This is a genomic window from Oceanobacillus luteolus, from assembly GCF_023715655.1.
Taxonomy (GTDB): domain Bacteria; phylum Bacillota; class Bacilli; order Bacillales; family Amphibacillaceae; genus Oceanobacillus; species Oceanobacillus luteolus.
The window spans coordinates 57,672-98,983 of the sequence record NZ_JAMBON010000011.1 but is presented as its reverse complement, the minus strand read 5'-3'; the positions used below and the strand labels follow the sequence as shown (position 1 = coordinate 98,983).

Annotated in this window: 36 protein-coding genes; 31 read left to right on the top strand and 5 right to left on the bottom strand. The window is 38.9% G+C overall.

From position 1 onward, the window contains the following. Nucleotides 1-153 precede the first annotated feature (153 nt). The 4 genes from fdrA to arcC all read left to right on the top strand — a co-directional run bounded on the left by fdrA (nucleotide 154) and on the right by arcC (nucleotide 5,086). Nucleotides 154-1,896: an acyl-CoA synthetase FdrA gene (gene fdrA / locus M3210_RS09225; protein ID WP_251513612.1), complete on the top strand. Its 1,743-nt coding sequence runs from the start codon at nucleotides 154-156 to the stop codon at nucleotides 1,894-1,896. Between the two features lie 90 nt (nucleotides 1,897-1,986). Continuing rightward, nucleotides 1,987-3,249, top strand: a complete 1,263-nt coding sequence (locus M3210_RS09220; RefSeq protein ID WP_251513609.1) for a YlbE family protein — start codon at nucleotides 1,987-1,989, stop codon at nucleotides 3,247-3,249. Beyond that, a complete protein-coding gene (locus M3210_RS09215) occupies nucleotides 3,250-4,155 on the top strand; it encodes an oxamate carbamoyltransferase subunit AllH family protein (protein ID WP_251513606.1) in 906 nt (301 codons plus the stop codon). Further along, a complete protein-coding gene (gene arcC, locus M3210_RS09210) occupies nucleotides 4,148-5,086 on the top strand; it encodes a carbamate kinase (RefSeq protein WP_251513604.1) in 939 nt (312 codons plus the stop codon). Before M3210_RS09215 ends, arcC begins: the two co-directional genes overlap by 8 nt. Nucleotides 5,087-5,259: 173 nt before the next feature. Here the strand turns inward: arcC and M3210_RS09205 are convergent, their stop codons facing one another. After that, nucleotides 5,260-6,120, bottom strand: coding sequence for an alpha/beta hydrolase (locus M3210_RS09205; RefSeq protein WP_251513601.1), 861 nt, complete (start codon nucleotides 6,118-6,120; stop codon nucleotides 5,260-5,262). Nucleotides 6,121-6,171: 51 nt separating this feature from the next. Here M3210_RS09205 and M3210_RS09200 point away from each other — a divergent pair, with 51 nt between their 5' ends. Next, nucleotides 6,172-6,552 (top strand): RidA family protein, encoded by a 381-nt coding sequence (locus tag M3210_RS09200; protein ID WP_251513598.1) that lies wholly within the window; start codon nucleotides 6,172-6,174, stop codon nucleotides 6,550-6,552. Between the two features lie 41 nt (nucleotides 6,553-6,593). On the opposite strand, the gene M3210_RS09195 is transcribed toward M3210_RS09200, so the two are convergent. Continuing rightward, nucleotides 6,594-7,922 (bottom strand): allantoinase, encoded by a 1,329-nt coding sequence (locus tag M3210_RS09195; RefSeq protein WP_251513595.1) that lies wholly within the window; start codon nucleotides 7,920-7,922, stop codon nucleotides 6,594-6,596. 326 nt (nucleotides 7,923-8,248) lie between these two features. Between M3210_RS09195 and M3210_RS09190 the strand changes: the two genes are divergently transcribed. From M3210_RS09190 to M3210_RS09155, 8 genes are all read left to right on the top strand, one after another. Further along, entirely contained in the window at nucleotides 8,249-9,916 is a 1,668-nt protein-coding gene (locus tag M3210_RS09190; protein WP_251513591.1) for a PucR family transcriptional regulator, read from the top strand. Nucleotides 9,917-10,147: 231 nt separating this feature from the next. Further along, entirely contained in the window at nucleotides 10,148-11,383 is a 1,236-nt protein-coding gene (gene allC / locus M3210_RS09185; RefSeq protein WP_251513588.1) for an allantoate deiminase, read from the top strand. 31 nt (nucleotides 11,384-11,414) lie between these two features. Next, nucleotides 11,415-12,191 (top strand): (S)-ureidoglycine aminohydrolase, encoded by a 777-nt coding sequence (allE, locus tag M3210_RS09180; RefSeq protein WP_251513585.1) that lies wholly within the window; start codon nucleotides 11,415-11,417, stop codon nucleotides 12,189-12,191. Nucleotides 12,192-12,221: 30 nt separating this feature from the next. Next, a complete protein-coding gene (gene allD / locus M3210_RS09175) occupies nucleotides 12,222-13,271 on the top strand; it encodes an ureidoglycolate dehydrogenase (protein ID WP_251513581.1) in 1,050 nt (349 codons plus the stop codon). 81 nt (nucleotides 13,272-13,352) lie between these two features. Further along, complete coding sequence (gene allD / locus M3210_RS09170; protein WP_251513578.1) at nucleotides 13,353-14,402, top strand: ureidoglycolate dehydrogenase; 1,050 nt, start codon at nucleotides 13,353-13,355, stop codon at nucleotides 14,400-14,402. Nucleotides 14,403-14,767: 365 nt separating this feature from the next. Beyond that, nucleotides 14,768-16,126 (top strand): allantoinase AllB, encoded by a 1,359-nt coding sequence (gene allB / locus M3210_RS09165; RefSeq protein ID WP_251513575.1) that lies wholly within the window; start codon nucleotides 14,768-14,770, stop codon nucleotides 16,124-16,126. A gap of 235 nt (nucleotides 16,127-16,361) precedes the next feature. Continuing rightward, entirely contained in the window at nucleotides 16,362-17,750 is a 1,389-nt protein-coding gene (locus M3210_RS09160; RefSeq protein WP_251513572.1) for an NCS1 family transporter, read from the top strand. A gap of 642 nt (nucleotides 17,751-18,392) precedes the next feature. Continuing rightward, a complete protein-coding gene (locus tag M3210_RS09155) occupies nucleotides 18,393-19,412 on the top strand; it encodes a DUF1646 family protein (protein ID WP_251513569.1) in 1,020 nt (339 codons plus the stop codon). Nucleotides 19,413-19,456: 44 nt separating this feature from the next. Here the strand turns inward: M3210_RS09155 and M3210_RS09150 are convergent, their stop codons facing one another. The 3 genes from M3210_RS09150 to M3210_RS09140 all read right to left on the bottom strand — a co-directional run bounded on the left by M3210_RS09150 (nucleotide 19,457) and on the right by M3210_RS09140 (nucleotide 23,135). Continuing rightward, nucleotides 19,457-21,637, bottom strand: coding sequence for a DNA topoisomerase III (locus M3210_RS09150; protein ID WP_251513566.1), 2,181 nt, complete (start codon nucleotides 21,635-21,637; stop codon nucleotides 19,457-19,459). 144 nt (nucleotides 21,638-21,781) lie between these two features. Continuing rightward, nucleotides 21,782-22,786: an HAAS signaling domain-containing protein gene (locus M3210_RS09145; protein WP_251513563.1), complete on the bottom strand. Its 1,005-nt coding sequence runs from the start codon at nucleotides 22,784-22,786 to the stop codon at nucleotides 21,782-21,784. A gap of 1 nt (nucleotide 22,787) precedes the next feature. Then, entirely contained in the window at nucleotides 22,788-23,135 is a 348-nt protein-coding gene (locus M3210_RS09140) for a PadR family transcriptional regulator (RefSeq protein WP_251513559.1), read from the bottom strand. A gap of 166 nt (nucleotides 23,136-23,301) precedes the next feature. Between M3210_RS09140 and ant(6) the strand changes: the two genes are divergently transcribed. The 18 genes from ant(6) to M3210_RS09050 all read left to right on the top strand — a co-directional run bounded on the left by ant(6) (nucleotide 23,302) and on the right by M3210_RS09050 (nucleotide 41,291). Further along, the gene (gene ant(6), locus M3210_RS09135; protein WP_251513556.1) at nucleotides 23,302-24,153 is read left to right on the top strand and encodes an aminoglycoside 6-adenylyltransferase; all 852 of its coding nucleotides are present in this window, start codon (nucleotides 23,302-23,304) and stop codon (nucleotides 24,151-24,153) included. A gap of 98 nt (nucleotides 24,154-24,251) precedes the next feature. Then, a complete protein-coding gene (locus M3210_RS09130) occupies nucleotides 24,252-24,809 on the top strand; it encodes a hypothetical protein (RefSeq protein ID WP_251513552.1) in 558 nt (185 codons plus the stop codon). 66 nt (nucleotides 24,810-24,875) lie between these two features. Further along, nucleotides 24,876-26,165 (top strand): molybdopterin molybdotransferase MoeA, encoded by a 1,290-nt coding sequence (locus tag M3210_RS09125; RefSeq protein WP_349774335.1) that lies wholly within the window; start codon nucleotides 24,876-24,878, stop codon nucleotides 26,163-26,165. Next, on the top strand, nucleotides 26,152-26,646 hold the full coding sequence (mobB, locus tag M3210_RS09120) for a molybdopterin-guanine dinucleotide biosynthesis protein B (protein WP_251513549.1): 495 nt from the start codon (nucleotides 26,152-26,154) through the stop codon (nucleotides 26,644-26,646). The genes M3210_RS09125 and mobB overlap by 14 nt, the downstream gene beginning before the upstream one ends. Before the next feature lie 80 nt (nucleotides 26,647-26,726). Further along, a complete protein-coding gene (locus M3210_RS09115) occupies nucleotides 26,727-27,260 on the top strand; it encodes a DUF1648 domain-containing protein (RefSeq protein ID WP_251513546.1) in 534 nt (177 codons plus the stop codon). Nucleotides 27,261-27,401: 141 nt separating this feature from the next. Then, nucleotides 27,402-27,827: a MarR family winged helix-turn-helix transcriptional regulator gene (locus tag M3210_RS09110; RefSeq protein WP_251513542.1), complete on the top strand. Its 426-nt coding sequence runs from the start codon at nucleotides 27,402-27,404 to the stop codon at nucleotides 27,825-27,827. Continuing rightward, on the top strand, nucleotides 27,824-29,035 hold the full coding sequence (locus tag M3210_RS09105; RefSeq protein WP_251513539.1) for an MFS transporter: 1,212 nt from the start codon (nucleotides 27,824-27,826) through the stop codon (nucleotides 29,033-29,035). The genes M3210_RS09110 and M3210_RS09105 overlap by 4 nt, the downstream gene beginning before the upstream one ends. 140 nt (nucleotides 29,036-29,175) lie before the next feature. Further along, the gene (gene desA / locus M3210_RS09100) at nucleotides 29,176-30,228 is read left to right on the top strand and encodes a Delta(5) desaturase DesA (protein WP_251513537.1); all 1,053 of its coding nucleotides are present in this window, start codon (nucleotides 29,176-29,178) and stop codon (nucleotides 30,226-30,228) included. Between the two features lie 101 nt (nucleotides 30,229-30,329). Then, nucleotides 30,330-31,466, top strand: a complete 1,137-nt coding sequence (locus M3210_RS09095; protein ID WP_251513534.1) for a sensor histidine kinase — start codon at nucleotides 30,330-30,332, stop codon at nucleotides 31,464-31,466. After that, on the top strand, nucleotides 31,463-32,065 hold the full coding sequence (locus M3210_RS09090) for a response regulator transcription factor (protein WP_251513532.1): 603 nt from the start codon (nucleotides 31,463-31,465) through the stop codon (nucleotides 32,063-32,065). The genes M3210_RS09095 and M3210_RS09090 overlap by 4 nt, the downstream gene beginning before the upstream one ends. Nucleotides 32,066-32,717: 652 nt before the next feature. After that, the gene (gene htpX, locus M3210_RS09085; RefSeq protein WP_251513529.1) at nucleotides 32,718-33,593 is read left to right on the top strand and encodes a protease HtpX; all 876 of its coding nucleotides are present in this window, start codon (nucleotides 32,718-32,720) and stop codon (nucleotides 33,591-33,593) included. Nucleotides 33,594-33,805: 212 nt separating this feature from the next. Then, nucleotides 33,806-34,123 (top strand): PadR family transcriptional regulator, encoded by a 318-nt coding sequence (locus M3210_RS09080; RefSeq protein WP_251513526.1) that lies wholly within the window; start codon nucleotides 33,806-33,808, stop codon nucleotides 34,121-34,123. A gap of 2 nt (nucleotides 34,124-34,125) precedes the next feature. Beyond that, nucleotides 34,126-34,686 (top strand): HAAS signaling domain-containing protein, encoded by a 561-nt coding sequence (locus tag M3210_RS09075; RefSeq protein WP_251513522.1) that lies wholly within the window; start codon nucleotides 34,126-34,128, stop codon nucleotides 34,684-34,686. Beyond that, on the top strand, nucleotides 34,679-35,479 hold the full coding sequence (locus tag M3210_RS09070; RefSeq protein WP_251513519.1) for a DUF4097 family beta strand repeat-containing protein: 801 nt from the start codon (nucleotides 34,679-34,681) through the stop codon (nucleotides 35,477-35,479). Before M3210_RS09075 ends, M3210_RS09070 begins: the two co-directional genes overlap by 8 nt. Before the next feature lie 88 nt (nucleotides 35,480-35,567). Next, on the top strand, nucleotides 35,568-37,301 hold the full coding sequence (locus M3210_RS09065) for an ABC transporter ATP-binding protein (RefSeq protein ID WP_251513516.1): 1,734 nt from the start codon (nucleotides 35,568-35,570) through the stop codon (nucleotides 37,299-37,301). A 198-nt stretch (nucleotides 37,302-37,499) separates the two neighbouring features. Next, the gene (locus M3210_RS09060) at nucleotides 37,500-38,864 is read left to right on the top strand and encodes a sigma-54 interaction domain-containing protein (protein WP_251513513.1); all 1,365 of its coding nucleotides are present in this window, start codon (nucleotides 37,500-37,502) and stop codon (nucleotides 38,862-38,864) included. Nucleotides 38,865-39,200: 336 nt separating this feature from the next. Further along, nucleotides 39,201-39,977 (top strand): 3-hydroxybutyrate dehydrogenase, encoded by a 777-nt coding sequence (locus tag M3210_RS09055; RefSeq protein ID WP_251513510.1) that lies wholly within the window; start codon nucleotides 39,201-39,203, stop codon nucleotides 39,975-39,977. Between the two features lie 30 nt (nucleotides 39,978-40,007). After that, on the top strand, nucleotides 40,008-41,291 hold the full coding sequence (locus tag M3210_RS09050) for a GntP family permease (RefSeq protein WP_251513507.1): 1,284 nt from the start codon (nucleotides 40,008-40,010) through the stop codon (nucleotides 41,289-41,291). Nucleotides 41,292-41,312 lie beyond the last annotated feature (21 nt).

The following is a 41,312-nucleotide window of genomic DNA, read 5'->3' as shown; positions in this document are numbered from 1 at the left end:
CAAGTCTAATTGTATATTGTAAAAAAAATGAATGGAGCCACCTTTAGTTGGGTATTTACTTTTTTGGCTCTAATAGAAAAAAGATTAAAACTGAAAATTCTGGTATTATTTATGCAACGCTAGTGAAACAAAATAATTATATGAGGTGAAGATATGTTATACACAATCATTAAGAAAAACTCATACCAAGATTCCATCAACTTGATGCTTCTAACAAACGAAGTATCTACGATTGAAGGAGTTAATAAAATCCAAGTAATGATGGCTACGCCTTCCAATAAAGACTTATTCAAAGGCGCTGGTCTTCATACTGAAGAATTAGAAGCTGCTGAATCAAGTGATATGGCAATTGTTTTAGATACAGATGATGAATCAAAACTTGCAGAAGTAGAAGCGAAAGTAGAACAATACTTGAAAGACCAATCAATCAGTGGTGCTAAAGAGACATTTGAAACAGTTCGTACATGGAGCAAAGCGAAAGATGCACTACCAAATGCAAACGTAGCATTAATCTCTGTACCTGGTGAATATGCGGCAGAAGAAGGAGAAAATGCTTTAGATAACGATCTTCACGTATTCATGTTCAGTGATAACGTTGCAATCGAAGACGAAGTACGTTTGAAAAAGAAAGCACATGAAAAAGGATTGATTTTCATGGGGCCTGACTGTGGTACTGGTATTCTAGACGGTGTTCCAATGGCGTTTGCTAACGTTGTAAATAAAGGCCGTATCGGTATTGTAGGTGCTTCTGGTACAGGTATCCAAGAAGTCTCTGCGATTATTGACCGTCTTGGTGAAGGTGTAAGCCATGCGATCGGTACGGGTGGTCGTGACTTGAAAGATGAAGTTGGCGCCATCACTATGATGAACGGAATTAAAGCATTAGAAAACCATGCTCAAACAGAAGTTATCGCTATCGTTTCTAAGCCACCGGCAAAAGAGGTTAGAGACGAAGTTGTTGAATTACTTCACAGCTTATCTAAACCAGTAGTAGCAATCTTCCTTGGTGAAAAACCTGAAAAACATGAAGGTAACGTTTACCATGCTTATACGTTAGCTGAAACTGCCCATATTGCAGTTGACTTAGTTCGTGGAAATGAAGTGCGTAATGATGGCTATGTAGGAGACTACAAATTCGAAGGTGCTTCGTTGACAGATAACCAAAATGCAATTAAAGGACTTTATTCTGGTGGTACACTTGCTTCAGAAGCGGCGGTTATGCTTTCCGATGCTCTTGGACTTGGTTCTGAAATCACGAACGAAGAAGGTTATGTGTTCCGTAAAGATGGTCATATGATCGTGGACTTAGGTGATGATAAATATACTCAAGGTAAACCACACCCGATGATCGATCCGGAAACTCGTGCCAACTTTATTAAAGAAGCTGCTAAAGATGAGCAAACAGCAGTTATTCTACTTGATTTCGTACTTGGTTACGGTTCTCATAACGATATGGCGAGCGCATTACTTCCAGCAATCCAAGAAGGTATGGAACATGCGAAATCAGAAGGAAGAGACCTATACTTCGTAGCTTCTGTATGTGGTACGAAGAGTGATCCACAAGACTACCAAGGTCATATCAACCGACTTCGTGAAGCTGGCATCATCGTGAAAGACAACAACGATGAAGCAATCCGTACAGCTTTGGACATCATCGGCCTAGCTATGAATGATGTAACGAAGGAACATGTTGAAGCTGAGAAGACAAATATTGACCTAACTATTTCTGAACAAATCTCTGAGCTTGTTAATGACCGTCCACGTATTATCAACGTAGGATTGAAGAGCTTTACTGACGCAATTGTTGCAAATAATGTTCCGGTGGTTCAATACGATTGGAGACCAATTGCTGGTGGTAACGCAAGAATGAGAAAAATCCTTAGCTTATTGAAATAATTAAACCAAAAACGGAAGCGCTCGGTTACGTAAAGTTTCTGAGCGTGGAAGTTTTGAAAATGAGTAGCGAAAATCCAAGGAGGAATTATCATGAAATTTAACTCAATCGATGAAGCAAACAGAGCCGTTATTGACAAAATCGCTGGTGGCGCTCCATTTCTAGTTGATGTTGTTCCAGCTAAATCAAAAATCAAGGAATTCGAAGACCGTAAGCTTCTACTACATGCTGGCCCACCAATCAAATGGGAAAACATGACGGGTCCAATGCAAGGTTCATGTATCGGTGCAGCTCTATTCGAAGGATGGGCTGATAACGAGAAAGACGCGGAAGAAATGCTTGCAAATGGTGAAGTTGAATTCATGCCATGTCACCATGTTCGTGCTGTAGGCCCAATGGGTGGTATCACTTCTGCGAACATGCCGGTATTAGTTGTTGAAAACCGTTCAGAAGGTAACGAAGCTTACTGCACAATGAACGAAGGTATCGGTGCGGTACTACGTTTCGGTGCTTACTCTGATGAAGTTATCAACCGTCTACAATGGATGCGTGACGTGTTAGGACCAACAATCGCAAAAGCTTTAAAACTTACTGCAGATGGACTAAACGTTAACGTAATGATTGCTAAAGCAATTACAATGGGTGACGAATTCCACCAACGTAATATTGCAGCATCCCTTATTTTCTTAAAAGAGATCACTCCATATATCGTTCAATTAGATATGGATGAAAAAGAGCGTCAAGAAGTTGTTCAATTCTTAGCTGATACAGATCAATTCTTCCTGAACATCATGATGGCTTCTGCAAAAGCTGTTATGGATGGTGCAAGAACTATTGAAGCTGGTACAGTTGTTACAGCAATTTGCCGTAACGGTGAGAACGTTGGAGTACGTATTAGTGGTATGGGTGATGAGTGGTTTACTGCTCCTGTTAACACACCACAAGGATTATACTTCACAGGATATTCTCAAGAAGATGCTAACCCAGACCTTGGTGACAGTGCGATCACGGAAGTATTCGGGGTAGGTGCGATGGCAATGATCGCTGCTCCTGGTGTTACTCGTTTCGTAGGTGCTGGTGGATTTGATGATGCACTAAAAACAAGTAATGAAATGGCGGAAATTTGTATCGACCATAACAGTAACTTTACAATTCCTACTTGGGATTTCAAAGGTACACTACTTGGAATTGACGCACGTAAAGTTGTTGAGACAGGCATCGAGCCAGTAATCAACACAGGTATCGCGCATAAGAAAGCTGGAGTAGGACAAATCGGTGCAGGTACAGTTCGTGCACCAAGAGCATGTTTCGAAAAAGCAATCGAAGCGTACGCAATCAAATTAGGCTTGATCTAAATGACACAACGGTTCGTATATAAAGTAGAGGAATATAATCGACATATTCCTCTTCTTTTTTCGAAATACAAAGAAGGTCATATCCATAGTAAATTCAATAACGGCTTCAATATAAAAATGGGTGATTCGCTTGTTTTTATTGGTGGAAAACAAAGTGGCCGACTTCCTTTTTCATTTATTCTGCCCATCCCTGATGTGCATGACCTCTTGACGAAGATCAGTAATAATGACCCGGTGATTTGGCATAATGATACAGAGATACTAAGCATAAACGAAAGTTGTGATATTGTGTATCTTGAAGGAAAGCCTTATGAAAACAAGTTGGAACTTATCCCTGGTAGTGTACATTCTCTATCACGGCATTTAGAAACATTATTGCTTGCTTTGGCGGGTAATGACGAACCAACAGGGTTAGGTCTGGATATTAATGAATTTATGGAGCATTATGTCGAACATGAGAGTGGGTCGGGAAGTTCTTTTGATGTATACTATGACTTAATGGCTATATTGTATTCGGAAGATGAACAAGAAGTGGAACGTGTCCTTCGCTATTTTCTGGGAAGAGGGAAGGGAGGCACTCCAACAGGAGATGACCATATTATCGGTTTGATGGCCATCTATGCTGTTTCAAAAGAGTGGTCTCCATTGTTCACCGAAACACTTTCCAGGATAATAAGCAGTGAAAAAATCACAACCGACGTCAGCATGGAATATTTGAAATATGCTTTAAACAATCAATTTGGTTCGCCAGTGATTGAATTGATTCATGCTATGACTGAGGAGAGCAAGGCAGAAGTGCAAGTGAAAATTAATAATCTATTGTCAATGGGCCATAGTTCAGGTCTCGATACTACATTTGGAATCTTACTAGGTCTTTTGGCGATGAGGAGGAAAAGTAATGGGTGAAAGAGTAGTTATCGCTTTAGGTGGAAATGCAATTCTACAACCAGGTCAAGAAGCAACATATGAAATTCAATTGGAAAACGTACGTAAGAGTGCAGAAGTTATTGCACGTATCATCAATAACGGACATACAGTTGTTGTTACACACGGTAATGGTCCGCAAGTTGGTAATATCTTAAGACAAAACGAGGAAGCAAAACATGTTGTACCAGCAATGCCGTTGGACGTATGTAGTGCTGAATCCCAAGGATTCATTGGTTATATGATGGAACAGTCACTCAGAAATGAACTGCTCAAATTAAATAACCAAGCTCCTGTTGCTGTTACGTTAACACAAACAGAAGTTTCTGCAGATGATCCGGACTTCCAAGATCCTTCTAAACCAATCGGTGTTTTCTATTCTGAAGAAGAAGCGAATAAGTTAGCAGAAGAAAAAGGCTGGATCGTGAAAGAAGATGCTGGTAGAGGTTACAGACGTGTTGTTGCTTCACCAGAACCAAAGTCTATTCTAGGCTCTAAAGTCATCCAACAACTATCTGAAGCTGGTACAATTATTGTAGCTGGCGGCGGCGGTGGTGTTCCTGTTGTTAAGCAAGCTGACGGAACATACAAAGGAATCGAAGCGGTAATCGATAAAGACCGTAGCGGTTTCAAATTGGCTGAAGAAATTAAAGCTGACACATTCATGATCTTGACTGATGTAGAGAACGTATATGTAAACTACGGTAAACCAGATCAAAAAGCACTTACTGAAATTTCCCTTGAAGAAGCTCAAGGCTATGTAGATGAAGGACAATTCTCTGCAGGAAGCATGGGGCCGAAAATGGAAGCTGCAATGAACTTTGCAAGAACAGGCGGAAGAGCAATCATCTGTTCTCTAGACAAAGCTGACTTAGCAATGGAAGGTAAATCTGGCACGCACATTGTTGGATAATATCAAAGGTGACAATGACCGTTTAGGGACGTCCGAACTGGAATGCGGTTCGACCGGAAGCGCATGAAGTTCAGGTAGTCCCTGCCCTCTGGAGCTAGCCGTAACAAAAGCGGAAGCGACCTTGCAAGTAATTATGATATAAAAAAGATGAGGTCTATGGCCTCATCTTTTAATTATATCTCTTTAAGAAAATCAAAAATTTCTTCAAAAGATGACTTAACTACATCATCATTCATATTTTCATCAAATTGGTGTTTTCCATTGGGAATCGTAATTAGATTACTTTTTACTTTATTGTGCTTAAGTGCTTCTAGCATCTGTACAGACTCTTCATAAGGCACATCTTCGTCCGCATCACCGTGGAGAAGCAGTGTTGGTGGATAGTCTGCGTCAACTTGATTAACTGGGCAAAAGGCAAGAAGGTCTTCTTTTGTCGTCTCTGTAGGATCTGTTACATAGTCCAGCCAGACGCCTTGCTGACGGCAATATAAGTAAATGGCATAGCGAGCGGTAATAGGAGCTTCAGCGACTTGATTAGGTCGGATCAATTGTTTGGCTAAAGCTTCATTCACTTTTGGCATCTTATTGAAATGTGTACTAGGTGTGCTGTACCAGTCGCCAAGTATATTTCCGTAGCCATAGAATGATATGATGGCAGTAGGTTTTAAAGCAAATGTCCCTGTCATGAGAGCCAAATACCCACCTGCTGAGTTGCCGACGACAATAACTTTATTTGTATTATAATCCAGATGTTTTGGCAGTTCTTCTTTAACCCAGCTGAGCGCATCTTGAATATCACTAATAATTTCAGGTAGCTTTGTTTCTGGTGCTAAGCGATAAGCGATGGAGAGCACGTGATATCCATGGTCATTATAAAGTTTTACTTGCTCTTGGTTAATATCGTTTCTTGTTCCCCAGATTAGACCGCCGCCATGTATATAAACAATAATCGGCGCATTCTCTTGTTCAACGGGGAATAACTCTGCTTGAATATCAGTATTATTAATTTCTTTATAAACAAATGTGTTGTTCATGATTGACCTCCAAAATATTGTACTCACTATAAAATAAAGGAGTTTTTAAATATGCGTAAAGTTTATACTGCTAAAGATGTTTCTGCTTCTGGTCCTTATTCCCATGCGGTGGATGCGGGAGAATACATTTATTTCTCCGGCCAGACAGCAAAAAATCGTTTAAATCCAGAAGATTCTCCAGCAAACGAAAGTATTACATCTCAAACGGAACAATGCTTCAAGCATTTGACTTCTGTTCTAGAAGAAGTAGGACTCACAGAAGATAATGTTGTCAAGGTGAATGTATATCTAACGAGCATGAAGCACTTCGATGAGATGAACCGTGTTTACGAAACATTCTTCCAAGCACCTTATCCTGCTAGAACTTGTGTGGCTGTCTATGAATTGCCACTTGGTGCTGATGTAGAGATTGAACTTGTAGCTAAAAGATAAAGTGGAAAATCAGCCCTTGATAAAGGGCTGATTTTTTGTTTTTAGCTATTTATGATCTCGCCGTGATGAAAGACAGTTTTTCCATTTACAATGGTTGTCTTCACATTTCCCTTGAATGTTTTACCAACATATGGGGAGTGTTGGTGGCGATAGAATAGATTTTCTTCTTGCAATTCGAACGTCTCATTTAAATCAACTAGAATAATATCTGCGTCATAACCTGTTTCTAATGCACCTTTGCCTTCTAGGCCAAATCGCTTTGCAGGGTTCGTCGCTGTAACTTGAACAATCTTTTCAAGTGGGAAGTTACGCTTATGATAACCTTCAGTCAGAAGTACGTTAAGCGTAGACTGTGCACCTGAGATTCCTCCCCAGCCTTCAAAGTAGTTATCGGTTACTGTTTTCATTTCTTTTGGTGCAGGTGAATGGTCAGAAGCGATGATATCAATCTCGTCATTAGCTAATGCATCCCATAAGCCATCGACTTCTTCTTGGTCGCGCAGTGGTGGAGCGCATTTTGCCAATCCGCCTTTTTCTTCTAGATCTTTTACTGTTAAGGATAAATAATGGGCACAAGTTTCCACACTGGCATCAACACCACGTTTTTTCGCATCGTTGATTAAATCAGTTACTTTCTTGCTGCTGGCATGAACGACATGTAGTTTACATCCCGTAGCTTCCGCGTATGAAATGACTCTTCTGACGGCTTCAATTTCTGAAATAATTGGTCGGGATTCCACGAAGTCACGGGCACTCGTTTTGCCGGCCTGAATTTTTTCTTCTTGTAATTGAGCACAGATTACTGTGCTTTCTGCGTGTACAGCGAGAATAGATCCAAATGAAGCAATCTCTGTCATTCCTTTATATAATGTTTCATCATCGGCATTGTCAAAATCCTCAATGCCACTTGGGGACATGAAAGCTTTAAAACCAATTACACCATTTTCGTGTAAATCTTTCAGGTCATTAATATTCTGGGGAACGAGGCCACCCCAATAATAAGGGTTCACAATTGCCTTTTCCTCCCCAAGTTTACTTTTTGCCTCGAGAGTTTCTTTATTGATGACAGGAGGCGTACTATTCAAAGGCATATCAAAGAAAGCAGTTGCTCCTCCAGCAGCTAAACTTCTGCTTCCTGTTTCCAGTCCCTCCCAATGATCTCTTCCGGGTTCGTTGAAATGGACATGCGTATCGATAACACCAGGCATGATGTGCAATCCATTTGCATCAATTTCCTCTTTCGTATTGCCTGAAATTGTATTGGTAGACACCTCTACTATTTTGCCATCTTTAACAGCGATTTCTCCTTGAAAAATGGAGTCTTTCGTTACGATTTGGCCATTTCGAATAATAAGGTCGTAATTCTGCATATTTACTCCTCCTAGGGGATTTCTGTATAGTTACTATAACTCGTTCTTGAGTGTAATATATAATCCTCTCCAATTATATTGTAGAAGTTATTCGTCCTTTATTCATTAGTACGTTTGGATAAAGTTTTGACAAATTTTTATATATTTACAGTTATTTCCTGTTGATTTTAGCCGCTTAGAGGTGCATCTTCTGAATTTAGAATGTTATAATGTAACGTAATGAATCAGTAAAGTTATTCATTCCCTATTAAGGTTAAAATAAACGATTCTGACATTGGTTCGATTTATTGATTTGTAGATTGCTTTGTAGAGAAGAGGTGAAATCCATGGACTTTCAAATAAAAGATCTCTTAAACTTGGAAGCATTCAAAGATGCAGACTATATAGGAGATAAATTAGAGTTAAGTTATAAAGTTACAGGAATTACAGTAGTTGATTCTCCTGACATCTCCTCATGGATTAGGGGAGGGGAAGTGATTGTCACTAGTTTTTATCCGATAAAAAGTATGACGGAAAAAGAGATGCGTTGTTGGATGAGTGAACTTGCCGATAAAAAGATCAGTGCTTTGATTGTTAAAATCCCGAAAGTGTTTGAAGAGATTCCGAAAGCTGTCTTGGATATTTGTCATAAACGATCTATTCCCATCATTAAAATTCCTAAGGATATTCCGTTTACTGAGATTACTTATCCAGTCATGGGGCAGTTGTTCAATAAAGAAGCAGAGAAACTAAAATATTTTAAAGAAATCCATAGTAGATTTACCGAGCTTTCGCTTCAAAACGTAGGAAGTGACGTCATTATTAAGACGTTGGACGAACTGATCGGTAATCCGGTTACAATTTATAATGAATCCTTTCAGAAAATAGCCAGTACGAATTCAGATGTAGAACTGTTCTATGAATTTAGCGAGAGTGACGAAAAGGAAAGTGGGTTCGATACAAAGTTTCCTTTTTATAGACGTACGGTAATTTTCCCAAAATTGTATGAAAGGAAATTGGAACAAATCCTTGTCCCTATAACTACCGTTAACCAGACAAAGATTAACCTTGTTGTCCATGCCGTCAATAAGGAAGTAAATGAATATGATTTTATTGCGATAGAAAATGCTGCGACTGCTTTGTCTCTGGAACTTGTTAAACAGTTGGCGATTTCAGAAGTGGAGAAGAAATTTAAAAATGACCTGATTGATGATCTTGTTTCAGGGAAAATAAAATCAGTCAACAGTATTTATGACCGTGCTGCAATAACAAAGTTTGATACTGAAGGTAAATATGCGGTTGTAATTTTTAACCTTAAGCCACTTCAGTCTAAACTAACAAAAGAGAAGTTTGCCGATAAGCATCAAATCCTCCAAAAGCATTATGAATTTTTGGAGAATACGATTGATTTCTACTTGACGAATGCGATTATAAGGGACAGAGTCGACGAAATCCTTGTCTTGTGGAAAGTGAGTGCTAGAGGCGATAACGATAAAAAGGAAATTAATAAAATTAAACAAACTGTAAAACATATCCGCGATAAGTTCAAAGCTTCGATTAAAGATTATGCTGTTCAGGTTGGTATCGGGAACATCTCAGAAACGATTACGGATCTTTATAAGAGTTATAACGAAGCTCGTGATACGTTGACAATTGGCCAATCTTCACAGCAAGAAGATTTTATTATCTCCTTCAATGACTTAGGAATTTACCGATTGCTTTATAAGTTTGACGATGTTAATCAACTGAAGGACTTTATTCCAGCAAGCCTACAGAGATTATTGGAATACCAGAAGTCTAATAAAGATGCGTTACTTGAGACATTAAATATATTTTTACAGTGCCAACAAAATATAGCAAAGTCTGCTCAGCTACTTTTTGTGCATTATAAAACGGTGACGTACCGACTGGAACGTATAAAAGAAATTACAGGCATGAATTATGATGATCCGGAAGAAATGCTTTCTGTCCAAGTTGGACTGCGGATCATAGATGTCATCGAAAGACAGGAATAATTTTAACCATTCACGGACTTTAAATGATTGAAACCAACCATAAATAGTGGTTGGTTTTTTCATATATGGGAAATAATAAATGAAGGACAAGATGATATAGAACAGATTAGCTTTAATGGATAAAAAAGAGCATCTTATTTATCTATTACGTATATAGGAAGGTGAACTTGAAAGGATTACAATTAAATAAGATGAAATCTTTTTAGTCTCTTTAATGAAAGGAAGATTACTTTGGAGCTTACAGAAAAAGTAATTGTAGATATGCTTTATAAACTCGGCTCATATGGGGGAGACCCTCAAGATGGGATTACCCGTTTTTTATATTCTGAAGCTTGGGTTGATGCCCAACAATATTTAAAAGAAGAAATGGAAAGTGCAGGGTTTATTGCGGAATTTGATGAAATTGGAAACCTATTTGGAAGGGTAGAAGGGTCCAAATATCCTGATGAAACTATCCTATCAGGTTCTCATGTTGATACAGTAGCTAATGCTGGTCATTATGATGGACAGTTAGGGATTGTTACAGCTTTCTTGGCAATTAAATATTTAAAAGAGAAGTATGGTCAACCTCTTCGCAATTTAGAAGTAGTGTCGATGGCAGAAGAAGAAGGCAGCCGCTTCCCATATGCATTCTGGGGCTCTAAAAACATTGTTGGAACTGCCAAGAAGGAAGAAGTTCTTGGTATAAAAGCATTTGATGATGGAGTTGCCTTTGAAGAAGCAATGCGTGGAGCAGGCTTTGATTTCCGAGATGAATCAAAGGGCCCGCGTAAAGATATCAAGGCATTTGTAGAAATGCATAATGAGCAAGGAAACGTGTTGGAACAAGAGAAGAAATCAGTCGGAGTTGTCCACAGCATCGTTGGACAAAGAAGATTTACCATTGAGTTGACTGGACAAGCAAACCACGCTGGTACAACACCAATGGGTCTGCGTAAAGATGCAGTATTTACAGCTAGCAAGATTATTGCTGAGGTGATTGCTGAATCTAAGCGAATTGGCGATCCTTTAGTTTGTACATTCGGAAAGATTGAAGTTACTCCGAACGTCGTTAACGTTGTACCTGGAAAAGTATTATTGACATTGGATACACGTCACACGGATAAAGCAGCACTAGTTTCATTTACCGAATATGTAGAAAAAACAATGAACCGTATCGCTGAAGAAGATGGTATTGGAATCTCCATTGATATGTGGATGGACGAAGATCCTGTTCCAATGGACGAAAACATTGTTGCATTAATTGAAAAAAGCTGTAAGGAACATGGCTTAAATTATAAAATGATGCACAGCGGTGCGGGTCATGACTCACAAGTACTTGCACCTTACTATCCAACAGCTATGTTATTTGTGCCTAGTATAGATGGTATCTCTCATAACCCTAAAGAATATACCGAACCGGCAGATCTACTTGAAGGTGCAAAAGCACTTGCTGCTGCTCTATACGAATTGGCTTACAAAGAATAGATATTACAAATTAATGAAGGAGCGATTTTTAATGAAAAACGGATTTCCAGACAAATTACTAGAATCAAGATCAATCATTAAACAAGGACTTTACGCATTGATTGCACCAGAAGGACTAGTGAATAACAGTGTCCCTGGTTTTGAAAATTGTTACGTATCTATCTTGAGCTCACCAAGACTAGGAGCAAGCTTTGTTGATTACATCGTTACCTTGTATGAAGGTGGCCATAATAAAGAAAGAGGTTTCGCAGGCGATGCTGATGTTGAAAGCTTCTTGTATGTAGTTGAAGGTGAAGTAAAAGTAACAGCAGAAGATAAAGAACATACATTCACTGAAGGTGGCTATATCTACTGCCCACCTGGTACAAAAATGTTCATTGAAAACGTAAATAAAGGGGATTCTAAAGTCTTCTTATATAAACAAAAATACAAAGAACTTGAAGGTCAAAGTAAACCTTGGTTAGTTACAGGAAATGCAAATGATATTGAAGAAATTGAATATGAAGGCACAAAAGAAATGCGCATTAAAGATTTATTGCCAACTGACTTTGCTTTCGATATGAACTTCCATATCTTAACCTTTGATCCAGGCGCAGGTCATCCATTTATTGAGACACATGTCCAAGAACATGGGGCTTACCTACTTTCAGGTGAAGGAGTATACAACCTTGATAACGAATGGGTTCCTGTTAAGAAAGGTGATTACATCTTTATGGGGCCATACGTACAGCAGGCTTGCTATGCAGTAGGTAGAGATAAATTATCTTACGTTTATTCAAAAGACTGTAATCGTGACGCCGACCTTTAATTTATAAAAGTAAAAAGCAGAGGTGTAGCAATGAGAGTAGATAAAGTTAAATTAAAAGAGTTGATCAAAAATAAAATCAACCGTGCGGGTCTCAATGAGGAACATGCGGAAGTAGTGGCGGATGTATTAACGCATGCTGACCTACGAGGAATTCATTCTCATGGAGCTATGCGTGTAGAATATTATGCAGAACGGATCGCTAAGGGTGGAATCAATCCGAACCCGAACATCAAGTTTGAAAAAACCGGACCTGCTTCAGGTGTCTTTGAAGCGGACGGTGGTGTTGGACACTACATGGCTAAGAAAGCAATGGAAGAAGCAATTAAAATGGCTAAAGAAGTCGGTGTAGCTGTTGTAGGTGTTAAGAATATGAGTCACAGTGGTGCTCTATCTTACTTTGTTCAGCAAGCGGCGAATGAGCAAATGGTTGCTCTATCCATGTGCCAGTCTGACCCTATGGTTGTTCCTTTCGGTGGAGCGGAGCCTTATTACGGAACGAACCCGATCGCATTTGCAGCTCCTAGCAGCAGCGGGGACAATATCATTATCGATATGGCGACTACCGTCCAAGCTTGGGGTAAAGTGTTGCATGCTCGTTCGAAAAATGAATCGATTCCAGATACATGGGCGGTTGATGAAAATGGTGAGCCGACAACAGATCCATTCAAAGTTAAAGCCCTAGTGCCGATTGCTGGTCCAAAAGGCTACGGTTTGATGATGATGGTTGATGTACTATCAGGAATTCTGCTAGGCCTACCATTCGGTAAACATGTTTCATCCATGTATGAAGATCTTACAGCGTACCGGAAATTAGGTCAGCTTCATATCGTAATCAACCCGGAATTCTTTGGAGATAAGCAAGTATTCCTCGATAAAGTAACTCAAACGATTGAAGAATTACATGAAATTAAACCCGCAAAAGGTTTCGATCGCGTAATGTATCCGGGTGAGCCAGAGATTCTGCGCTCCAAGGCTTACGAAAAAGATGGTATCGAAATTGTCGATGACATCTACGAGTACCTTGAATCTGATGTAATCCACAATAACAATTACGATAACAAAGATCCATTTGCGAAATAAATTTAGTACAAATGGGACGATACTTTAAGAAAAGTAGTCGTCCCATTTTATACATAATTAAGAAGGGGTTGAGTTTGCGACTTGAAAGTAACAGCTAAAGAATTAGAAACGTTAATTGTTAACAAATTAATGAAAGCGGGACTCAAAGAAGAACATGCACAAGTTGTAGCAGATGTGCTTGTCCACGCTGATGCAAGAGGCTATCATTCACATGGAGCAATGCGTGTCGAGTATTATGCGGAACGAATTGCTAAAGGCGGAATCAATACCGACCCTGAAATTCAATTTGAAAAAAATGGCCCAGCCGCTGCTATCTTCGAAGGTGATAATGGAGTCGGGCATTTCATGGCGAAAAAAGCAATGGAAGAAGCAATCGCTATTGCGAAAGAAAATGGTATAGCAGTAGTAGGTGTGCGGAATATAAGCCATAGCGGGGCACTCTCTTACTTCGTTGAGCAAGCTGCTGATGAAGGATTGATTGGTATTTCGGTATGCCAGTCGGATCCGATGGTCGTTCCTTTCGGTGGGGCTGAACCTTATTACGGAACGAACCCGATTGCATTTGCTGCACCTAGCAGTAATGGGGAGAAAATTATCTTTGATATGGCCACTACGGTACAAGCTTGGGGAAAAATTCTTCATCATCGTTCAAAAAATGAACCTATTCCTGATTCTTGGGCAGTGGATGAAAATGGAGAATCAACGACAGATCCATTTAAAGTAAAAGCATTATTACCAATCGCTGGTCCAAAAGGATATGGCTTAATGATGATGGTTGATATCCTTTCTGGTGTATTATTAGGTTTACCACATGGAAAGCATGTCACTTCCATGTATGAAGATTTAACGGAATACCGTAAACTTGGTCAATTGCATATTGTCATCAATCCAGCATTTTTCACTTCTGCAGATTTGTTCAAGGAGAAAATCACTACTTCAATGGAAGAACTGAATCAAGTGAAACCTAAAGAAGGTTACGACCGTGTATCCTATCCAGGTCAGCGCAGTGAAGAAAGAGCGAAAAAAGCGTATGAAGATGGTATTGAGATTGTAGATGAAATCTATGAATATCTTGTGTCAGATGTAGTTCATAATAATCAGTATGACAATAAAGATCCTTTTGCCAAATAGGTTTATCTAAACATCCTAACTTATAGTCTTTTTCTATAGATTGGGATGTTTTTTTCTGTTTATGATTGCCCATACTAAATAATGATCTGGTTTAGAGGGGAAAGTGAAGGGGATAATTTCCAAGATAGTTTTGGATAAACGTTAATCATAAAGGACTATATCCGTAAATTAGAAAATGATTGGGATTTACTTTTTTGAAACTATCCAATATGGATAAAGACATTAGCATGTTAAGCAATTATAATGAACTTTGACTCTTGAAACCGTATACTTCGAAGTTTATTCATATGAACAAGATAAAAAAGTCTTATTTCAATTTGAGTATACTCCAATATAACCTATTGATTAAGGAGGAATCACAATCAATGTTGGATTTGATCATAAAAAATGGTGAAGTCGTGTTAAGTAACGGACACAAGCGTGTAGAAATTGGTATAAAAGATGGAAAGATTTCTATCATTGCAGAGAAAATAACTGAAGAATCTAAAGAAGTTATCGATGCTGCAGGACAATATGTACTACCTGGTATGGTGGACACGCATGTGCATATTAGTGAACCAGGAAGAACAGAATGGGAAGGTTTCGAAACTGGATCAAAAGCATTGGCTGCAGGTGGAACAACAAGTTATGTTGAAATGCCATTAAACGCCCTTCCTGCTACAACTAATAAAAAAGCATTAGACTTAAAGTTGGAAGCTGCCAAAACTCAGAACTATGTTGACTATGCTTTTTATGGTGGACTAGTTCCAGGCAACCTTGATGATCTAGAAGACTTGCACCATGCTGGTGTCCCTGCATTTAAAGCATTTCTTTCCAATGTAAGCAGCGACATTCCGGATGACTTCGAGAATGTAGATGATTTCACTCTATATAAAGGGATGAAGAAGCTGGCTGAGTTGGATCAAATTCTTTGTCTGCATGCAGAAAACCCTGTCATCACGACAGAGCTTGAAAAGGAATTTATCCGTGAAGGGAAAGTTTCTGCTTTGGATTATGCAGACGCTAGACCAGTTTTCACTGAAGTCGAGGCGGTTCAAAAAGCATTACTCTTAGCTAAGGAAACTGGTTGCAAACTTCATATCGTTCATATCAGTACTCAGGAAGCGGTGCGTGCTATTCTAAAAGCCCGAAAAGAGGGCGTAGATGTAACGGTTGAGTCTTGTCCTCATTACTTTGCAATGTCTGCGGAGGACGTGGAGGAAATTGGTGCATATGCAAAATGTCAGCCGCCAATCAGGAAAAAAGAGGAACATGACAAACTATGGGATGAATTGCTGAATGGCAATATTGACTGGTTAACCTCTGACCACTCACCGTGTACAGAAGATCTTAAAACAGATGCGGATAACCTCTTTGAAGCGTGGGGAGGCATCAGTGGTGCCCAAAATAACGTGGATTTAATGTTTGATCTTGCTGTAAAACAACGTGGTTTACCGATTGAACGTTTTGTGGAATTGATTGCAACTACACCTGCAAAGCGCTTTAATTTGAAGAACAAAGGTGAAATTGCTGTAACTAAAGATGCAGACATCATCTTCGTAGATCCGAACCAATCCTATACAGTAAAACGAGAAGAGCTTTATTATAAAAATAAACATAGTGCTTACGAAGGTCGAACAATCAATTGCCGTGTAACGAAAACCATTGTACGTGGTAATGTCGTGTTCGACTTGGAAAATGGTATCGTTGGTGAACCAATAGGTAGATTAATGACCAACAAATAATAAGCCTTATGCAAAGATATGACAGTAAAGTTGGGAAGAGGTATCCCTCTTCCCTCAAAAAATCAAAGTAGTTATTCTCTCAACTGAAAAAAGGTATATGACTTATATTAATGAGGAACAATATCATCATGTTGAACTTAATTTTTTGATAGGTATTATAAACCAATTAAGACATTGCATTAATTAAACCTTTACGATGGAGAGAAGACTATGGAATAATCAGGAGTTGAAAAAAATGGGCGATAACATAAATAATCAGACATCACAAGTAGACGCAGCGGCACAAACAGACTCGCTTCGACCATTAGGAGAGAAGGATAGAAAGCTTGGGGCTTTTGGTTACATGTCTCTATGGGTTGGAGATGGAGTGAATATGGGGAACATGACACTTGGAGCGAGTGTTATTGTTGCCGGTGCAGCGTTGCTTAACATTTGGCAAACATTGGCAGCAGCTTTACTTGCAATTGGTATCATTTCAACATTGTTTGCATTAAATGATCGTGTTGGGTATCGTACGGGTATTCCGTATGTGACGCATTTAAAAATGTCCTTTGGAGAAAAAGGTTCGTTAATTTCTTCTCTTCTGCGTGCGGTACCAGCAGTTATTTGGTATGGGATCCAAAGTTGGATAGGTGGTACTGCGTTAAATGAAGTATTTAGAATCTTATCCAATGGTGCAATAGATAATGTAGTAGTAGCATTTATTATCTTATTAGTCATTCAAATTCTTCTATCAATGAAAGGATTTGAGAGTATTAAGTGGGTAGAAACAGTTGCTTCAGTTGTACTTATGGGTATTGTAATAACCGTATTCGTAATTTTAATGAAAGATCACCGTGAAGCGGTCGTAGACACATGGGTGAATACAAGTGGATCATGGGGAGTTCCTTTCTTCGGTATGGTAATGGTATTCCTTGGTAACTATGCAGCGATTTTCTTAAGTGCATCTGACTATTCCCGTGAACTGAAAACAGGCTATAGCGATACGAAGCGAGCGATGTTATACTTTGTCCCAATTGTTATTTCATATGGTTCTGTTATTGCCGTGGGAGCGATGCTTGCGAGTGCAACAGGATATACAAACCCGGCATTAGGACTTCCTGCATTATTTGATAATGTTTATATGCAATTGTTCATCTCAGCATTTATTGTATTTGGTGCTATTGCTGTAAATATGGTGGCAAATATTGTTACCCCAACATACGTGATTCAGTTATTTACAAAATTAAACTACAAGATTGCAGTGACAATCACTGGTCTACTTGCTATGGTTTCATTCCCATGGTTGCTCGTTCAAGATGATAACGCTAAAGGGTTAGATTTATTTGTATTAATCTACTCAGCTTTCTTAGGGCCAATGGTAGCTATCTTGATTGTGGAGTACTACATCTTAAGAAAGCAAAAAATTGATGTAGAAGAATTGTATAAGAAAGATGGTAATTTCTCAGGAACAAATATGGCAGCTATCCTTGCCATGCTTATTTCTGCAGGACTCGCCTTCCTCTTTGTAGATTTAGCTTGGATCATCGGATTTGTTTCCGCTGGTATCTTATATCCGCTAATCTCTAAATACTTCTTTAAAGGCTCTAGATTTAAAAAAGATACGATCTTAGAGGATAGATAAATAATGGAACGGACACATTCTTTTCAAGAATGTGTTCGTGTTTTATATCAATTATTGCTATGAATATCAGCTTATTGATACAAGAGGAGACTTATTATGGAGGCTAATGATACAGCGAAGGAAAAATTTCAAATGCCGCATATTTATGTAATTTATCTGGATTCATGCAATATACTGGTAAAATCTTGAATTGAGTTGGCTTGCTAACAGCAATTCCTAATAGAATAGGAAATACTTGTCATTTGTTAGCAGATAATCTCGATTTTTGGGATAATTTAAAGATTATACTTTATTTTTTAAGTGAATTAGGTTAAACTATGTATAAATGAATAGCACTACCAAGGAGGAGTCTGCCACCAAGGGATTACTATACCCTTTTTCAGACTCTTTTTTTTGTATTTATTCTTATCTGTATGTGAATAAGGGGGGGTTGAATCACAGATGCTATAGGATATCGGGATGTTTATGTAGTTGTTAAATACGGTGATTGTGCGATACATATAGCTAAAATGGAGTAGAGGGAGATTTATGCGTTATTATGATTGTAAACGGGATAAATAATAAAGGTTCAAGTTGTCCTTTATGATTCTCTAATGTGTTAAAATTATTTAAAAATATTAGAACTGGAAAAGGAGTGTACAAATGATTACAGGATTAATTATTATTTTACTATTAGTTCTATTTTTACCTTTTACAAAACTTGTAGAAAAGAATCTGGAAATCTTTTTGTTTATTATGGGGGTTGCGGCTGTTACCATAAGCCAAGTCTGGAGTGGTCCGCTTGTTAAAGAAGCATTGATTCACCCGATAAACATTACGATTGCTGTTTTAGTTGCTGGTCTTTTATTCCGTTGGTTCAAGGATCCGATTGAGAAAGGGACTTTATCAATTGGAAATATAGTACCGTTTCGTGTATTTATTGCGCTATTCGTCATTATCTTATCATTAATCTCGAGCATAATTACAGCGATCGTAGCCGCTATCATTTTGGCTTCCATTGTCCCTATATTGCGCTTGGATCGTCAATCTGAAATTCGCTTGGTTATCTTAGCTTGTTTTGGTATTGGACTTGGTGCTGCTTTAACTCCAATCGGTGAGCCGCTATCTACTATTACTGTAGGTAAACTGAATGAAGACTTCTTTTACCTGTTACAACTGGTTGGTTCATCGGTTATACCATTCGTAATACTTTTTGGTATAGCTTCTGCACTTGCTATTAAAGTTCCTGGTGAACATAGTGGAGCAAAATCGTCAAATGATACACCGGTTGAATCTTACTCAGAAATTATCATTCGTAGTGGTAAGATCTACTTATTCGTTATGGCTTTAACATTCTTAGGTGCTGGATTTGAACCGTTTATTGAAAAATATTTACTTGGTTTAAGCCCGTTAATCCTTTATTGGATTAATATTCTATCTGCAATATTGGATAATGCTACATTAGCAGCTGCAGAGATCAGTCCAGCAATGGATGAACCTACTATTCGTGCTATCCTGATGGGACTTATGATTAGTGGTGGTATGCTTATCCCGGGTAATATCCCAAATATCATTGCGGCAGGTAAGTTGAAAATCACCAGTCTAGAGTATGCTAAGTTCGCATTTCCTGTTGGACTAGTAGCGATGGTTGGTTACTTCATTATTATGTTATTCACAATGTAAATTAAAAAGCTGTTCTCTATCTAGAGAACAGCTTTTTGTTTAACTTATTTTTTCATTTCTTTCAACTTAGCCAGTTGTTCAGCTAAAGCGTTATTTTTAAATCCATCATCTTGATTTTTAAGGTATTTATGGACGTCTCGTTTGGAAACGTTATGTTTCTTCTCTTTTTGTTTTCGTTTATTGAACGTGGATAATTTTTCACGATGACCACAAGAACAAACGAAAATCTGGCCTTCTCCTTCACCACGTAACTCTAACCGTTTATGACAATTTGGACAGCGGGCATTTGTGCGTTTGAGGATATTCTTCTTATGTCCACAGGAACGATCCTGACAGACAAGCATGCGTCCGTGTTTATTGTTTACTTCAAGCATCAACTTTCCGCAATCCGGACACTTTGTTCCTGTAATATTATCATGCTTAAACTTCGTGTCTTTAGCCTTGATTTCTTGAACAATTTCTTTTGTGTAATCTTTAATCTCTGAAATGAATTTATTTTTATTGAGTTTCCCTTTTTCAATAAGGGTAAGCTTTTGTTCCCATTCTGCCGTTAAAGCAGGAGAGCGTAAATCCTCTGGTGCTAAATCTAGAAGCTGCTTCCCTTTTTGAGTAAGGTAGATATATTTACCTTTCAGCTCCATGTATTGACTGTTGAAGAGTTTATCAATAATATCTGCGCGGGTTGCTACTGTTCCAATACCACCTGATTTTTGTAACGTACCAGCAAGGTGTTTCTCATCAGGGTTCATATAGCGGACAGGATTTTCCATTGCCTGTAATAGAGCACCTTCCGTTAAGCGCTCAGGAGGTTTTGTTTCCCCATTCGTTAAGTTTAGCGTAACGTTGGAGAATTCATCCCCTAGTTTCACAGTAGGCAGAGATTGATCATCTGAATCTCCTTCGTCAAAACTTCGGTCGTAAAGTGCTTTCCAGCCCTGACTCTTAATAATTTTACCTTTGGCAGTAAAAGTCTCACCACCAATTTTTGCGTAAATTGTTGTTTGTTCGTATTCATGCGGGTCCATGAGTACAGCTAAGAAACGTTTTACAACCAGGTCATAGATTCGTCGTTCCTTTGGATCTAAATTCGCTAAATAGATCGGCTCTTCCGTCGGGATAATGGCATGGTGGTCACTTACTTTAGAATCATCCACTACGGATTTGGGCAACTTTTTAATCCCTTTTCTTAGGATTGATTGTGCTGTACTTGCGTATTGATCGATACCGCAGGCTTCCAGACGCTCCTTTAAGGTTGGAATAATATCCGTTGAGATCACCCGGGAGTCTGTTCTGGGGTAGGTCAACACTTTATGACGTTCATAAAGACCTTGCATAATCGATAATGTTTGTTTGCCTGAAAAGCCGAATAGACGGTTGGCGTCTCGTTGCAATTCAGTTAAATCATAGAGTTGTGGGGCGAATTTTTTCTTTGCTGTTTTATTTACTTTTTCAATCGTTAAAGATTTACCTTTTAAATTTTGCAGTAATTTATCTGCTTTTTCGTTGGAAAAGATTCGAGTATTATTTCTTTCATCTTGCCATGTGTAAGTCACATTTCCGGCAACCTTTGCACGTATTCCGTAGTATGTTTGAGGCTTGAATTCTCTAATCTCTTTTTCCCTTGCTGCAACGATGCCTAAAGTTGGTGTTTGCACACGTCCACTAGAAAGCTGCGCATTGAACTTCGTAGTTAAGGCACGTGTCGCGTTCAGGCCAACGTACCAATCTGCTTCGGAGCGAGCAACGGCAGAGGCGTATAGATTATTGTATTTCTCACCAGGTTGTAGTCGGTTAAAACCATCACGGATAGCCTTATCGGTGACAGATGAAATCCAGAGCCTCTTTATCGGTTTATTAACGCGTGCTTTCTCAATAATCCAGCGGGCAACAAGCTCACCTTCACGTCCAGCATCTGTCGCAATCACAATGTCTTTTACATCTTTGCGGTTGAGCTGTGATTTTACTGCTTGAAATTGCTTTCCGGTTTTCTTGATGACGACTGCTTTTAATTTTGGTGGAAGCATCGGCAGGTCTTCGAGTCTCCATGTTTTATATTTATCATCGTAAACTTCGGGATCGGCAAGTGTAACCAAGTGGCCAAGAGCCCAAGTCACAATGTATTTGGATCCCTCGAGATAGCCATTTCCTTTCTTATTACAATTCAGGACTCTGGCGATATCGCGTCCGACCGATGGCTTTTCAGTCAGTACTACTGTTTTACTCATTTATATAAAATCCTTTCTGTTCTTAAAGTGAATAAATTAGATATTAGGTGTTACTTGGGATTAATTTCTCTTAAAATCTGTTGTGATAACTGTCCCTTTCTACTTTAACATAGTTGGCAGGTGCTGGATATGGGAGTCTGGTGATCATTTGTTTGCTTTTCTTACTCTATATAGTCCGTCTATGACATCCCAGACTAAACCGACTGCAAATAGGATTGGGACCCATTTCGTCAATTGTTCCCAAATGTTTTGGATTATGGTGAATGCTTCACTGTCTGCTTGCACCAGGTTATGCTCGACGAGTTGTTCCATGAAGTTTGGATTCCAGAAGTCTGGCTGATTGATAACATATATTACTAGAAGCAGGGAAAGGGTATTTAATATTAAGGTGAATAGAACAATTTTTAAATTCCATCTTCCGTATATGAGCTTCAGGCTTTCCTTCAAAATACCGAATCCAAGTGTGATGATGATAAATAAGATGAAAAGATTATCCGCATTTACATTGATAAAAGGTATCGCCCCACTAAATCCATCTCTAAATGTCCATATACCAAAATAGTTCATCGAGGACAAAAAGAAGAGTAGTAAGACGGTATAGAAGATAATTCCAACAATAGGTTCACTCCGCTTGATAGTACCGGTTTGGGGGATGGTAGGTAAATCTTTTGGTGTCCATTTTTTTTCGATTTGAAGATCTTTCGCTTTTAATTCACTTGCACGCTCAGCGATGGCAAAGCCAAGAGTCGTCCAGCCAAAAGCAGAAGGTAGACCTGTAACGGCAGAGACAATACACTCTATAAAATAATCTAAAATAGATATGGGATTCAACATAGTCTTAATGACAAACACAGATGCGATAATTGCACCGACACTAATTAAAACGATTCTTAACACTAACAAATAGGAATCGAACAGCTCGGGACCAATTAAGAAGCGTTTTGTTCCGCGATATTGTAAAGCTAACTCTCTAGGATTGCCTAGTTCTAACAAAACTTCTTCAATTTCTTTTTCTGTTGCTTGTTTTCCTTGAGTTCGTTCCTCAAGCATATCCTCAATCAGACCCCGTAATTCCTTCTCGATATCTTTCCTTTGTGACGTTGGAATTTTTTGTGTAACGGCATAAATATACCGATCGATTAATTCCATATCAGTTCGCTCCTTTATTATTTATTACTTTTTCAAGACTTTCAGCGATCTCATTCCATTCTTTTACTAGCAATTGATACACTTCATTTCCAGTTTCACTCAATAAATAGTATTTACGTGGACGTGATTCATTGGTATCCCATTTGCTGTCTAAAAGTCCCTGTTTCTCCAGTCGTCTTAATAGGGGGTATAACGTTCCTGGCTCAACTGGAACGCCAATATCATCAAGCATCGTAACGAGAGAGTAACCGTATTGTGGTTCGTTTAATTGGCTAAGAACAGCAATAGTGAGTGTTCCTCTTCTCAACTCCTGCATTAACTTCTCTAAATGCTCATTCACTTCACTCATATTGATCAACTCCTGTTTTTAATATACTGTGTATCGCACACTATTGTCAATGGCTTAATATTATTGTTTTTGAAATATGGGCGTACGATGATATATAGAGAGTTTGGAACTTATTTGTTGTGATTACGTATATACAACAAATAAGTAAGCGGAAGGAGCGAGAAATTTGAGAGATGAAAAGCAAATGATGCAGACTCTATTAGAAGTTGCATCTACTGATGATAGAATCCGTCTTGTAACTCTAGAAGGGTCACGTACGAATGTTAATATAGCCCGTGATTATTATCAGGATTATGATGTTTCTTATTTTGTGACGGATATGGACAGTTTTATGAAAAGTGATATGTGGTTGGATGTTTTTGGGAAGAGGATCTTCATGCAGAAGCCGGAAGATATGGAGCTTTTCTCGCCTGAGTTAGGTAATTGGTTTTCTTATCTGATGTTGTTTGAAGATGGAAATCGAATTGATTTGACATTAATCCCAACAGAGGAGGTAGAGACTTATTTTGAGAATAGCGATGGATTAGTTGAGGTTTTACTGGATAAGGATTATCGCGTGAGGAAGGAAGTTGTACCAAGTGACCGGGGGTATTGGATTCAAATGCCTACTCCTCGGATGTTCGATGATTGCTGTAACGAGTTTTGGTGGGTGGCAACGTATGTGGCAAAAGGGTTGGCAAGAGGAGAGATCTTATTTGCTATAGATCATTTGCATGGACATGTCCGTTCGAATCTATTGCGGATGATGAGTTGGAAGATTGGAATTGAAAAAGGGTTCACATTCAGTTTAGGTAAGAACTACAAGTTTATAGATAAACATCTGCCGATGGATGATTGGAATTTATTACTTCAAACTTATATACAGAACGATGAAGAAGCTGTTTTGAAAGCGTTATATACATGCTTTGACTTGTTTAGGACTTACTCAAAGTCAGTTGCAAGAGAATTTGAGTTTACCTATCCAGACTATGATTCTGCAATCACAACATACATTGGATCTATTCGGGATAATGTCTAATCATCTGAAAATGTTCCTCCTCATGTGAAACCTTTCTGATTCTAAAGCGACAATAATAATGGAGAGTTAAAAAGATTAATATATTTAGGAGGAGCGGAATGCGGAATTTTATAGTAGTTCTCACTTTCGTAATACTCGTGGGTTGTGGCACTTCAAATACCGTTACAAATGAAGATGTAGCGAGTTATGAAGTCAAACAAACGTTTGATGAACAGGTGGAAGATGAATTCATCTTTCGGTTAGTAACCGGAAAGGAAGAGTATCAAGAAGGGGAAGAGGTGGAGTTGTATGGTGAAATAATTTACACAGGTGCAGAGGAAATTATTATCGCTCATGCAGCGTCTGCTGTCATATTTAATATCGAAGAGCAGATTCGAGGTTTTGAGGTCACGCATGCCGTACCAGAAATAGGGTTACAAACTACTTTGGTTCCGGATACATCTTATCGGGAGGATTATAGTAAGCAAGGTATTTCCTACACGGAACAGGAATCTGAAGATTATACCAAGTTTATCGAGGATTTCTCCAGTCGGAATGATTTTCCACCTGGTTATTATACAGTGGAAGCAACAACAGACTTTTTCGATGGGACAGATCACCGAAAGCTAAAGGCAGCGGTAGATTTTAAAGTATGGACTGGATCGAAGGAGGACTGACCAATTCATATTATTCTACTAACATGGCATTTTTTTGTATAATTAAGAAAACAAGGTGGTGATGAGGTGTTACGTAGAAATCCAATCAAAATAAGGGAAGCGATTTCAAGAGTCATGGAATTTGCTGAACCAACCGATATTCAATACCTATCACTTCTGGAAGCGAACGGATATTATCTTGCAGAAGATTTAATCTCAGATCATCCGGTACCTCCATTTGATCGATCTCCCTATGATGGATTTGCTGTCCGTTCAAGAGATACATTGAACGCATCATCCAAATCTCCAAAGCTATTAAAAGTAGTTGGGTCAATTGGAGCCGGACAGATTTTCTCTGGTGTTGTAGGTGCAGATGAAACCGTCCGGATTATGACTGGTGCCAAAATACCCGAGGGTTGCGATGCGGTAATCATGATAGAGGCTGTGAAGGAAGTTGATGTAGATGGGGAAGCCTCTATTCATGTTCGCAGACCAATCGAGTCAAATAAGAATATTTCTTTTACTGGCGAGGATATTGAGCAGGGAACAACGCTGGTGGAGTCTGGCGCGTATATAAGTCCAGGAATTATTGCCTTACTTGCTACATTCGGTTACAACCGTGTTCCGGTTAGAAAGAAGCCGAAAGTAGGTGTCATTGTCACTGGCAGTGAATTGTTGGATGTAGACAAACCGTTAGAGCCTGGGAAGATTCGGAATAGTAATGGTTATATGGTTTATGCACAGACAATGCGTGCAGGTGGTGATGCTGTTTACCTTGGAAAATTGAGTGATGATTTCAATGAAAGTTTTAACTTTATAGCTTCAAGTTTTAGTGAAGTGGATGTACTCATAACGACTGGTGGGGTTTCAGTTGGTGACTTTGATTTTATGCCTGGTATTTTAGACAAATTAGGTGCTAATGTACTTTTTAATAAAATTGGCATGCGCCCAGGAAGTGTGACAACAGTAGCGGAAAAGGATGGAAAACTCATTTTTGCGCTTTCAGGTAATCCATCCGCATGTTATGTGGGCTTTGAATTGTTAGCAAGACCATTTCTTACAGCATTGTCAGGTGCAAAACAGCCTTATTTAGAGAAAACAACTGCATACCTTGGAGCAGATTTCCTAAAGCGAAACCCCTTTGATCGCTTTGTGCGAGGAAATCTTTCTTACAATAAAGGAAAATTCATCGTGACGCCTTTAGGTCTTGATAAATCCAGTGTCGTTTCTTCGCTTGCCGAGGCGAATGCTCTTATTGTATTTCCAGCGGGGACGAAAGGTTATAGGAAAGGCATGGAAGTAGAGATAATTTTACTTGAGTCAAAGGGGATTTCCACTGATCTTTTTGGGATGGAAGAAAAGGGTGAGGGAGATTAAAGTCATTCAAGTAGTTGGATATCGCAATAGTGGTAAAACAACGACGGTTATAAAAATGTTGGAATACTTCCAAGAACATGGGATAAAAGCAGCTTCTTTAAAACATCATGGTCATGGCGGAGTTCCACTCGGTTTTGAGGATAAAGATAATAAACTGCATCAAAAGGCTGGCGCTATGGTCGCGGGTGTAGAGGGCGATGGTGTATTTCAGCTTGTGAAGTCTGTTCCATGGGAACTGAATGAACTCGTGGATATATATAAAATTTGGGATATAGATCTATTAATTATCGAAGGTTTTAAACAGGCGGGTTTTGAAAAAATAGTAATGATAAAAGATGAGAAAGATTTCGATTTGCTTCAGGAATTAACCAATATTGTTGCTGTAGTGACAGAGATTCCACTAGAAAATATCGAATTAACCTATCCGGTATTTCGCCAAAATGAGATTTCAAGTTTAGCCAGGTGGGTGATTAACGACTAGTATAGGAGTGCGAAAAAAGCCAGTACATCCGTTATCACAGGTGTATGATTGAAAGAGATACATAGAGAAAGGTTGATTGTATGTGGAGAAGGATACAAAAGCATTATCCACCGGGGCTGGATATATTAACGTTTAGTGTGATGTTTGGTATATTCATTTATGTTTTCTTCATGTACGGTAAGCTTCCGGACGAGATTCCGATTCATTTTAATACGGCTGGAGAAGCGGATGATTGGGGAAATAAAGCAACATTGTTTGGTTTGATGCTTATCCATTTTCATGCAGTTGTACTTATGTTTGTTTTGAATTACTTCCTTATTATTCGTTCCGCAGACACGGTGGATAGTTTGCAGTTGATCAATATTCCTTTCGTTAATAAAGAAGAATTGACGGAAGAGCAAATTGGAATGGTGAAAACGAATATCGCAAGGATGTTCGCCATTACTAATCTTATACTTAGTTTCATGTTTAGTGCGATCTACTATGACATCATCCAACATGCTTTGGGTGAGCCAGACGGATTGGGATTTGGTTTCGAAGTGTTGCTTGTACTTTTATTCATTCCAATTTTTTATTACATAAAAAAAACTTATCGCGATGTGAAAACCCGGTGACTTGGAGACTTTCTCTAAGTCACCGGGTTTTTGTGGACTTTAGTACGAAGAACTGCTTTTACTTCGGTTACAATCCATAGACAAAAGGATGTATTTGGTATATAGTTATCTAGGTAACTATTTTCGGGAATGAGGGATATAATGAGGGAAACATTGTTTCATCAGCAGCTCCAATTTACTCGGTCGTTTAAAAAGAAGTTGAATGAAAAACTATCTACCGTCGGATTATTCCATTCTCAATGGCTTCTTATATACTGTATGAAAAAGCAGCAACCCGTAACGCTTGTTGAAATCAGCAATTATCTTGATGTGGAGAAGCCGACGATCAGTCGGACTGTTAAAAGGCTGGAAGAGCAAGGATTGATTGAAGAGGTGCCTAGTTTAGATAAACGGGAAAAACGAATGCATTTGACTCGTAAGGGAGAAGAGAGCTATGAAGAGGCTCAAAGGATTGTCACCCATTTTGAAACAGGACTGATGAAAGAGATTTCTGATCAGGACATAGAAACTACGCTAAGAACAATTCAAAGTTTAAGAGAGAAATTATATGAGGAGGAGATTAATTGAGTAAAACCAAACTATGGACGAAAGATTTTATTATGGTATCCACATCAAATTTCCTTCTATTTGTATCCTTCTATATTTTAATGGTAACACTTGCCATTTACTCCATCGAACAATTCAATGTTTCAGGAAGTATTGCAGGATTAGCATCAAGTATATTCGTACTGGGAGCTGTTGTAGTTAGACCAATGGCGGGAAACCTCATCGCATCTGTCGGAAGAAAAAAATTACTTGTATTCGGATTGGCTCTATTTTTAGTTGTAACACTACTCTATTTTCCGATTGATAGTATTGGGTGGATGTTAACCATTCGATTTGTTCATGGATTTGCATTCGGCATTTCCTCTACTGCTACAGGAACCATCGCTGTGGATGTGATACCCCCAAGCAGAAGAGGGGAGGGGATGGGTTATTTCGCTACAAGTAATAATTTAGCCATGTCGATTGGACCCTTTGTTGGTTTAATGACCATACAATATATGAGTAACGATATGATTTTTGTCATCACTACCATTATTTCAGTTATTGCATTAGTAACAGCATTATCTATGAAAGTGCCGGAATTAGAAGAGGAGTACAAAGATAACCAAGTGAAACGGAAATTTCGAATTGATGACTACTTTGAAAGCAGTGCTTTACCCATCTCTGTATTAATGTTGATTCTCGGTATAGCAAACTCTAGTATTCTGTCCTTTATCAGTGCGTACTCCGTAGAGATCAACCTCGTAAGTGCTGCGAGCTTTTTCTTTGTTATGTATGCTGTTTTCCTACTCATGTCGCGTCCTTTCACAGGAAGGTTATATGATAACAAAGGGGAAAACAGTGTGATGTACCCGTCAATTGCTTTATTTGGTATCGGGTTGGTTGTCTTAAGTCAAGCAGGTAATGGCTTTACATTACTTGTAGCTGGAGCAATTATTGGTGTTGGATTTGGAACGTTGCAATCTAGTGCCCAGACTATTGCTGTAAGTGGAATTCCCCACCGTAGAGTTGGTCTTGCAACCGCAACGTTCTTTACATTCTATGACCTTGGAATGGGACTTGGACCTTTCTTGCTAGGTTACTTCATACCGGTGACAGGATTCCGTGGATTATATCTTGCGATGAGTGTAATTGCCTTCCTCGCCCTTCCGCTTTATTATCTCCTTCACGGGAAAAAATCGGGTAGAGAAAAACAAACAGGGCTAGCAGGTAACAATAGGGCCAGTTGAGGAAATTACTTAATTGTTTACCATATATAAAGTAGGAGTATGACAAATGTCATATAAATGTCGTGACATTTAGGACTTACAAATATACGCTCATTTACCCTAAGATAAAGAAAAATGAATTTTTATTTTAGGAGGATATTATGAGCAGGGAAAAGCAAGCGCAGTTAAGAAAAAGTGTGGCACCCTATGCAAGTTCAAATACGAAGGCCAGTATCATACAAATGATAAATACCATTATTCCATTTATTATCCTTTGGTTCTTGGCGTACCAAGCTTTATCGGTTTCCATATTTCTATCCATTCTTCTATCGATTGTAGCTGCTGGATTTGTTATCCGTACTTTCATTATCTTCCACGATTGTACACATATGTCGTTCTTTAAAAATGGAAAGGCAAATCGAATTGTTGGTACCATTACTGGTATCATCACGCATTTTGCATTTGAAAAGTGGAAAAGAGATCATTCCATCCATCACGCAACGAGCGGTAATTTAGATAAACGCGGGACAGGAGATATATGGGTGATGACAGTGGATGAGTACATGGAATCGTCCTTCTGGGGTAAATTAGGATATCGGCTATACCGTAATCCTATAGTCTTGTTTGGCCTAGGGCCATTCTATCTTTTCTTGATATCCAATCGATTTAACCGGAAAGGTGCAAAGAGTAAAGAAAGATTCAATACGTATATAATTAATGTTTCTATTTTAGTTATTTATGCATTGTTAATTTGGGCAATTGGCTGGCAAGCATTCTTAACGGTGCAATTGCCAATCCTATTTATTGCAGGAGCGGCGGGTATCTGGCTATTTTATGTCCAACATCAGTTCGAAGATTCTTATTTTGAGAATGAAGACGAATGGGATTATGTTAAAGCTGCTGTTGATGGCAGTTCGTATTACAAGTTGCCGAAAGTCTTGGAATGGTTGACTGGCAGTATAGGTTATCATCATGTGCATCATTTGAGTCCTAGAGTACCGAACTACAACTTGGAAAAAGCACATGAAACAACGCCACCGCTGCATAAGGCGACAACCATTACGTTGAAAACCAGCCTTCAATCCATTCGTTTCAGACTTTATGATCAAGCTAGCAGAAGCTTTGTGAGCTTTAAGGAATATAAAGTTTTGGCTGCAGAAAGAAAAACAAAAACAGCTTTAAAAATGAAAAATCCGAGCTTTCAAGAAAAATAATATGCTAAAGCCCTTCAACTCGAAAGGTTGAAGGGCTTTTCATACTTACATTTGTTATACTTATGACTAAACTATTTTATCTTAGAAGGGATGGGCAACAGATGCAACAATGGTATCAGCTGTTCCCGAAAAACACATATTTGAGTATTTTTGGGTGGATTGCGTTTTGTTTGTTGCCATTTTACTTTATTTTTCGTACATCCTCCACTTCTCAGATTGTCTATGGCATCTTATTAGTTGCCCTATTTTTCACGGCATATCGTCTATCATTTATAAAAAAAGGTTGGACGGTTTATGTGACTGTTGGAATAGAAATGGCAATCAGTATTTTTATGACGATTTACTTTGGATATATTTATTTTTCACTTTTTTTAGCATTTTTTATTGGAAATATAAAAAATAAAATCGGATTTATTACAATATATATTGTTCATCTTGTAACGACCATCGTTGCTGCGGTGATATCCTTCTTTAGCCAAGAGGAATTATTCATATCTCAGTTACCTTTTATTATAATTGCCATTATCGGTGTCATACTTTTACCTTTTAATATGTATAATCGAAACAAACATGAAAAATTAGAAAATCAGTTGGAAGATGCCAATGAAATAATTTCCCAATTGATTGTTGTAGAAGAAAGACAGAGAATAGCACGTGACTTACATGATACCCTGGGACAAAAACTTTCCTTAATTGGTTTGAAAAGTGACCTGGCTCGTAAGTTAATTGATATCAAGCCAGATTCAGCTAAAGCCGAATTGGAGGATATTCAGCAGACTGCAAGAAGGGCGTTAAAGGAAGTTCGTGATTTGGTAGCTGATATGAAGGGCATAAAACTAAACGAAGAAATTATCCGTGTGCAACAACTACTGGAGGCCGCTAAAATAGATTTCCACATAGAGAAGACTGAAAAGGTAGAAAACATACCTTTGTTTATTGAACATGTACTAAGTATGTGTTTGAAGGAAGCAATCACAAATGTTGTAAAGCATAGTAAGGCAACTACATGCACTGTCAAAATTGAGAAGCTTGCAGACGAATGGAAAATTACTGTGGAAGATAATGGAGTGGGGATGAAGGATAAACTTCATGCAAGCAAAGGAATTGGATTGCAGGGAATGAGGGAGCGATTGGAATTTGTGAATGGTAGTTTAAAAATTACTAATGGAAATGGGACCACCATTACAATTAAAGTTCCACAGGTGACGCGGCAAAATGAACAGGGGGAGAATTCATGATTCGAATCGTTATAGCAGAAGATCAACGTTTATTACTTGGTGCACTTGGCTCGCTACTCGATTTGGAAGAGGATTTGGAAGTTGTCGGAAAGGCACGCAATGGGGAGGAAGCATTGCAATTAGTGAAGCAACTTGAGCCGGATGTTTGTATCATGGATATTGAAATGCCTGTGAAGAGCGGACTTGATGCCGCTGAGGAATTGAAGACAAATCCTTGTAAAGTGATTATATTAACTACATTTGCACGACCAGGTTATTTTGAAAGGGCAAGAAAAGCCAATGTCAGTGGTTATTTGTTAAAGGATAGTCCAAGTGAAGAATTGGCAAGTTCCATTAGAGCGGTAATGGATGGTCGCAAGATATATTCCCCGGAGTTGGTCGACATGGCTCTGGATGAGGAAAAAAATCCGCTGACAGATAGAGAAATTGAAGTAATTAGGATGATTGCGGAAGGGAAGAATACAAAAGAAATTGCCGAACAGCTCTATTTATCAAATGGAACCGTCCGTAATTATGTGTCCATGATTTTAGATAAATTAGACGTAAGCAACCGAATCGAAGCCATTTCGAGATTTAAAGAAAAAGGTTGGTTTAAATAAAGTTCTGATTAACTGGGTTCAAACTACTTGCATTCGTCCATGGCTCCGCAGCCCCCGGTACACCTTCGCTTTCCGTGGGCGGCTGGTGAGCCTCCTCGTGGGCAAGCCCACTGCGGGGTCTCACCTATGCCTCTGCTCCCACAGGAGTCTCCGGTGTATCGGGGGCTGCTTTGAGGAAAACTGTTAGTTGGGTGCAATGAATTATATTACTTACACTTACATTTAATCATAAATATAATTTATGGCTTGAATACTAATCTAGTTTGAGATAATTCATAACTCCTTCTCGAACTATTACCCATAAAACCTACAACCAGGTAAATATTCATATTTCCTGGGAGCAGTCCAAATACCTCGAGGCTCCTGCAGTAGGATAGACCGGAGTGAGATCCCCGCAGCACAGCGAGGCAGACTAAGAACACCACTTCCTGTGTCTGCACTAGCACGTCCTATGCGTTGGAGGCTCACGGGCCGCCTGCGGAAGGCGGAGGTATTTGGATTGCGGGCACTAGGTAGGAGTGTTTCTATTCTAGGTTAATTATCAGCATCATAAATCAAGCATTCTAAAGCCATTCTTCTAACTTGTGAAGAAGAGGGTAAGCGATTATACTAAGCATAAGAAAAGGAATCTTTTATTTAAAGGGTGTGGAGAATGGGAAAGCGGATTTTTTACTTCTTATTGACGAACGCATTGGTATTATTAACGATCAGCATTGTAGTTTCCTTGATACCAGGGGGACTTAATTACGTTAATGATGGCGGAATCAACTTTGGCCAGCTATTGATCTTAAGTGCAATTATTGGTTTTACTGGCTCGTTCATTTCTTTAGCGATGTCCCGCTGGATGGCGAAGCAGATGATGGGTGTTCAAGTCATTCATCCGGATCAACCTGCCACAGAATATGAAAGAGATCTTGTGGAACGGGTACACCGCCTTTCAAGAGCAGCAGGGCTAACACATATGCCTGAGGTAGGAATCTATCAATCTCCGGAAGTCAATGCTTTTGCGACCGGTCCAACAAAGAAGCGCTCCTTAGTTGCTGTTTCAACAGGTTTATTGGAAGAGATGGATGATGACGCAATCGAGGGTGTGCTTGCGCATGAAGTTGCCCATATTGCAAATGGTGACATGGTTACCATGACTTTGCTTCAAGGAGTAGTGAACACATTTGTTGTCTTCCTTGCTCGAATTGCGGCGTTCATTGTTTCACGCTTTGTAAGGGAAGAGATGGCTCCGATTGTACATTTTATCGCTATTATAGTTTTCCAGATTGCGTTTTCCATTTTAGGAAGTCTTGTTGTTTTTGCTTACTCAAGACATAGAGAATTCCATGCCGATCGAGGTGGCGCGGATTTAGCTGGTAAGGATAAAATGAAACATGCGCTTGAGTCCCTGAAAGCATATACGAACCGTATCAAGGCGGATGAAGATACATCGATTGCTGCGTTAAAGATTAATGGACGAAGGAAAACAAGTATTTTTTCCACACATCCAGATTTAGACGACAGAATTCAAAGACTTTCATAAATCAAAACTGGTTCATTTAGGTATTAATCCTAAATGAACCAGTTTTTTTGATGATTTCTTGTAAAAGAATATTTTTCCATACATCTTTTGTCTATTGTATAACTAAGATGGTTATGATGTATTAATAGCGAATATTATACATTGATTAGTAATATATATAATATAGTACTGTATAATAAATAATACTTAAAGACAACAGGGAGTGAACTAATTTGAACGTGCAATTTAAGAAGGGGGTACTTGAGCTATGTGTTCTCGTTCTTCTAGATCAAAAAGCACAATATGGTTACGAACTTGCACAGAATATCTCCAATCAAATTGAGATTTCAGAAGGAGCGGTATATCCTTTGCTTCGTCGTTTGACGAAGGATGGTCTTGCGACAACTTATTTACAAGAGTCATCGGAAGGCCCCCCGCGAAAATATTATAAGTTAACACCATCTGGCAGCGGGCACCTTCAAGAATTATTGAAGGAATGGCAAATGTTCACGAACGGAGTAAATCAATTAATTGAAGGAAAGGAGTTATAGTTGTGGGGAAAGATCAGTTTTTATTTAGATTGAAAAAAGCATTAAAAAGTTTTCCGGTAGAAGAGCAGAATGATATTTTAAATGATTACGAGGAGTATTTCTCCAATGGTGTTAAAGATGGGAAGACAGAGGAAGAGATTGCAGCTTCTCTCGGCTCACCTGAGCAACTTGGTAAAGAGCTCACGGCAATGCATCATGTGGAGAACGTCGAAGGTAGAAATACGACCAGCAATTTCTTTCGGGCGCTGTGGGCAGTAATTGGGTTAGGTTTCTTTAATTTAGTGATTGTATTGGGACCTTTTCTTGCATTAGCTTCTATTATTATCGCGGGATGGATTGTTTCAATTACTTTTGTTCTCGCACCTGTTGGAGTATTGATTAATACCGTCCTATATCCAGAAATTTTTGCAGCGTATAATATGTTCTTTTCGATTGGGCTTACAGGACTAGGGTTATTGATTGGAATCAGTATGTATTATGTAACTATTTGGATAAAGAATAAATTTATTCAGTACTTTAAATTTAATGTCAGAATGGTGAAGGGCGGTATGAATCATGTTTAATGTAAAGCGCATGGTTGGCCTTGCAGTACTCTTGGTGATTATAGGTTTTGCAGGTGCATTGTTTACTTATCAATCATTTGCTGATACTAAAAAAATTGATGAAGAAAAGACGTTTGATGAGAATATAACGGATATCATTATAGAAACGGATAATAGCCGAATTGAAGTAATACCTACAGAAGATAGCATGACAAAAGTAGAGTTCGCAGGTGAAACGAATACCGGCTCTCGTCAACGGTTTGAGGCTGAGGTTGAAAATGGTGTACTTCAAGTGAAAGTGAAAGAGAAAATGATTCGCTTCTTCAATTTTGATTTCTCGATAAAGTCACCGGTGACAAAAGTATACTTGCCAGAAGCTGAATATTCTTCACTTAGAGCAGAAACCGGAAATGGTAAAATCAGAATTGAAAATATTTCAGCGGAGGACCTTGAAGCAAAATCGACCAATGGAGAGGTTACACTCGTGAATCTCAAAACAAAAGCAATAACCATGAAATCGGTTAATGGTAAAATAAATGCGAATAATATAGAGGGCGAGCTCGAAGCAAAAGTTACAAACGGAAAAATCAATCTTGAGGAAATAAGCTTAGATCAGCCTATCCACTTAGAATCTGTTAATGGTAAAATTGATGTTCGAGTGGATGAAGAGCCGAAAAATGCTGAGATTAACGTGGAGGTAGTAAACGGACGTATTGAAATATTTGGGAATAATAATCAACACACCGTATTTGGTGATGGTGAAAATCAGGTGAGATTAAAAACAGTAAATGGCAGCATTAGAGTAGGGCATTAAATAATATGAAATTGGAACTGTTCTTTTAGGAGGAACGTTGCGTCGAACGTGTATGAGGATACACTCGATTTATTAAAGGAGAACTAAAATGAAAGAAAAACAACCAGGAATTAAACCTTTTATCGATCTAATCATCTCAACAAAGATATCAAAATGGGCATTGGCTGCCGGACTTGTTGGAAGTATTCTAACCATGCTTGTTAATCTTGCCATTCCTTTGCTAACCCGCGAACTTGTTGATGGCTTTTCAGTGGAAGCACTTAGTACCACACTCATTATCACCATTGTCGTCGTCTTTATTTTACAGGCTGTCATTGACGGTTTATCGACATTCATATTATCGGCAGTAGGTCAAAAAATTGTCGCACGACTTCGTGAAATAATGTGGTTTAAATTACTGCGGCTTCCTGTAAGTTATTTTGATAAAACACCGAGTGGAGAGTCGGTCAGTCGGGTGGTGAATGATACCGGGATTGTAAAAGACCTGATTTCTAATCATTTTCCCCAGTTTATAACCGGTATCATTACTATAATCGGAGCGATTGTCATTTTACTTATCATGGATTGGAAAATGACGTTGCTCATGCTCCTAGCCGTTCCTGCGACTTTTCTCATTATGATGCCACTTGGCTCAAGGATGGCAAAAATTTCAAAAGGCTTGCAAGATGAAACAGCAGCTTTTACTGGAGACATTCAGCAGACATTAAGTGAAATTCGATTGATGAAATCCTCGACGGCTGAGGCAGTAGAAGAAGTCCACGGAAAGGCCGGCATCCATAAACTTTATCGTTTCGGTTTGCGGGAGGCAAAGGTCTTTGCATTAATTGGTCCTCTGATTTATACCGTAATGATGTTTGTAATTGTCGTCATTATAGGGTATGGAGGTATCCGAGTTGCTGAAGGTACCATGTCCACAGGTTCACTTGTCGCTTTCTTACTTTATCTGTTCCAAATCATCTATCCAATCACTTCTTTCGCAATGTTTTTCACCGAACTGCAAAAAGCAAAAGGAGCGACAGAGCGAATTATTGATATTCTAGATATTGAGGAAGAGAACGGTCAACATGGATTAGAGAAGGATATAGCTAATGAATCCATCTATATAGAGCATATATCATTCGGTTATGAAGATGGTGAAAATGTTTTAGAGGATATTACATTCGAAGCACATCCAGGTGAAATGATTGCTTTTGCTGGCCCAAGTGGTGGCGGAAAAACGACGTTATTTGGTTTACTTGAGCGTTACTATGAACCGACAAAAGGGGATATTCGTATTGGTGAAACCCCTATATCTGAACTGTCATTATCATCTTGGCGAAGTCAAATTGGTTACGTCTCACAAGAGAGTGCTATGATGGCTGGAACCATTCGGGATAATTTGACATATGGACTTGCTAACGGAAAAGATATACCAGATGAACAATTATGGCATGTTGCTGAAATGGCTTATGCAGATACATTTATCCGTAACTTTAAAGAAGGTTTGGATACAGAAGTCGGCGAGCGTGGTGTGAAGCTTTCGGGTGGCCAAAGGCAGAGGATAAATATTGCGCGGGCATTCCTGCGTGACCCTAAAATATTAATGCTTGATGAAGCTACCGCAAGCTTGGACAGTCAGTCTGAACATGCTGTTCAAGAGGCGCTTACACGTCTTATGGAAGGGCGGACTACATTCGTCATCGCACACCGGCTATCGACTATTGTAGACGCCGATAAGATCATTTTTATTGAAAAGGGAAAAATAACAGGAGCAGGCACACACCGGGAGTTAATTGAATCACATGTCCTTTACCGTAAATTTGCTGAACAGCAATTAAGTTAATGAAGGAGTCAATCAGGGTATCATTCTGATTGACTCTTTTTTACATTCATAAGCTGGTGATGAAGGATATTTTCAGGATGGAGCTTACCTTGTTCAGGAATATAGGTATCTCCATGCATTAAAGTATATTATTTCTTTATATTTCCATATATTTAAAGTATTATGAAATAAAGCGGAAAAAAGAGGGGGATATGACGATTGATTACGATTAGCGAAAACGTTAAGGATGCAATATTTGAAGTGGTGTTTGAACATTCTTATCACTGCATTGTCGTTGTCGATCGAGACGGCATAATCACCCACTTGAATAATAGTTACTGCCAATTCCTCGAGGTGAAAAAGGAAGATGCGATTGGGAAGCATGTGACTGACGTTATTGAGAACTCAAGAATGCATATTGTCGCAGAAACGGGGAAAGAGGAGATTGCCCAGCTCCAATATATCCGCGGTAATCACATGGTAGCAAATAGGATACCAGTGCGCGCGAACGGCAAGGTGATTGGTGCTGTTGGAACAGTACTATTCAGGGATACCAAAGAATGGGTCGAAATGAATAGTCACATCAAAAACCTTTTATTGGAAATTGAACAATACCGTAAACAGTTAAAAGAACAACATGGCTTAACCTATTCACTTCATGATATTGTTGGAAGTTCTGAAAAGATAAACTCCATAAAGAACACAATTAAAAAAGTGTCACCTGGTGATGTATCTGTTCTCATCCGTGGTGAGAGCGGGACAGGTAAAGAGTTGTTCGCCCATAGTATCCATCATTTAAGTGAACGGCATAATAAACCTTTCGTAAAAGTAAATTGTGGAGCGATCCCGGAGAACCTAATTGAATCAGAGTTATTCGGATACAAAGAAGGAGCGTTCACCGATGCGAAAAAAGGAGGAAAACCAGGTAAATTTCAGCTTGCTGATGGGGGAACCATATTTTTGGATGAAATTGGGGACATGCCATTAAATGCTCAAGTAAAATTACTTAGGGTTTTACAGGAAGGGGAAGTTGAACCAATCGGCGCACTTCGGCCGGAAAAGGTAGATGTGCGAGTCATCACTGCAACGAACCAACCATTGGAACAGTTGATCAAAGAAAACCGCTTCCGTGAAGATCTGTTTTACCGGATTAATGTTATTCAAGTGGTTATCCCTCCCTTAAGGGAAAGGGTTGAAGATATTAGGGTATTGGCCAATTATATATTGAATAAGGTAACGAAACGTACGGGAAAGCGGGTTTCTGAAATTGACCCACAGGTCATGGAGTTATTTATGCAATATCGTTGGCCGGGTAACGTGCGGGAACTTGAAAATACGATTGAATCTGCTGTCCATCTAGCGAATTCAACTACCATTACCATTGATGACTTGCCGAATCATCTACAACAGGAATCTTTTTATGATATAGAAAATCATACGTTGAAGGAAATAATCCAAAGAACAGAAAAACAAGTCATCGAACGGGTACTTCATAAGGTAGATGGTGACAAAACAAAGGCAGCTACTTTATTAGGTATAGGAAAATCAAGTTTATATGAAAAATTAAAGAAGTACGATTTATAAATCCGAAATCCCGGAAAAAATTCCGGTTTTTCGGATTTTCATTGTAACCACATTCTACTATATATCTAATGATTTGATTTTTTTCTCTGGAAGAGAAAGAGTCCGTAAAACTGGAATGTTGATGATTTTTCAAGGGTGATCATTCCTTGCTAGGATAGACTTTCTTCATATTTATGATAGTTGGCATAAATATTGCATGTAAATTAGTGGAACGGAAATTAAATTTTCAACAATACACACAAATGTAAGCGTTTACTCTGTGGGCGGATAGAGTCAAGAGCTAGGAAGACTTTATATTTCCGTTTCTAAAAATAGAGTTAAGGGAGAGGAAGTTTTATGTTAAAAGGAAAGGTTGCATATATTACAGGTGCTGCAAGTGGTCTTGGTTATGAGATAGGAGTAACATTTGCAAAAAATGGTGCAAAAGTGGCGTTAACAGATATTAACGAAGAAAAGGTTATAGAGGTTGCTGAAAAGTTAGTTTCCGAGGGCTATGACGTTGTTGGATTTAAATGTGATGTGACGAAGGAGAATGAACTGCAGGAAACAATTGATCAAACAGTAGAAATGTATGGCAGGTTAGATATTTTGGTCAATAATGCGGGACTGCAGCATGTAGCTTCGATTGAAGAATTCCCAACAGAAAAATTTGAATTTATGACTAAGGTGATGTTGATTGCCCCGTTCATGGCGACCAAGCATGTCCTTCCTATTATGAAACAACAAGAGTCAGGAAGAATTATCAATATGGCATCCATCAATGGCTTGATTGGCTTTGCTGGTAAATCTGCTTATAACAGTGCGAAACATGGGCTTATCGGCTTAACGAAAGTTGCTGCATTGGAATCTGCAAAGTATGGAATTACGGTCAATGCAATTTGCCCGGGTTATGTGGATACTCCACTTGTCCGTGGTCAGTTCGAAGACCTTGCAAAAAACAGAAATGTGCCATTAGAAAATGTGCTTGAAGAAGTTCTTTATCCGTTGGTTCCACAACAGCGTTTACTTGATGTTCAAGAAATTGCGGATTATGCTACTTTCCTTGCCAGTGATAAAGCAAAAGGAGTTACCGGTCAAGCGGTTGTGCTTGATGCTGGATATACGGCACAATAAAGATTTAGAAATAGAATCGGGAGGGGTTTTATGTTAGGTATTATACTCGGTTTAATTGTTTTAATGGTACTTGCTTATCGAGGCTGGTCGATTATCTGGGTGGCGCCGATAGCGGCAGGGGTTGTTGCACTAACGGGGGGACTTGATCTTCTCGACGCTTATAAAGATACCTACATGGAAGGTTTTGTAGGATTCGCTAAACAATGGTTCCCTGTTTTTATGCTTGGTGCTGTCTTTGGTAAGTTAATGGAAGATACGGGGATGGCGAGCTCGGTTGCTGCCTCTCTAACTAAATTAATTGGAAAAGAACGAGCAATTCTAAGTGTTTTGGTTGCGTCTGCTGTATTAACTTACGGTGGAGTCAGTTTGTTTGTTGTTGTGTTTGCTGTCTATCCATTAGCGTTATCCTTATTTAAGGAAGCGAACATTTCGAGAAGGCTCATTCCTGGGACCGTTGCTCTTGGTGCATTTACTTTCACGATGACGGCTATCCCTGGTACACCACAAATCCAAAACCTGATACCGATGCAATATTTTAATACCGGACCTACCGCAGCACCAATTATGGGGATCACTGCTGCGCTAATTATGGGTGTTGGTGGCTATTTGTACTTAAGATGGAGAGAGAAAAAATTAACTGCAAATGGCGAGAGATATACTGAACCAGATGATAAGAATAATGTAAAAAATGATCAAGAAACCCCAAATGTCATATTATCTATTTTACCGTTGGTCACAGTACTAGTTACATTGAACTTTTTTAAATGGGATATTGTCTTAGCTCTGATTTCTGGAATCTTGCTTATCTTGATATTAAATATTCCACAATATAAAAAATTTATCAAATCAATGAACGGTGGTGCTGTGGGTTCTGTTACAGCGATTATCAATACGAGTGCTGCTGTAGGATTTGGTACAGTTGTTCGAGCTGTTCCTGGTTTTGATCGACTCACCGAGCTGTTACTCGGAATCAAAGGAAATCCGCTTATTTCTGAAGCGATTGCTGTCAATATTTTGGCGGGAGCTACTGGTTCGGCATCTGGTGGTATGGGTATTGCTCTTGAAGCGCTTGGTTCCAAGTATTATGAACTTGCACTGGAGACAGGCATTTCCCCGGAAGCTTTCCACCGGATTGCATCACTAGCTTCAGGCGGTCTTGACTCGTTACCGCATAATGGTGCAGTTTTGACGTTACTTACAATAACGGCTATGTCACATAAGGACAGCTACAAAGACATCTTTGTTGTTTCTGTTGCAATTCCAATCCTCTCCGTTGTCGTTGCGATTATTTTAGCTTCCTTGGGGATTTACTAAAATAATTATCTTAGATTTATT

Coding starts and splice junctions, on each gene's coding strand:
- M3210_RS09050 (WP_251513507.1), top strand. CDS start 40,008: ATGTTAGGTATTATACTCGGTTTAATTGTTTTAATGGTACTTGCTTAT.
- M3210_RS09155 (WP_251513569.1), top strand. CDS start 18,393: ATGATTACAGGATTAATTATTATTTTACTATTAGTTCTATTTTTACCT.
- allB (WP_251513575.1), top strand. CDS start 14,768: ATGTTGGATTTGATCATAAAAAATGGTGAAGTCGTGTTAAGTAACGGA.
- desA (WP_251513537.1), top strand. CDS start 29,176: ATGAGCAGGGAAAAGCAAGCGCAGTTAAGAAAAAGTGTGGCACCCTAT.
- M3210_RS09090 (WP_251513532.1), top strand. CDS start 31,463: ATGATTCGAATCGTTATAGCAGAAGATCAACGTTTATTACTTGGTGCA.
- M3210_RS09140 (WP_251513559.1), bottom strand. CDS start 23,135: ATGAGTGAAGTGAATGAGCATTTAGAGAAGTTAATGCAGGAGTTGAGA.
- M3210_RS09160 (WP_251513572.1), top strand. CDS start 16,362: ATGGGCGATAACATAAATAATCAGACATCACAAGTAGACGCAGCGGCA.
- M3210_RS09145 (WP_251513563.1), bottom strand. CDS start 22,786: ATGGAATTAATCGATCGGTATATTTATGCCGTTACACAAAAAATTCCA.
- arcC (WP_251513604.1), top strand. CDS start 4,148: ATGGGTGAAAGAGTAGTTATCGCTTTAGGTGGAAATGCAATTCTACAA.
- M3210_RS09190 (WP_251513591.1), top strand. CDS start 8,249: ATGGACTTTCAAATAAAAGATCTCTTAAACTTGGAAGCATTCAAAGAT.
- M3210_RS09070 (WP_251513519.1), top strand. CDS start 34,679: ATGTTTAATGTAAAGCGCATGGTTGGCCTTGCAGTACTCTTGGTGATT.
- M3210_RS09065 (WP_251513516.1), top strand. CDS start 35,568: ATGAAAGAAAAACAACCAGGAATTAAACCTTTTATCGATCTAATCATC.
- M3210_RS09205 (WP_251513601.1), bottom strand. CDS start 6,120: ATGAACAACACATTTGTTTATAAAGAAATTAATAATACTGATATTCAA.
- M3210_RS09095 (WP_251513534.1), top strand. CDS start 30,330: ATGCAACAATGGTATCAGCTGTTCCCGAAAAACACATATTTGAGTATT.
- M3210_RS09200 (WP_251513598.1), top strand. CDS start 6,172: ATGCGTAAAGTTTATACTGCTAAAGATGTTTCTGCTTCTGGTCCTTAT.
- M3210_RS09055 (WP_251513510.1), top strand. CDS start 39,201: ATGTTAAAAGGAAAGGTTGCATATATTACAGGTGCTGCAAGTGGTCTT.
- M3210_RS09115 (WP_251513546.1), top strand. CDS start 26,727: ATGTGGAGAAGGATACAAAAGCATTATCCACCGGGGCTGGATATATTA.
- M3210_RS09215 (WP_251513606.1), top strand. CDS start 3,250: ATGACACAACGGTTCGTATATAAAGTAGAGGAATATAATCGACATATT.
- allD (WP_251513581.1), top strand. CDS start 12,222: ATGAGAGTAGATAAAGTTAAATTAAAAGAGTTGATCAAAAATAAAATC.
- htpX (WP_251513529.1), top strand. CDS start 32,718: ATGGGAAAGCGGATTTTTTACTTCTTATTGACGAACGCATTGGTATTA.
- M3210_RS09110 (WP_251513542.1), top strand. CDS start 27,402: ATGAGGGAAACATTGTTTCATCAGCAGCTCCAATTTACTCGGTCGTTT.
- allE (WP_251513585.1), top strand. CDS start 11,415: ATGAAAAACGGATTTCCAGACAAATTACTAGAATCAAGATCAATCATT.
- M3210_RS09220 (WP_251513609.1), top strand. CDS start 1,987: ATGAAATTTAACTCAATCGATGAAGCAAACAGAGCCGTTATTGACAAA.
- fdrA (WP_251513612.1), top strand. CDS start 154: ATGTTATACACAATCATTAAGAAAAACTCATACCAAGATTCCATCAAC.
- M3210_RS09195 (WP_251513595.1), bottom strand. CDS start 7,922: ATGCAGAATTACGACCTTATTATTCGAAATGGCCAAATCGTAACGAAA.
- M3210_RS09130 (WP_251513552.1), top strand. CDS start 24,252: ATGCGGAATTTTATAGTAGTTCTCACTTTCGTAATACTCGTGGGTTGT.
- M3210_RS09150 (WP_251513566.1), bottom strand. CDS start 21,637: ATGAGTAAAACAGTAGTACTGACTGAAAAGCCATCGGTCGGACGCGAT.